42 protein-coding genes (2 of these 42 only partly in view) are annotated in these 57,671 nt (G+C 72.2%); 17 read left to right on the forward strand and 25 right to left on the reverse strand.

All coding sequences use genetic code 11. From position 1 onward, the window contains the following. Positions 1-350, reverse strand: the start of a protein-coding gene (locus tag ACQPZO_RS18635) for a hypothetical protein (protein WP_433342658.1). The gene continues 829 nt to the left of window position 1, outside the view; 350 of the gene's 1,179 nt are visible here — the first part of the coding sequence; it begins with the start codon at positions 348-350; its stop codon lies off the left edge, out of view. 91 nt (positions 351-441) lie between these two features. Between ACQPZO_RS18635 and ACQPZO_RS18640 the strand changes: the two genes are divergently transcribed. From ACQPZO_RS18640 to ileS, 5 genes are all read left to right on the forward strand, one after another. Further along, positions 442-966: a GNAT family N-acetyltransferase gene (locus ACQPZO_RS18640; protein WP_433342659.1), complete on the forward strand. Its 525-nt coding sequence runs from the start codon at positions 442-444 to the stop codon at positions 964-966. Between the two features lie 110 nt (positions 967-1,076). Continuing rightward, positions 1,077-1,388: a phosphopantetheine-binding protein gene (locus ACQPZO_RS18645; RefSeq protein ID WP_433342661.1), complete on the forward strand. Its 312-nt coding sequence runs from the start codon at positions 1,077-1,079 to the stop codon at positions 1,386-1,388. A 2-nt stretch (positions 1,389-1,390) separates the two neighbouring features. Then, positions 1,391-3,004 carry a class I adenylate-forming enzyme family protein gene (locus ACQPZO_RS18650; protein ID WP_433342663.1) on the forward strand — a complete coding sequence of 538 codons (1,614 nt, stop codon included), beginning with the start codon at positions 1,391-1,393 and terminating at the stop codon, positions 3,002-3,004. 2 nt (positions 3,005-3,006) lie between these two features. Continuing rightward, a complete protein-coding gene (gene nudC / locus ACQPZO_RS18655; protein ID WP_433342665.1) occupies positions 3,007-4,038 on the forward strand; it encodes an NAD(+) diphosphatase in 1,032 nt (343 codons plus the stop codon). A gap of 338 nt (positions 4,039-4,376) precedes the next feature. Further along, entirely contained in the window at positions 4,377-7,499 is a 3,123-nt protein-coding gene (ileS, locus tag ACQPZO_RS18660; protein ID WP_433342667.1) for an isoleucine--tRNA ligase, read from the forward strand. A gap of 54 nt (positions 7,500-7,553) precedes the next feature. Here ileS and ACQPZO_RS18665 read toward each other — a convergent pair whose 3' ends face one another. From ACQPZO_RS18665 to ACQPZO_RS18680, 4 genes are read right to left on the reverse strand one after another with little or no spacing between them, the layout of a single operon-like run. Continuing rightward, the gene (locus ACQPZO_RS18665) at positions 7,554-8,564 is read right to left on the reverse strand and encodes an aldose epimerase family protein (protein WP_433342669.1); all 1,011 of its coding nucleotides are present in this window, start codon (positions 8,562-8,564) and stop codon (positions 7,554-7,556) included. 4 nt (positions 8,565-8,568) lie between these two features. Further along, the gene (locus ACQPZO_RS18670; RefSeq protein ID WP_433342671.1) at positions 8,569-9,585 is read right to left on the reverse strand and encodes an LLM class flavin-dependent oxidoreductase; all 1,017 of its coding nucleotides are present in this window, start codon (positions 9,583-9,585) and stop codon (positions 8,569-8,571) included. 50 nt (positions 9,586-9,635) lie between these two features. Then, a complete protein-coding gene (locus ACQPZO_RS18675) occupies positions 9,636-10,691 on the reverse strand; it encodes an SIS domain-containing protein (protein WP_433342672.1) in 1,056 nt (351 codons plus the stop codon). Then, entirely contained in the window at positions 10,688-11,458 is a 771-nt protein-coding gene (locus tag ACQPZO_RS18680) for a BtpA/SgcQ family protein (RefSeq protein ID WP_433342673.1), read from the reverse strand. The genes ACQPZO_RS18675 and ACQPZO_RS18680 overlap by 4 nt, the downstream gene beginning before the upstream one ends. A 214-nt stretch (positions 11,459-11,672) precedes the next feature. On the opposite strand from ACQPZO_RS18680, the gene ACQPZO_RS18685 reads away from it, so the two are divergent. Then, complete coding sequence (locus tag ACQPZO_RS18685) at positions 11,673-13,055, forward strand: aldehyde dehydrogenase family protein (RefSeq protein ID WP_433342675.1); 1,383 nt, start codon at positions 11,673-11,675, stop codon at positions 13,053-13,055. On the opposite strand, the gene ACQPZO_RS18690 is transcribed toward ACQPZO_RS18685, so the two are convergent. The 5 genes from ACQPZO_RS18690 to ACQPZO_RS18710 form a co-directional block, all read right to left on the reverse strand. Continuing rightward, entirely contained in the window at positions 13,042-14,631 is a 1,590-nt protein-coding gene (locus ACQPZO_RS18690) for a pyridoxal phosphate-dependent aminotransferase (protein ID WP_433342676.1), read from the reverse strand. The two genes, ACQPZO_RS18685 and ACQPZO_RS18690, sit on opposite strands and share 14 nt — an antisense overlap. After that, positions 14,628-15,485, reverse strand: a complete 858-nt coding sequence (locus ACQPZO_RS18695; RefSeq protein ID WP_433342678.1) for a TauD/TfdA family dioxygenase — start codon at positions 15,483-15,485, stop codon at positions 14,628-14,630. Before ACQPZO_RS18695 ends, ACQPZO_RS18690 begins: the two co-directional genes overlap by 4 nt. 34 nt (positions 15,486-15,519) lie before the next feature. Continuing rightward, entirely contained in the window at positions 15,520-16,233 is a 714-nt protein-coding gene (locus ACQPZO_RS18700) for a cupin domain-containing protein (RefSeq protein WP_433342680.1), read from the reverse strand. A gap of 489 nt (positions 16,234-16,722) precedes the next feature. After that, a complete protein-coding gene (locus ACQPZO_RS18705) occupies positions 16,723-17,865 on the reverse strand; it encodes a fatty acid desaturase family protein (RefSeq protein WP_433342681.1) in 1,143 nt (380 codons plus the stop codon). Between the two features lie 14 nt (positions 17,866-17,879). Beyond that, the gene (locus ACQPZO_RS18710; RefSeq protein WP_433342683.1) at positions 17,880-18,971 is read right to left on the reverse strand and encodes a ferredoxin reductase; all 1,092 of its coding nucleotides are present in this window, start codon (positions 18,969-18,971) and stop codon (positions 17,880-17,882) included. Between the two features lie 86 nt (positions 18,972-19,057). On the opposite strand from ACQPZO_RS18710, the gene ACQPZO_RS18715 reads away from it, so the two are divergent. Beyond that, a complete protein-coding gene (locus tag ACQPZO_RS18715) occupies positions 19,058-20,287 on the forward strand; it encodes a PucR family transcriptional regulator (protein WP_433342685.1) in 1,230 nt (409 codons plus the stop codon). Positions 20,288-20,378: 91 nt separating this feature from the next. Here the strand turns inward: ACQPZO_RS18715 and ACQPZO_RS18720 are convergent, their stop codons facing one another. Beyond that, complete coding sequence (locus tag ACQPZO_RS18720) at positions 20,379-21,305, reverse strand: alpha/beta fold hydrolase (protein WP_433342686.1); 927 nt, start codon at positions 21,303-21,305, stop codon at positions 20,379-20,381. 115 nt (positions 21,306-21,420) lie between these two features. Then, positions 21,421-22,665, reverse strand: a complete 1,245-nt coding sequence (locus tag ACQPZO_RS18725; RefSeq protein WP_433342688.1) for an MFS transporter — start codon at positions 22,663-22,665, stop codon at positions 21,421-21,423. Between the two features lie 178 nt (positions 22,666-22,843). On the opposite strand from ACQPZO_RS18725, the gene ACQPZO_RS18730 reads away from it, so the two are divergent. Genes ACQPZO_RS18730 through ACQPZO_RS18755 form a run of 6 tightly spaced genes read left to right on the forward strand, consistent with a single transcriptional unit; the run spans position 22,844 to position 31,040 of the window. Then, entirely contained in the window at positions 22,844-24,499 is a 1,656-nt protein-coding gene (locus ACQPZO_RS18730) for a trypsin-like serine peptidase (RefSeq protein WP_433342690.1), read from the forward strand. Further along, positions 24,499-26,709, forward strand: a complete 2,211-nt coding sequence (locus tag ACQPZO_RS18735; RefSeq protein ID WP_433342691.1) for a tetratricopeptide repeat protein — start codon at positions 24,499-24,501, stop codon at positions 26,707-26,709. Before ACQPZO_RS18730 ends, ACQPZO_RS18735 begins: the two co-directional genes overlap by 1 nt. A gap of 20 nt (positions 26,710-26,729) precedes the next feature. After that, entirely contained in the window at positions 26,730-28,178 is a 1,449-nt protein-coding gene (locus ACQPZO_RS18740; protein ID WP_433342693.1) for a VWA domain-containing protein, read from the forward strand. Next, positions 28,175-29,329: a hypothetical protein gene (locus ACQPZO_RS18745; protein WP_433342695.1), complete on the forward strand. Its 1,155-nt coding sequence runs from the start codon at positions 28,175-28,177 to the stop codon at positions 29,327-29,329. Before ACQPZO_RS18740 ends, ACQPZO_RS18745 begins: the two co-directional genes overlap by 4 nt. Next, positions 29,326-30,687: an ABC transporter substrate-binding protein gene (locus ACQPZO_RS18750; RefSeq protein ID WP_433342696.1), complete on the forward strand. Its 1,362-nt coding sequence runs from the start codon at positions 29,326-29,328 to the stop codon at positions 30,685-30,687. The genes ACQPZO_RS18745 and ACQPZO_RS18750 overlap by 4 nt, the downstream gene beginning before the upstream one ends. Positions 30,688-30,716: 29 nt before the next feature. Beyond that, complete coding sequence (locus tag ACQPZO_RS18755) at positions 30,717-31,040, forward strand: CU044_2847 family protein (RefSeq protein ID WP_161689692.1); 324 nt, start codon at positions 30,717-30,719, stop codon at positions 31,038-31,040. A gap of 190 nt (positions 31,041-31,230) precedes the next feature. Here the strand turns inward: ACQPZO_RS18755 and ACQPZO_RS18760 are convergent, their stop codons facing one another. Further along, a complete protein-coding gene (locus tag ACQPZO_RS18760; RefSeq protein ID WP_433342698.1) occupies positions 31,231-35,202 on the reverse strand; it encodes a S8 family serine peptidase in 3,972 nt (1,323 codons plus the stop codon). A gap of 28 nt (positions 35,203-35,230) precedes the next feature. Here ACQPZO_RS18760 and ACQPZO_RS18765 point away from each other — a divergent pair, with 28 nt between their 5' ends. Next, on the forward strand, positions 35,231-36,370 hold the full coding sequence (locus ACQPZO_RS18765; protein ID WP_433342699.1) for a helix-turn-helix domain-containing protein: 1,140 nt from the start codon (positions 35,231-35,233) through the stop codon (positions 36,368-36,370). 22 nt (positions 36,371-36,392) lie between these two features. On the opposite strand, the gene ACQPZO_RS18770 is transcribed toward ACQPZO_RS18765, so the two are convergent. Continuing rightward, positions 36,393-36,824, reverse strand: coding sequence for an ATP-binding protein (locus ACQPZO_RS18770; protein ID WP_433342701.1), 432 nt, complete (start codon positions 36,822-36,824; stop codon positions 36,393-36,395). A 326-nt stretch (positions 36,825-37,150) separates the two neighbouring features. Between ACQPZO_RS18770 and ACQPZO_RS18775 the strand changes: the two genes are divergently transcribed. Continuing rightward, a complete protein-coding gene (locus ACQPZO_RS18775; protein WP_433342702.1) occupies positions 37,151-37,780 on the forward strand; it encodes a CG0192-related protein in 630 nt (209 codons plus the stop codon). Between the two features lie 62 nt (positions 37,781-37,842). On the opposite strand, the gene ACQPZO_RS18780 is transcribed toward ACQPZO_RS18775, so the two are convergent. From ACQPZO_RS18780 to ACQPZO_RS18825, 10 genes are all read right to left on the reverse strand, one after another. After that, positions 37,843-39,066, reverse strand: coding sequence for a multidrug effflux MFS transporter (locus ACQPZO_RS18780; RefSeq protein ID WP_433351076.1), 1,224 nt, complete (start codon positions 39,064-39,066; stop codon positions 37,843-37,845). A 278-nt stretch (positions 39,067-39,344) separates the two neighbouring features. After that, positions 39,345-43,010, reverse strand: coding sequence for a discoidin domain-containing protein (locus ACQPZO_RS18785; RefSeq protein WP_433342704.1), 3,666 nt, complete (start codon positions 43,008-43,010; stop codon positions 39,345-39,347). A gap of 125 nt (positions 43,011-43,135) precedes the next feature. Next, complete coding sequence (locus ACQPZO_RS18790; protein WP_433342706.1) at positions 43,136-46,021, reverse strand: galactose-binding domain-containing protein; 2,886 nt, start codon at positions 46,019-46,021, stop codon at positions 43,136-43,138. Between the two features lie 20 nt (positions 46,022-46,041). Beyond that, positions 46,042-47,730, reverse strand: coding sequence for a glycoside hydrolase family 13 protein (locus tag ACQPZO_RS18795; RefSeq protein WP_433342707.1), 1,689 nt, complete (start codon positions 47,728-47,730; stop codon positions 46,042-46,044). Between the two features lie 168 nt (positions 47,731-47,898). Continuing rightward, positions 47,899-48,786 carry a carbohydrate ABC transporter permease gene (locus ACQPZO_RS18800; RefSeq protein ID WP_433342709.1) on the reverse strand — a complete coding sequence of 296 codons (888 nt, stop codon included), beginning with the start codon at positions 48,784-48,786 and terminating at the stop codon, positions 47,899-47,901. A 14-nt stretch (positions 48,787-48,800) separates the two neighbouring features. Then, positions 48,801-49,757, reverse strand: a complete 957-nt coding sequence (locus tag ACQPZO_RS18805) for a carbohydrate ABC transporter permease (protein WP_433342711.1) — start codon at positions 49,755-49,757, stop codon at positions 48,801-48,803. An 82-nt stretch (positions 49,758-49,839) separates the two neighbouring features. Then, the gene (locus ACQPZO_RS18810) at positions 49,840-51,219 is read right to left on the reverse strand and encodes an ABC transporter substrate-binding protein (protein ID WP_433342713.1); all 1,380 of its coding nucleotides are present in this window, start codon (positions 51,217-51,219) and stop codon (positions 49,840-49,842) included. A gap of 525 nt (positions 51,220-51,744) precedes the next feature. Then, positions 51,745-52,746, reverse strand: coding sequence for a LacI family DNA-binding transcriptional regulator (locus tag ACQPZO_RS18815; protein WP_433342714.1), 1,002 nt, complete (start codon positions 52,744-52,746; stop codon positions 51,745-51,747). 121 nt (positions 52,747-52,867) lie between these two features. Further along, positions 52,868-53,467, reverse strand: coding sequence for a hypothetical protein (locus ACQPZO_RS18820; RefSeq protein ID WP_433342716.1), 600 nt, complete (start codon positions 53,465-53,467; stop codon positions 52,868-52,870). Positions 53,468-53,533: 66 nt separating this feature from the next. Further along, positions 53,534-54,040 (reverse strand): hypothetical protein, encoded by a 507-nt coding sequence (locus tag ACQPZO_RS18825; RefSeq protein WP_433342718.1) that lies wholly within the window; start codon positions 54,038-54,040, stop codon positions 53,534-53,536. Between the two features lie 349 nt (positions 54,041-54,389). Here ACQPZO_RS18825 and ACQPZO_RS18830 point away from each other — a divergent pair, with 349 nt between their 5' ends. Further along, complete coding sequence (locus tag ACQPZO_RS18830; protein WP_433342719.1) at positions 54,390-55,457, forward strand: N-acetylmuramoyl-L-alanine amidase; 1,068 nt, start codon at positions 54,390-54,392, stop codon at positions 55,455-55,457. A 374-nt stretch (positions 55,458-55,831) separates the two neighbouring features. On the opposite strand, the gene ACQPZO_RS18835 is transcribed toward ACQPZO_RS18830, so the two are convergent. Then, entirely contained in the window at positions 55,832-56,704 is an 873-nt protein-coding gene (locus tag ACQPZO_RS18835) for a DUF6892 domain-containing protein (protein ID WP_433342721.1), read from the reverse strand. A 552-nt stretch (positions 56,705-57,256) separates the two neighbouring features. Between ACQPZO_RS18835 and ACQPZO_RS18840 the strand changes: the two genes are divergently transcribed. Next, positions 57,257-57,671, forward strand: the start of a protein-coding gene (locus ACQPZO_RS18840; RefSeq protein WP_433342722.1) for a phytase. It continues 938 nt past the right edge of the window; only the first 415 of its 1,353 coding nucleotides appear in the window; the start codon lies at positions 57,257-57,259; the stop codon falls past the right edge of the window.

Consider the following 57,671-nt stretch of genomic DNA (forward strand, 5'->3'; position numbering starts at 1 on the left):
GTGAACAGACCGAGGGCGTGCCCCGGCAGCGCGCGCGTCCCGGCGAGCGCGTGCCGCACGAAGTCCGGCACCAGGACGGAGTCGTCCTGGACGACGAGGTGGTGCGTCGCGCCCGGCGCGACCCGCGACCACGCCATGCGCGAGGTGCGCAGCGTGCCGCCGGGCCGGCCTGGCTCCGGGTCGGTCGCCACGCCCGCGTCGAAGTCCGCGAGCGCCACGGCGAGACGCTCCGCGGCCGTCTGCCGGGCGGGATGCGCCATGACGCAGGCCGAGAGCCGAACCGGCGGGTCGAACCGACGTTCGGCGGCCGAGGTGGGCCGGGCACGCGGCGACACATCGTGGGCGGTCATGGAGATCACTGTATCCAGCGTTGATCACCTGGGAACCGGCCACCACGGCATGCTTGACGACGGAAGAACCGGCCGGGCAGGATTCACCGCTGTGTCCAGTGAGAGCTCAGACGGCGGGCTGATGGAGTGGACGTGGGCGGTCGCCACGGATCCGTCGGAGGCGCACGCCCTGCTGTGTGCCAGTGACGGACACCAGGCGGCCCGGTACGGGATGACCGCTCCCGTCCGCAACCTCGACACCACCGAACGCCGGGTGCGGGCGGGTTCGGTGCACCTGTTGCGGCACGGCACCGAGGCGGCGGCATCGTTCACGCTGTCCCAGGAGCCCCCGCACGGCCTGGACCTCTCCGTCTACCCGCCCGCCACCAGCCCGGTCTACCTGCAACGGCTGGCCGTCGCGCCGGCGTACGAGGGATCGATCGTCGGTGTCCGGTGCCTGCGCCGGGCCGTCGAGCTCGCTCAGGAGCAGGGTGCGGACGTGCTGCGCTGCGAAGCCAACCCCGACCTGCTGGCGACGCGGCGGATGCTCGACACGCTCGGATTCACCCAGCACGGGCCGACCCTGACGGAGGGCGGCGTGCGCCGGGTCCAGCTGCAGAAACCCGTCGCCAGCTAGCCCGCGGCGGCGGCGGGCTGCGAACGACGACGAATCAGCGACGTGACCCGACGGGGTCCGCCGGGTACGGACAGCCCACGGCTGTCGTCCGAAGGGAACGGGACTCTGTAGTGGACGAGTTGAGGAAGACCATCACCGAGCTGGTGCGGCCGTACGTCCAAGCTGCCGACGCGCGCGCCCTGGACGATCCCGACGCGGAGCTGGCCGCGCTCGGCGTCGACTCCCTCGCCGTCGTCGAGCTGATCGTCCTGCTCGAGAGGAAGTTCTCGGTCACGTTCGCGTCCGACATGCTCGACTGGTCCACTTTCCGTACCGTCACGTCCATCGCGGACACGGTCGAGGCCCTGCGCGGACCCACCCGCGCCGACGGGCCCGATCCGAGCGGCCTCGACCGCCCCCACTCCCCGAATAGGTTCGCCTAGACATGCGCACAGCCCAGGCCACGGATCACGAGCTCGCCCACAGCTACCTCGGCCGCCCCTTCGGGCCGCCTTGGGAGTACGGCGGCACCATCGTGGCGACTCTCCTGCGCCAGGTCGCCACGCTCGGCGACGCCGCCTTCCTGACGACCGCCACGGCGGACGGCGAGACGACGACGCTCTCCTACCGCGACGTGGACCGCCTGAGCCGGCGGGTGGGCGCCTGGCTGCGCCGGGAGGCGCGGGTGGGAGCAGGCGACGTCGTGGCGCTCGCGCCGGTCAACGACGCGCGGTCAGTCATCGGCATCCTCGGGGCCCTCCGCGCGGGCTGCGCGGTGCTGCTGCTCAGCCCCGCCGATCCGGTCGCCCGGCTGCGCCCGCAGGTCGAGTCCGCCGGGGCGAAGGTGGTCCTGCACCCCCCGGCGGTCTCCCTCGACCCGGCGTTGGCACCGATGGTCATTCCGGACCCCGACACCCTGGCGGACCCGCCGGGTGGCGAGTCGGACGCGCCGGTGGAACCGGGCGCCGACGCGTTCCTCATCGGCACCTCCGGATCGACGGCCGCCTCCAAGCTCGTGGCGCAGTCGCACTACAACGTCGTGGCGAACGCCGCCGCGCTGCGCACCCATCACCGGATCAGGCCGGGCGAGCGGATCCTGGGGTGCCTTCCGATCCACCATGTGAACGGACTCCACTTCACCGTGCTGGGCCCGCTCGCGGCGGGTGCCCACGTGCTGCTCGCGCACGCGTTCGACCCGTTCGGCTACCCCCGGCTGCTCGAACGGTTCCGGCCGCGGATCGCGAGCGTGGTGCCGAGCCTTCTCGAAGCCCTCACCCACACGTGGCGGTCGCCGCGGTTGCCGGGCGACTTCGGATACTTCGTCTCGGCCGCCGCGCCGCTGACCGCCCAGACCGCGCAGGAGGTGTCGCGGCGCCTCGGGGTGCGGGTCCTGCAGGGCTACGGGCTGACGGAAACCACCAACTTCTCCACCACGGTGCCCACGGACGTCTCGCCGGACACCTACCGCCGGCTGGTCCTGGAGGCGGACATCCCGTCCATCGGGGCAGCGATGCCCGGCAACGAGGTCGCCGTGCTGCTGGAGGACGGCAGGGTGGCCGAGCCGGGCCAGGTCGGCGAGCTCTGCATGCGTGGCCACAACGTGATGAGCCGGTATGCGGGTAACGCCGCCGCCACCGCCGAGGCTTTCCGGCACGGCTGGTTCCATTCGCAGGACATGGGCTTCGCGGTGCGCGACCCGGACGACGACCGGCCCTACTTCGTCATCACGGGACGCAGCAAGAACATCGCCAAGGTACGTGGCGAGACGGTGTCCCTCGAGGAGATGGAGCGGGCGCTACGGGCACTGCCGGGCGTTCGCGACGCGGCGTGCGTCTGCCTGCCGCACCGGTTCCTGGGTGACGAGATCGTGGCAGCGGTGGTGTTCGCCCCCGGCGAGCGGCCGGATGTCGGCACCGCGCTGCGCGCCTCGTTCGCCACCACCGTCGTGCCGCGACGGGTCCTGTCGCTCGATGCCATTCCCCGGACCGCCACAGGGAAGATCCTCCGGCCGAGGCTGGCCGAACAGGTCGCGGCACACCTCGACGCACCGCTGCCGTAACAATGTCGGACAGGACCGCCGCCCCGACGCCCGCCGCAGTGGCACCGCAGGGCCCCTGGGACCGGTGCCGCCATCGCCGCGGCGACGAGCGATGGATCGACGACGCCTGGCGGCGAGCTCGTGTCCTGGTCATCGACGTTTCCGGGGGCGGCGACGTCCTGTTCCGGGACTCCGACCGGCCTGACACCGACGGCGCGTCCGCCACGCTGCCGCTGATGGACTCCGCCGAGGCACCGCCGGGAGAACGGCTGTTCCTCGGCACCATCGGCGGCACACCCGTCTTCGCCGTCGTCGCGCCCCTGCCGGCCGTCCCGGGTACGGGCACGGGAAACCTGCGCGGGATCGGGCACCGGCTCTCCGAGACGGAGGCGGCGCTGCTCACCGCGGCGACCGCCCTCCGGAACTGGCACGCCGCCGCTGGGTACTCCCCCGCCACCGGGGCGGTGACCAGGCCCGTCATGGGCGGCTGGGCCAGGGCCGACGACAGCGGCACCCTGGTCCGGCCGCGGGTCGACCCCGCGGTTCTCGTGCTGGTGCACGACGGCGGGTCCGGGCCCGACGGGCGCTGCCTGCTGGCGCACCGGGCGCCGGGCACGATGGTGGCGGGAACCCGGCAGTTCTCCAGCGTCGCCGGATTCGTCGAGCCCGGGGAGTCGCCGGAGCAGGCGGCGGCCCGGGAGGTCGCCGAGGAGATCGGTGTCACGCTCACCGGCCTCCGGTACGCGGGCAGCCAGGCCTGGCCGTATCCCGGCTGCCTGATGCTGGGCTTCCGCGCCCTGGCGGATCCCCGGGAACCGATCCGGACCGACCCGACCGAGATCGCCGCCGCCGGCTGGTTCACCCGTCGGCAGATCGCCGAGGCCCTCGCCGGCGCCCCGGTGGAGACCGTCGCCGGCGGACTCCTCGCCCTGCCCCCACGGGCGTCGCTGGCCTGGTCACTGCTCGCCGACTGGGCAGGAGGCCCGGCTGGCTGGTCGGCTGGTCGTTCGGCACCGACCTGGCGGCGCCCGGCGGCGGACGAAGGGCAGGGGTGACGGCGGGGCACCGGACCGACGCCACCGGTCGCCCCCTGGCCACCGGCCTCGGGGCCGCTCCGACGGTCTGGCGCGTGGGTTACGATATTGCCGCGAGGCGCAGATGGGGACGAGTACCGCCGCACGCAGCCAGGAGCGACCCGGGGATGGTGGAAGCCCGGGGGTGTTGCATGGCGGGAAGATCACCCCGGAGCCGTCGGAGGAAAGGCCGCGAGGCCGAGTAGAACCGACCGCACCCGAAGAGAGAGGGCCGCACGCGGCCAAGGAGGGTGGTACCGCGGGGCCGCAGGCCTCGTCCCTCCGCCGGAGCTTCACCCCATGCATCCGTCGGAGGAACCATGTACCGCAGCGTCCCGACTCAGGTCGATCTGCCCGATCTCGAACACGAGGTCCTGCACTTCTGGCACGCCAACAGCGTCTTCGCGCGCAGCCTCGAACAGTCCAGCAGCCGCCCGGAGTGGGTGTTCTACGAGGGGCCGCCCACGGCCAACGGCATGCCGGGAGCCCACCACATCGAGGCCCGGGTCTTCAAGGACGTCTTCCCGCGCTACAAGACCATGAAGGGCTTCCACGTCGCCCGCAAGGCGGGCTGGGACTGCCACGGCCTGCCCGTCGAGCTGGCCGTCGAGAAGGAACTGGGCTTCTCCGGCAAGCAGGACATCGAGAAGTTCGGCGTCGCGGAGTTCAACGCCCGCTGCCGCGAGTCGGTGACCCGGCACACCGACGCGTTCGCCCGCCTCACCGAGCGCATGGGCTACTGGGTGGACATGGACGACGCCTACCGGACGATGGACCCGGAGTACATCGAGTCCGTCTGGTGGTCGTTGAAGCAGATCTTCGACAAGGGCCTGCTGGTCGAGGACTTCCGGGTCGCGCCGTGGTGCCCCCGGGACGAGACCGGCCTGTCCGACCACGAGCTCGCCCAGGGGTACGAGACGGTCGTCGACCCGTCGGTGTACGTCCGCTTCCCGCTCACCTCGGGGCCGCTGGCCGGGCGGGCGTCGCTGCTGGTCTGGACCACCACGCCATGGACCCTGGTGTCGAACGTCGCGGTGGCCGTGCACCCCGACGTGACGTACGTGGTGGCGACCGACGGCAACGAGCAGCTGGTGGTCGCCGAGCCCCTGATGGCCCAGGTGCTCGGCGACGGCTGGGACCTCACCGGCGAGTCGTTCAAGGGCCAGGAGCTCGAACGGTGGGGCTACCGCGCGCCGTTCGACCTGGTCGACATCCCCGACGCGCACATCGTGATCCTCGCGTCGTACGTGACGACGGACAGCGGCTCGGGCCTGGTCCACCAGGCGCCGGCCTTCGGCGCGGACGACCTGGCGAACTGCCGGTCGTACGGTCTGCCGATGGTGAACCCGGTGCAGCCCAACGGCCGGTTCGAGCCGCAACTACCCCTCGTCGGCGGCGTCTTCTTCAAGGAGGCGGACCGCCCGCTCATCGACGACCTGGCCGCCCGGGGGTTGCTCTTCCGCCACGTCCCGTACGAGCACAGCTACCCGCACTGCTGGCGCTGCCACACCGCGCTGATCTACTACGCCCAGCCCTCCTGGTACGTCCGGACGACCGCGGTGCGCGAGGCCCTGCTGCGCGAGAACGACCGCACCACCTGGCACCCCGCCACGGTGAAGTACGGCCGGTACGGCGACTGGCTCAACAACAACGTCGACTGGGCGCTGTCGCGGCGGCGCTACTGGGGCACCCCGCTGCCGATCTGGCGTTGCGAGAACGAGCACCTGACCTGCGTCGGGTCGCTGGCCGAGCTCAGTGAGCTGACCGGGACCGACGTGACCGGGCTCGACCCGCACCGGCCGTTCATCGACGACGTCACGTTCACCTGCCACTGCGGGGCGACCGCCCGGCGGGTTCCCGAGGTGATCGACGCCTGGTACGACTCGGGTTCCATGCCGTTCGCGCAGTTCGGCTATCCGTACCAGAACGTCGAGCTGTTCGAGAAGCGGTACCCGGCGCAGTTCATCTCCGAGGCCATCGACCAGACCCGGGGGTGGTTCTACACCCTGATGGCGATCGGCACGCTGGTGTTCGACCGGTCGCCGTACGAGAACGTGGTCTGCCTCGGCCACATCCTGGCCGAGGACGGCCGGAAGATGTCCAAGCACCTGGGCAACATCCTCGAACCGATCCCCCTGATGGACCAGCACGGCGCGGACGCGGTGCGCTGGTTCATGGCCGCCGTCGGCTCGCCCTGGTCGGCGCGACGGGTCGGGCACACCGCGCTCCAGGAGGTGGTCCGCAAGATCCTGCTGACCTACTGGAACACGGTGGCCTTCCAGGCGCTGTACGGGCGGACCGCCGGCTGGTCCCCGTCCGACGCCGACCCGGCCCCCGCGGACCGGCCGGTCCTGGACCGGTGGCTGCTCTCCGAGCTGAACACGCTGGTCCAGCAGGTGGACGCCGCGATGGACACGTTCGACACCCACCAAGCGGGCCGGCTGCTGGCCGCGTTCGTCGACGACCTCTCCAACTGGTACGTCCGGCGCAGCCGGCGGCGTTTCTGGCGGGGCGACCCGGCGGCGCTCGCCACCCTGCACGAGGTGCTCTGCACCGTCACGCTGCTCATGGCGCCGATCACGCCGTTCATCACCGAGCGGGTGTGGCAGGACATGGTCGTGCCGGTCACCCCGGACGCGCCGCCGTCGGTGCACCTGGCCCCGTACCCGGTCGCGGACGAGTCCCTGATCGACCCGGCCCTGTCCCGGCAGTCGGCGCTCGCGCGCCGGCTGGTCGAGCTGGGCCGCGCCGCCCGTGCCGACTCCGGGATGAAGGTCCGGCAGCCGCTGTCCCGGGCGCTGGCCTCGGCACAGGGCTTCGAGGAGCTGTCCGCGGAGCTGCTGGCGGAGATCACCGCCGAGCTGAACATCGGGTCGGTGACCGCCGTGGGCGGGGCCGGCGAATCGCTGGTGGACACCACCGCGAAGGCCAACTTCCGCACCCTCGGCAGGCGGTTCGGGAAGACCGTGCAGCAGGTGGCCGCGGCGATCGCGGCGGCCGACGCAACCGCCCTCAAGGATTCCCTGCGGGAGTCCGGCTCCGCGACGGTCGTGGTGGGCGACGAGCCCGTCACCCTCGGCCCGGACGAGGTGATCATCGTCGAGACGCCGCGCGAGGGCTGGGCGGTCGCCAGCGATGCCGGTGCCACCCTGGCGCTGGACCTGCACCTGACGCCCGAGCTACGGCGGGCCGGGGTGGCCCGCGACGCGATCCGGCAGATCCAGGAGGCACGCAAGGCCAGCGGCCTCGACGTGACCGACCGGATCGTGCTGCGGTACCGGGCGACCCGGGAGGAGACGGCCCTGGCCCTCGCCGAGCACCGCGACCTGGTCGCGGATGAGGTGCTGGCCGCCGACTGCGCCGACGGGGAACCGTCGTGGGCCGACCCCGAGCCGTTCGCCGACGAGTCGCTCGGCCTGACGTTCTGGCTCCGCAAGGCCTGACGTCGTCGCGCCCCGGCCCACCCACGTGGGTGGGCCGGGGCGCGACGGGCCGGGTCAACCGACGGAGAACTCGTGCACCGTACGGTGCCGGTAGGTCTGCCCGGGGTCGAGCCGGACCGACGGCACGTCCGGAAGGTTCGGCGCGTCCGGCCACGCGCCGGCCTCCAGGGCCAGCCCCGCGCGGGGCGCGAACAAACCGTCGCCGCTGTACACACCGAGCCCCGGCTGGTCGGTGACCACCCGCATCCGGCGACCGCTGCGCTCGTCGTGCAGCTCGGCGGCCCACCGTGGTTCGTCGAGGACGAAGAAGTTGTCCAGCCGGGCGGCCCCGATGCGGCGCGGGGCGCGGAAGTCCAGGCGGGTCCCGGCCAGCGGGAACAGCGGACCGGTCAGCGGGAACAGCTCCTCGTCGAACGGGACGATCCGCTCGGCGTTGAGCGCGAGCAGGTGGGTGTCCACCGTCCCCGCACCGGCCAGATTCCAGAACGCGTGGTTGGTGAGGCCGACGAGCGTCGGGGCGGTGGTCGACGCCCGGTACTCGAAGGTGAGCCGGCCCGCGGCGTGCAGGCGGTACGCCACCTCGGCGGTCAACTCCCCAGGGTATCCCTGGTCCCCGTCCGGGCTGACCAGCGTCAGGACCGCCGCCACCTGGTCCGGGCCCTCCTCGACGCGGGCCTGCCACACCCGGCGGTCGAAACCGTTCGTGCCGCCGTGCAGGTGGTGGCGGCCGGCGTTGCGGTCCAGCGCGTACCGGGTGCCGTCGAGGACGAAGGTCCCGTCCCGGACGCCACGGCAGTACCGCCCGACGGTGGACCCGACATAGGCGTTGAGCGCCCGGTCCTCGTACGCGGCCAGGTCCGGCAGCCGGCACACGACGTTGCTCCGGTCGCCGGCCCGGTCGGGCACCACCACCTCGACGAGGGTCGCGCCGTACGTCCAGACCGTCACGTCGATGTCGCCCGCCGAGAGCGTGATCTCGTCGACGGCGCGTCCGGCGTCGGGGCCGTCGGGGCCGGTCACGCCGACCTGCCGCTGTCGCACGCGCGTCGCGTCGGGCCGCGTCATCTTCTCAGACCTCCCGCGTCGACGCGTACTCACGTAGCGCCGGGGCCACCCGCGTGATCATCAGTTCCACGGTCTGCCAGTCGATCGGCGGCTTGACCGCCAGGAGGAAGTCCCGGACGCCGAGGTCGACATACGGCCTGAGGTCCGCCACGCACTGCTCGGGCGTGCCGAAGCTGAGGTACTCGGCGCGCACCTCGTCCGGCGCTCCGCGCAACAGCTCCGCCGATCGCGCGTCGACGCCGGACGCCCGCTCGACCAGCACCGCCCGGAACGTGACCGATCGACGGATGCTGGCCTCGTCGCGCCCCACGTCCACGCAGTGCCCACGCAGGGCGGCGAGCTGGCGACCGTAGTCCTCGGTGGTGGTCGCGAGGGTGTTCCAGATGTCGGCATGCCGGGCCGCTGTCCGCAGCGTCCGCCGCACCCCGCTCCCGCCCACCACGAGCGGCACGTGGGCCTGCCGGGGCTTTGGCGCGAGCCGGGCCCGGTCCAGCTGGAAGTGCCGCCCCTCGAACGTCGTCTCGGGCTCCGTCCAGAGCCGCCGGAGGATCTCGCAGGTCTCCTCGAGCCGGTCCAGCCGCTCCCCGGCGGCGGGGAACGGGATGCCGTACTGCTCGTAGGCCAGATCCGGTCCGCCCGCGCCGAGGCCCACCTCGAGCCGCCCGTCGCAGACGTGGTCGATGGTGGCCAGGGCGGCGGCGGTGACGGCGGGATGACGCCACATCGCGCCGGTGACCAGCATGGCGCAGCGGATCCGCTCGGTCTGCGCGGCGAGAGCGGCCAGCAGCGTCATGCCCTCGAAGCAGGACTGGTCGGGGCCGTACAGGTGCGGCCGCAGATGGTCGATCAGCGAGATCCAGTCGTAGCCCAGTTGCTCCGCCCGCCGCCAGAGATCACGGCAGATCTCGTAGCTGCCGTGCAACTGCCCGGAGTGGATCCCGAACCGGAGGGCGTCGCCGTACAGCCTCGTCGGGGGCAGGGTGTGCGCGTGGCCGTCGCGGGCCGGGCTGACAGCGTCCATGGCGACGACCCTAGGGTCTCCGCCGGCCCGTCGCCCACCTGCGGACGCCGTCAACGACGGTGGAACGGGACCCGGCCCAGCAGTTCGGCCAGGTCGGCGGCCAGCGGCGCGGCGAAGACGTGCTCGATCAGGGGGGACCACGCCGGGGAACACCCCTCGGGCAGCGGCAGCACCAGGTGCGCCTGTTCCCGGATCTCCTCGTCGCCGGGCTCGGCCAACGCGGCCACCAGGTGACCGCGGCCGCGGGCCTGCGCGCACAGCCGCACGGCGCGCTCGTGGCTGGGCCCCGGCGGTGCCAGCACGATCAGGGGGGCGTCGGCCTCGGTGGCGAACCGCTCGACGTGCCACCACTCCTCGAGATCCCGGCCCAGCGCCGGCACGCCGGCACCCTCGATGACCTTCGCCGCCGCGTACCGTGCCGTTCCCAGAGCCGGCCCCCCACCCAGCACCTGCACCGGAGCCGTCCGCAGGATCTGCTCTGCCAACTGTCGGCACGGCTCCACCTGCTGCCGCACCGTCCGCTCCACGAGGTCCGGCAGGGCGGCGAGCCCGCCGGACCCGAGCACGGCGGGGTGCGACGAGGCGTCCGCCCATCCCTGCGCCAGGAGCAGGAGGGTGAGAAGACTGGCCTGGTAGCTCCGGATCCCCGGGCAGGGCGGGCGCTTCGGCAGCTCCGTGGTGACGCTGTGGTGTGCGCTGCGGCCCACGGGAGTGTCGGCGGATCCGACGATCGCGACGGTACGGAAGCCGTCCGCCCGGGCCCGTTCCAACCCGGCCGCCAGCGTGGCGCTGGTGCCCGAGGCCGAGACGCCCACCACCAGGGTCGCCGCGGCGGGCTCCGAGAGCGATCGGCCGACGCCGTAGTCGAGCAGGCGTTGCGTGCTGCGGAGCACGCACGTGGTGCGCGGCAGCCGGTCGAAGGCGTACTCGGCCGCCTGGGCGGCGTACAGGGAGTCCCCGCTGCCGGACAGGACGATCCGGCGGGGAACCGGCTCGACGGAGCGCAGCTTGTCCAGCTGCGTGCCGAGCACCCCGGTCAGCACGGCCAGGTCGGAGGCGAGGCCGTCGACCTCCGCGCGCATCGCGGCCACCGTGTAGGAGCTCATGCGGTCTCCCGGTGCGGCAGCGAGTTCAGAATCTCCATGTACGACCGGACCTTCTGCTCGGACACATCCCCGGCCCAGCCGCCGACGGTGACGCAGCTACCGACGAAGACGCCGTCGGCGGCACCGACCAGCCGAGCGGCGTTGTCGTGGTCCGTGTGACCGGCCAGGTAGATCGGAGCCGCCGGGGCCGCGCGCCTGACCTGCGAGATCAGCTCGAGGGTACGGGATTCGTCCGGGTCGCCCAGGCAGACGGCGTCGGCGCCCGCGTTCATCGCCGAGCGGGCCACCTCGCCGGGCTGCTTGTCGCCGTTCGGCCAACTGAAGTGCATGCTGGCGACATCGGCGATCACCTTGACGTCCCACGCGTCGATGGCCCGGCGGTACGCCATCACCGTGGCGGGATCGGGTCGCACCGTGCCCTGCCAGCTCAACGTCTCACCGACGATGGCGCCCACCCGGACGAAACCCCCGCCGCAGACCTTCGCGACGGCCAGCGACGCCCTGGTCGCGTTCCGCATGATCTGGACGCCAACCTGAAAGGCCGGGCCCGTCGCCGCCCGGACGGCCTCGGTGATCACCGTGACGGCCGCGAGCCGGGCGGGATCGCAGTCGTCCTCGACCCCGTAGACCCGGTCCGCGGTCTGCAGCAGGCAGCCGTGCGCGCCACCCCGGTCGAGGGCGCGCGCCGAGTCGACCGCGCGGGCCAGGGTATGGCGCAACGAATCGGGCTCGTAGAACGGAGTACCGGGCAGCGGGGCCAGATGCACGACCCCATAACAGGTTCTGGTCGGCCCCGGCAGTCCCATGGCATCTCCCTCACAGCCCCGCCGGGCCCTGTCGTCGGCCGTTCCACCGGCGCGCTCCCCGTGCCCGGCGAGCGTAGTCGATGGCGGCCCGGGCTCACAGGTGTCCGGCCGACCGCATGGCAGGCGGGGCCACGGGACCCGGATCGGGCTCTCCACTGCGGATAGGATCATGCCCATGACCGTAGAAACCGTTGACGTCCCGCATTCGCCGACCGGTCTCCGGCTCACCGACCCACGGACCGGGCGGAACCGCGCCGGCCTGGCCGGTGCGGGCGAGTCGACGGTCACCGACACGGTCGAGGCGGCGCGGGAGGCCCAGCGGTCCTGGGCGGGGCTGCCGACGGGCGAGCGGAGTCGTCGTCTGCTGGCATTCGCCGACCGGATCGACGGCGCCCTGAGCGAGTACGTCGCCGCCGAACAGGCCGGCACCGGCAAGCCCGCCCACGAGGCCGAAGGCGAGATCCGCGACAGCGTCGACCTGTTGCGGTTCTACGCCGGCGCCGTGCGCGCCGCGCTGGCGCCCGCTGCCGGGCATCACCTCCCGGACCGGGAGAGCTGGGTGCGGTGGGAGCCGCTGGGCGTGGTCGGCACGATCGTGCCGTGGAACTATCCGATCCTGATGGCCGCCTGGCGCATCGGGCCGGCGCTCGCCGCGGGGAACGCGGTGCTCCTCAAGCCGGCCGAGAGCACTCCCGACAGCGCGCTGCTGCTGGCCAGGGACGCCAGGGACTCGCTCGGTCCGGGAGTGCTCAACGCACTGCCCGGCGACCGGGCGACGGGCCGGCTGCTGGTGGAGAGTCCCATCGACGCGATCGCGTTCACCGGCAGCATCGCCGGCGGGCGGGACGTGGCCGCCCGGGCGGGGCTGCGCCGGGTCAGCCTGGAACTCGGGGGCAACTGCCCGGCGATCGTGCTGCCGGACGCGCCCGAGCACACCTACGCCGACCTGACCGGCGCGGCCACCTACAACGCCGGGCAGAGCTGCGCCGCACCGGCCCGGGTGATCACGTTACGGTCGAACTACGCCGAGGTGGTGGACCGTCTCGCCGAGGCGATGAGCCAGCGGCAGGCGGGCCGTTCGTTCGGCCCGCTGAACAACGCCGACCAGATCCGCCGCTACCGGCAGATCCTCTCGGGCTCCGCCGCCGGGGTGAGCCACGCCGCCGGGCTGGCGCTCGGCCACGACTCCCACGAGGAGGGCTACTGGGCCGAAGGGCGGATCCTGGCCGACCTGGAACCCGACGATCCGGCGGTCGCCAACGAGTTGTTCGGCCCCTGCCTGACCGTGCAGGCCGCCGAGGACATCGATGACGCCGTCCGCCTGGCCAACAGTGTCGACCAGGCGCTGGCCGGCAGCGTCTGGGGCGCCGGGACCGGCCAGTTGCTCTCCGTCGCCCGGGCGCTCGACGCCGGGGAGGTGTGGGTCAACTGCGTGCTGGAGCAGTGCCCCGAACTGCCGCACGGCGGGCGAGGATCGTCAGGTCACGGCACCGACCTGAGCGTCCTCGCCCTCACAGAGTTCCAGCGACCGAAGACGGTGACGGTCAGACTGGTCTGACCGCACGCTCCTGGTAGCGCCGCAGCCGGGGCATCGCCTCGGCGAAGTCCGGCCAGGGCCGGGACGTCGTCAGCCGCATGAACGCGCCGGAGAGGCAGAAGGTCAGGATGCCGGGGAAAAGGGACACGTTGGTCTCCCGCAGCAGTTCCCGGAAGCAGAGGTACGAGTCCTCGTGGTCATCGAACGACGTGGTCAGGTTGATGGAGTAGCGCGCCGGCAGCACCGAGACACCCGGCAACTCGATGCCGTTGTGGTAGGCGTCGCGGATCAGCGTCAGGGACCGTTCCCGGGACCTCCGCTCGACCCGGTAGTTGTCGTACGCGCGCTGCAGGCCGGGCAGGCGCAGGCCGTACGTCGACTCGAACTCCCGACAGTGCGCGGGGGTCAACTCCTCGTCACCGCTGACCAGCCACCGCTCCATCCGGGCCAGCACCTCGACCACCGTGTAGAAAAACGACGGCGGCCCGCCGAAGGTGGTCGACGCGTACTCGTAGTAGCGATCGATGAAGCCGCTGTCCGCCATCAGCCAGCCGACCTTGAGGCCCGGGGCGGACCAGTTCTTCGACAGGCTGCTGACCCGGATGACGTTGGCCGCGGCGCGAGCCGGTGAGGTGGGCACCGGCTCCCCCAACCACTCGTGGCACTCGTCCAGCACGATCAGGGTGTTCGGCGAGGCGGACTTGATCAGCAGCTCCAGCTCGTCCTCGCAGACCAGGGCGCCGGTCGGGTTCGCGGCCGTCTGGAGCAACACGATCGGCGTGTCCGGACGCAGCGCGTCGATCAGCGGTCGCAGCGACGTCCGACCGTCCGCGCTGGACGACAGCGGCACCAGCGACACCGGCCCTCGACGGGCCACCGACTCCACCAGGGGCGGATAGTTGGGTATGGCGCACAGCGACGCGGCGCCACCAGGGCTCGCCTCGAGCAGGATGAAGTCGACCACCGTGCTGATCGCCAGCGTCGCGCCCATGGTCAGCGCGACGTTGTCAGCCGTGTATCCCGCGCTGGGCAGCCGGGCCGACTCGTACGCCGCGACCGCCTCCCGGGCCGGCTCGCGGCCCCGGGAGTCGGAGTACCCGTACCAGTCCCGGCTCAGGGCGTAGGCGATGCAGTCCTTCAACGGGCCGGGCAGACCCCAGTGCTCCTCGTCCACGGACCCGCTGGAGAGGATGATCCCCGCCTGCGAGCGCAGGTCACCGTAGAGGTCGTCGCGGAAGTAGGAGTTGAACAGCTCCTTGACGAAACGTACGGTCGCCCGTGAGTTGAGCACCGCGGCGGCGTCGACCTCACGTCTGCGCCGGGACTGTCGCCACCGGGCCGCCAGGTCGGGACGGTGGCTCTCCACCCCGAGTTCGCACTCGACCCGGCCCAGGTAGAGATCGCGGAGCTCGATCGGGTCCTGCGGGTTCACCGCTCGGGCGTACACCTCCAGCAGCCGCGCGTCGGGGCCCGGGTCCAGGGCCATCGGCACCCGCGAGGGGTCGGGGCGCTGTGCCGCGAGCAGCTCGACCTCGGCGGGCACGACCGACAGCCGAGGCTCTCCGACGTCGCCGAACAGCCCTTTGACATCCGTCATCCGGCCATCTCCCCCGATCGGTCCGTGATCCGCAGTCGCTTGAGATGCCGGTGCCGGGTCGAGCCGTGGAACGGCGCCGCGGATCGGCCGTGGAAGGCGTACGTGTTGTCCAGGACCGCGAGGAGCCCACGGCGCCACTGGAGCCCGCGGGCGACGCCGCCCTCGTACATCCCGGCGAGCAGTGCGGCGAGGGCGTCGCGGACCGCCGCGGCGTCGAACTGGTCGGTGTCGGACACCCAGCGCAGCGTGTCGGCCTGGAAGTCGCGGAACGAGAAGACCGCCCGCCCGCCCACCCGTCGCCGGATCGGCGGCACGCCGGGGCGGTCGTACCGGACGTGCGCGAGGATCTCGCGGTCGGTCTGCAGGAGCCGCTCGTCGACCCCGGCGAACGGGACCAGGACGGTCTGCGCGGCGTTCTCGTCGTCCCCGGCGTGCAGGCACATCAGGACGATGTATCGCGGCTGGTCACCGGCCGGTCGCCCGCTGCCCTCGGTGTGCAGGCTCAGAGCGCTCGTGGCGAACGGTTGCCGCGTGGCGTCGGCGGTGTCACCCTCGGCACTGATCAGGTGCAGGATCCGGCCGTCCTCGACGTTGGGCAGCACAGCCGGGTCGGTCTCCGGCATGATCTCGCCGAACCGTTGGCCGAGCTCCAGCAGGTGAGCGCTGGTCATCGGCTCACCGAGGTCGACGAGGCCGAGTCCGTGCTCGGTGAGCTGGCGCCGCAGCACCGCCTCGACCTGGCCCACCGGGCACCCGACCGGCACGGGCTCCGGCACCAGCTCGGGCTGGGGCAGCGGTCGACCGCCGAGGAGTTCGGCCCGCTTCGGGATGTGCCGGTCGTGGGGTCGCTCCAAAAAGCTCCCACGCGTGGCTGTCGGCCCTGGACTGTCAGGCACCGGTGGCGCCGAATACGACGGGACCGTGCGAGCACCCCGCGGCACGCAACTCGTCCCCGCTGCCGGCCTTGATGCCGCAGATCCGGCAGACGATGTGCCCGTCGTCGGTCAGCAGGTCCTCGAACGGCCTCAGTTCCTGCCGGTTCGCACTGTCGAGCGGCTGGTGGGCGACGCCCACCGAGAGCAGGACGTGGTCGGTGATCGCGCCGACCGCGTGCGGTTGCGCGCCATCCACCATGTACACCAGGCCGGGCGTGGTCTCCAGGATCTCGCCGGCGGCGGTGATGGTGCCACGACCGCCCACCACGAAGAGAAGGTGATCGCCGGGGTGGGTGTGCGGAGCGAAGCCCTCGCCCGCGGGAACATGGATGAGGTCGGCGCCGAGGAACCCATTGGTGATCAACGACCGGCCGGTCGCCTCGCGCGTCTTGGCGATCTGGATCTCGCCGGGCCGCATGTCGACCTTGAGCAGCTGCTCACTCTCCGTGGCCCCTGCGTCGAGGGCCCACTCGCAGAGCGCCACCGCGCGGTTCTCTCCGGCCCGGTCGGACACGCCGCTACCGGTCTGGAGGTGCGTGCCCGGGGTGGCCGCGAGGAGCCGGACCATCTGCATCAACAACTCTCGACGCTCACGCGGATCGAGGTTCTCGAGCTCATGGCTCAAGGAATCCACCATGGAAACAACGGAGCGGTTAGTTTGCGCCATTGGTACCCTCCGTAGTCAACACACCGGTTGTTGATCAGGCTACCGAAGCTCGAAACAGTTATGAAGTCACCGAAAGCTGCAACACATTGACGCACTGTCATATGGCCAGGTCAGGATACCCACGACGGGGGCAGTTCCGATAACCATGACAGCCATTGGCCGTGTCCTTTTGACGACGCCGGGGCGCAAAAAGGCCACGCCCGGTCGCGACATGGCCTGCTGGGCGACCCGGAGGCCGGTCAGCGAAGCGGATCAGGCTCACGAATGTGAACCCGAGGTCCTTCCGCATCGCCGCACCGAGCGCGGCGATCCGTGCCTGGCGGTCTCCCGGAGCCGGGCCGGCGGGCGGACCGGTGATCCTCCCCAGCACCTGGTCGCCCTGGCCCCGCAGTTCCCTGGTGCAGGACCACCAGCAGTGCGGGGCCGCGCTGCGGGAGCGTCGTCGAGCCCGGTCGGCGGTGGCCGACCGGGCTCGGACGCTACGGCCGGCTACACGTGGGCCAGCGCCGGGGTGGGCAGGTCGTCCGCCGGGCGCGGGGCCGGGGTGGAGCGGTTGGGCAGGGAGAGCCGGATGACCTTCCACCAGGCCGAGGCGACCTGCTTCGGCAGGGGGCCGACGGTGTAGGTCAGGCCGTACTTCGCGAACAGCGCCCGCACCTCGGGGGCGATCTCCTGGTAACGGTTGCTCGGCAGGTCCGGGAAGAGGTGGTGCTCGATCTGGAACGACAGGTTGCCGGTCATGATGTGCATCAGCCGGCTGCCGCTGATGTTGGCCGAGCCGAGCATCTGCCGCAGGTACCACTCGCCCCGGGTCTCCCCCACGATGGACCTCCTCTCGAAGGTCTCCACCCCCTCCGGGAAGTGCCCGCACATGATCACCGAGTGGCTCCACAGGTTGCGGATCAGGTTCGCGGTGAAGGTGGCGGCCAGGGTGCTGAGGAACGACGGCCCGGACAGCAACGGGTGGATGATGTAGTCCTTGAGGAACTGTCGGCGGATCTTGCGGCCGACCGCCCGGGCCCGGGCCCGGAACTCGGGGGCCTTGTGCCGGCCCTTGCGCAGGTTGCGGCCCAGCTCCAGGTCGTACGCGGCGATGCCGTACTCGAAGAAGCAGGCGTTGATCAGGTTCCACAGCGGCTGGCCCAGGTGAATCGGGTGCCAGCGCTGCTCCTCGTCGACGCGCATGATGCCGTACCCGAGGTCGTTGTCCTTGCCGATCACGTTGGTGTAGGTGTGGTGCAGCTCGTTGTGCGAGTGCTTCCACTGCTCGGCCGGGGAGACGTGGTCCCACTCCCAGGTGGTCGAGTGGATCTTCGGATCGCGCATCCAGTCCCACTGGCCGTGCAGGACGTTGTGGCCGATCTCCATGTTCTCGAGGATCTTGGCCACGGCGAGGCCGGCGGTGCCGACCAGCCAGGCCGGCGGGAAGAGCGAGAACAGCAACACGGCCCGGCTGCCCAGCTCCAGCCGGCGCTGGGTGGAGATCACCCGGCGGATGTAGGCGGCGTCCTGCTCCCCCCGGCCGGCGATCACCCGGTCACGGATGGCGTCGAGCTCCCTGCCCAGGGTGTCGATGTCCTCGGCGGTGAGGTGGGCGATCGGGTTGACGGGCTTCTTCTGGATCGTGGTCAAGTCCGATTCTCCTGTCAGAGGTCGATGTCGCAGGTACCGGCCGCCGCCGACACGCAGGTCTGGATGAGCACGCCGTCGCCGGGAACGGCGGTGGTGACGTCGCCGTTGCGCAGGTCGCGGACGGCGCCTTGGCGCAGCGGCACCACGCAGCCGAAGCAGATGCCCATCCGGCACCCGGACGGCATGAGCACGCCGGCACCCTCGCCCACGTCGAGCAGGGCCGCGCCGCCGTCGGCGTCGACGGTGACCCCGGCCCGGGTGAAGGTGACCGCGCCCCCGGCCCCCGGGGAGATCACCGTGGGCCGGAACCGCTCGGTGTGCAACCGGTCGGCCACCCCGTGGGCGGCCCAGTGCGCCTCGACCGCGTCGAGCAGGCCGACCGGGCCGCACGCCCAGGTCTGCCGGTCGAGGTGGTCGGGCACCAGGTCGGCCAGCTCGGCCACGCCGAGCACGCCGTCGGTGTCGGTGTGCCGCTCCACGAGGCGGATCGCGCCCCGCCCGGCCAGGCCGCGCAGCTCGTCGGCGAACACCACGTCGGCCGGGGTCGGCGCGGAGTGCACCAGCACGACGTCGGCCGAGCCGGTCGCGCCGGCGCGGAGCATCCCCATCACCGGGGTGACGCCGCTGCCCGCGGTGACGAACAGGATCCGCTCCGGGGCGGTCGCGGGCTGCACGAAGTCGCCCTGGGCCTGGTCGAGCTGGACCAGCGTGCCGGGCCGCACCCGGCGGACCAGGTGGTTGCTGACCTTGCCGTCGGGGATGGCCTTCACGGTGACCGAGATCAGCCCGTCGCGGTGGCCGGGGACCGAGGTGAGCGAGTACGCCCGCCACTGGCGGACCCCGTCGACGTCCACGCCGAGGCGGACGTACTGCCCGGGGGTGTGTCCGCGCCAGCCCCGCCCCGGCCGGATGGTCACCGTCGCCGCGTCCCGCGTCTCGGGGCGGACGTCGACGATCCGCCCGCGCAGGGCGGCCCCGGAACGCAGCGGGGCGACCAGGTCGAGGTAGTCCTCGGGCAGCAGCGGCGTGGTGGCCGTCTCGGCGAGCCGGAACAGCCTGTCCCGGACTGTGAGCTTGCCGGGCGGGCGCGGGACGGTGGTCGTCATGCCACCAGGGTGACCCGCCCGATCGCATAACATCTTGGCCAAGGAAGGTGAATCAACCGCAGGGTCTTGTTCCGGGAGAACAATCTATGTCGGAAGGGTCCGGGACCAGCCGCCGCGCTGCCCACCTCGAACTGGACGAGCCGATGGCCGCCCGGCTACGCGCCGCGCTGCCCCTGGTCGCCGAACGCACGATCACCGCGATCACCGCCGAGGTGCCCGCCTACTCCGGCGCCCTGACCGGCCAGATGCGGGAGAAGATCGAGAACGCGGTTCGCATCGCGCTGGGCACGTTCCTCCAGCTCCTCGGGCGTCCCCAGACCTCGGAGCCGAGCGCCCCGCTGCTCTCGGCCCTGGAGGCCGCGTACGCGCTGGGCAGCGGCGAGGCCCGCTCCGGGCGCAGCATGGACGCGCTGCTCGCCGCGTACCGGGTGGGAGCGCGGGTGTCCTGGCGGGAGGTCTCCACCGCCACCGTGCGCGGCGGGCTCGCCGCGGCGACGGTCGCCGAGTTCGCCGAGCTGATGTTCGCCTACATCGACGAGCTGTCCGCCGCCAGCGTGGCGGGGCACGCCGACGAGCTGGCCACCGTCGGCCGGGCCCGGCGGCGGTACCTGGAGCGGCTGAGCCAACAACTGCTGGCCGGCGAGGCCGAGGACGTGCTGCGCCTCGGTGCCGAGCGGGCGGACTGGCCGGTGCCGCAGACCCTGACCGTCGTCCTGCTGCCCCGCAGCAGCCTGCGCACCGTGCTGACCGCGCTGAGCCCACACACGCTGGAGAGCGGCGAGGACATGCCGGGGGTGGACCCGACCGAGGAACTGGCCGTGCTGCTGGTGCCGGACGCGCACGGCGGCCGGCGGCGGTCGCTCGCCCGGGTGCTGCACGGGCACCGGGCGGTGCTGGGGCCCGCGCGGCCGTGGCACCGGGTCGCCGGGTCGTACGTGCGGGCCACCCGGGCGCTGCGGCTCAGGCTGCCCCGCGTCGGGGCCGACGCGCCGCTGGACACCGAGCAGCACCTCGCCGAGCTGCTGCTCAGCACCGACCCGGAGGCCCTGGCCGACCTGCGCGCCCAGGTGCTGCGCCCGCTGGCGTCGCTGCCGCCGGCCACCGCCCACCGGCTCGCCGAGACGCTGCGCGCCTGGCTGCTGCACCAGGGTCGCCGCGACGACGTGGCGGCGACCCTGTTCGTGCATCCGCAGACCGTGCGCTACCGAATGGCCAAGGTGCGGGATATGTACGGCGACCGGCTGCACGACCCGGCGACCGTGCTGGACCTGATGCTGGCCCTGGCGGTCCTGCCCGCCCCGACGGAACCGGACTGACGGACCGGGCCGGCACGGCCGGCAGGCCCCGGGTGGACGGCGGGCCGTCGTCGGCTCAGGCCGACACGGGAGTACGGGGCGGACCCCGGGATCACGGGGCGCGCAGGATGAACGCGACCGCCTCCCGGGCGGAGGTGCTTCGCGCCGGCGGCCCGACCAAATGGTCGAGGACCCGGGACCAGGCCGGCACCACCAGCAGGTGACCGGCGTCCGGGACCACCTCCAGGCGCGCGTCGGGCAGCGCGTCGCGCCACCACCGACCGTGCTCCGGCCCGGCCAGTCCGTCGTCGGCGCCGTACAGCAGCAGGGTGGCCGCGCGTACCTGATCGGGGGTGAAGCCCCAGGGGCGCAGCACGTACCCGGCGATGTCGTCGACCATCCCCCGCGCGCCCTGCGCGAACGCCTCGACCAGCATGTCGCCGACCCGGCGGGCGGCGCCGGGGGCGTCCAGCGCGGGCTGGTCGGCCGGGCCCACCCCGAGCAGCGTCCGGTACGCCTGCGCGTCCCACGGGTCGGCCGGGACCATGCCGGCCAGCGCGGCGTCGAGCTGGGCGCGGACCTCATCGACCGGCTGGCCGCGCAGCGTCGCCACCATGTCCCGCTGCCCCGGGTCGACCCAGGGGACCTCCTCGTCGGGGGCGGGGGTGGCCAGCACCGCGAGCCGGCTCACCAGCTCCGGCCGGCGGGCGGCCAGCGCGAGGGCGACCCGCCCCCCGCCCGACCAGCCCACCACGGGCACCGGGCCGAGGCCCCGCTGGTCGAGCACCTCGGCGAGGTCGTCGGCGGCTGCGGGCACGTCGGCCCAGCCGGTGGCCGGGTCGGAGCCTCCGTAGCCGGGCCGGTCGACGGCGAGCAGGGTGACCCCGGCGGCGCGGGTGACGGCCGGGTCCGGATCGAAGGCGCCCGCCCCCGGGGCGGAGTGGCAGAACACCACCACCCGGTTGCCGGCCGCCCCGAGCCGGTGCACCATCGCCCGGCGGCCGTCCCTGAGCGCGATGATCTCCCCGGTGCTGGACATGCGGCCGAGTCTGGCAGCGACCGTGCGACCCCGAGTCGCAACGACGGGCGGTCACCCGATCGGGTGGCCGCCCGTCGTTGCCGCGTACACCTGCGACCTCCACTGCGGTTTCCGGTCAGGCCGGGCCCGCCCGGCGGACCGCCGTGAACAGGGCGGCGAGGGCCACGGCCAGGCAGCCGCCGCCGGCCAGGGCGAACGTGAGCGGGGCCCCGTGGTGCTGGGCCAGCCAGGTGAACACCGCCGCGCCGACGCCGCCGAGCGAGAAGTGGATCGTCCAGAACGCCGCGGTGACCCGGCCGAGCAGATGCTCCGGCGTCACCTCCTGGCGCAGCGACAGCGAGCAGATGCCGCCGATGCTCAGGCAGCCGAAGTAGACCAGCATCAGCGCGCCGACCTCGACGGGCCGGCCGGTCAGCGCGAGGGCCGCGACGGCGACGCCGGTGACCGCGACCGCGCCGATCCAGCACGCGCCGAACCCGAACCGCCGGCGCAGCGGCGCGACGACCAGCGAGCCGGTCACCGTCCCGGCCGCCCCGGCGGTGAGCACCAGGCCGACCATGCCGTCGGACTGGCCGAGGCCGTGCTTGAGGTGGTAGATGACCACGTCGTCCATGCCGTAGGTGAGCAGGAGGAAGACGGTCAGCAGCGCGGTCAGCGGGCGCAGCACCGGGTGACGGAGCAGGAACCGCGCGCCGGCCAGGAACTCCGCCAACGGCCCCGTCCGGTCGCCCGCGTCGGCCGACGAGGCGGCCCGCCCGGGCAGCCGCACCAGCATCAGCAGCGCCGCGGAGAGCCCGAAGCTCGCGGCGTCGACGGCGATCGCGCCCGCCGGGCCGAGCCAGCCGGACACCAGGCCGGCCAGCGCGGGCCCGCCGACGGAGGCCAGGGCGGTGCCGGCATACAGCTGGCCGTTCGCCCGGGTCAGCTCCGGGCCGGGGACCAGGCCGCGCATCGCGCTGACGGCGGCGACCTGGAACAGCATCCCGGCCGCCGCGGCCAGGGGCAGCAGCACGAACAGCGGCCAGATCGGCGGGGCCGGGGCCAGCCACCACACCAGGGGGACCGCCGCGAACAGCAGCATCCGCGCCACGTCGGCGCCGATCAGCAGCGCCCGCCGGTCGAACCGGTCCACCACGACCCCGGCGAGCAGGCCGGCGACCACCGCCGCCGTGCCGGAGACGCCGGTGAGCAGCCCGGCCGTGGCGATCGAGCCGGTCGCGTCGAGCACCAGCAGCGGTACGGCGAGCTGCGAGAACGAGTCGCCGAGCACGGAGAGGATCTGCGCCGACCAGAACGCGTTGAAGCCACGGTTGCGCCACAGCGAGACGGGCGCGGCTGACACCCCCGTGGTGACCGTCACCGGGCCGAGCGTAGCCGACGGCCGTGCGGACCACTTGGGCTGCCGCGGCCGGTGGGAATTGCGCCACTAACAATTAGCGGAACAGTGGGAGCCACAATCGTTCCGCATCGAGTCTCGTTTCTTACAACGGTCGATGCCACGCCCCACCCAATGAAGATTGTGCGAATACCATGTTCTGGTGAAGGAAAGTCATGGCCGTCAGCCATGGCCGGTCCGCATCCGTGGGGGCAACGGCCTGATTCTGGGCAGCGGGGTGCTCCTGGGCGACCGGCACGTCCTCACCTGCGCCCACGTCATCGACAGCTCGGCTGGCCGGCGGGGGGCGGCGACGGGCGACCCGCCTGTCACCCGCGTTTTGGTCGACCTGGTCCGGCTGCCGCACCTGGCCGCCCGGTCGGCACGCGTGACGCCCGGCGGATGGGCCCCGCTGGACAAGGACGGCCACGGCGACGTCGCCCTGCTCGAACTGGCGGACCCGGTCCCCGGCCAGCAGGGCGCCGAGCTGCGCCGGCTCCCCCTCTGGCAGCGGCAGGTCTACGCCTTCGGCTTCCCGAAGGGGTTCAGCGACGGCGAGACCGTCCACGCCGTCCTCGACGGGCAGGCCGGGCCGAGCGGGGAGCAGGTGCAGATGATCCCGGCGAACCCCGGGCTGTGGGTGCGGCCCGGGTTCAGCGGGGCGGCGGCCGTCGACGAGCGGACCGGCCACGTGGTCGGCATGGTGGTCTCCTACTACAACGACCCGGCCGCCGGCCTCTCGTACATGATCCCGGTCGAGACGATCCTGCGCCACGCGCCCGTGGTGGCCCAGTGGGTCGTCGGCGGGTCCTCGGTGGACGAAGGGTTCGTCCCGCCGAGCGAGGGCCACCGGGACGGCCCGGCCGCGCTGCTGATCGCCCGGCACTACGCCCGCCGTTCCCCCGAGAACGTCCTGGTGATCGTCACCGGCCGGCCCGGCTCCACGGTGTCGGCCGCGCTGCGCCGGGCGGTGGTGCTGTCCAACCGGGAGCTGCGGCCGGCCTCGGCCGGCCCGGACGAGCCCGACGGCGACCCCACCGTCCCGCCGCTGGGCAGCATCGACCTGTCGCTGGACGCCGCTGGCAAGCCGCCCCGGGAGCTGGCCGAGCGGATCCTGGAGTTCGTCGGCGCGGTCGAGCCGGCGGCGGGCCCGGTGGGCGATCGGGTCGGCGCGGCGGCGCCGCGGTCGGTGCTGATCGACGGCGTGGACGAGTCCACCAACCCCGAGGAGCTTCTCACCGAGGTGGTCGGGCCGATCGTCGACCGGGCGGCCGAACGCGACCTGCGGGTGCTGTTGGGCTTCCGGGGGCCCGCGATCGACCTCCGGCTCAGGCTGCTCGACCGGCGGATCGCCAGGCTGAGTGCCGCCGAGGACCTGGCCCACGCGCACCACCACGAGCTGGCGGCGCAGCTGACCGGGCTGCCGACGGTGCCCGCCCGGGCCACCCGGCTGCGGATCCGGCTCACCACCCTGCGCGCCGCCGCCGGGAAGCCCGATCCGGGCCCGCTGCCCGAACACCTGGCCGCCGCGGAGCGGGCCACCGACCAGGCGCTGTACGAGGTGGCGGGGCTGCGGCGGCGGCTGACCGAGCTGACGTCCGCGCACCAACGGCTGCGGGGGCTGCTGGACGCGCAACGGGCCCACGCCGGGGCCGGCGGGCTCACCGAGCACCACGAACTGGGGGCGTCCTACCGGCAGGCCCACGACCTGCTCCGGGACGGCCCGTGCGAGCTCACCGAGGCCACCGCCGCCGTGCACGGGTACGCCGACCAGGTCCGGCATGCCCTCGGCGACCGACAGGAAGGAGGGTCGTCCTGATGCGCTGCCCACGTACCCCCGGGTGCCCCGGCACCGTCGACGCCGACGGCTTCTGCACGGTGTGCGGCCTCGCGCCCAAGCCCGGGCGGCCGGCGTCACAGCCCGCGCTCCCGGACGGCCCGGCAGCCGGGGAGCCGGTCGAGGGCAGTTCCTGGATCGTGGCCGGCCTCGTGGCGCTGCCGGTGCTGTCCTTCACCCGGCACGGCGGGGCCTCGCCCCAGCTCAGCGTGTCCGAGGGCAGCCGGTCCTGCGCCCAGTGCGGCGGCCCTGTCGGTCGGGGTGGGGCCGACCGGCTCGACCACGGCTACTGCCCCGCCTGCGGGACGCCCTTCGCGTTCGTGTCCGCCCTGCACCCCGGCGACCTGGTGGCCGACCAGTACGAGGTGGTCGGGTACCTGGCCCGGGGCGGTCTCGGGCAGGTCTACCTCGCCGAGGACACCCACCTGGACCGCAACCCGGTCGCCCTGAAGCGGCTGATCAACAAGACCAGCGCGGGGGCGCTGGCGATCGAGGTCTCCGAACGGCGGTTCCTGACCACGTTGGACCATCCGAGCATCGTCCGGATCTTCAACTTCGTCACCGCCGAGGACCGGCTCTTCGGCGGGAAGACCAGCTACATCGTGATGGAGTACCTAGCCGGGATGTCGCTGCACGAGCTGCTCCTGGGCGTCCGCCTCGGCCGGCCGGGCTTCACGCTGTCGCTGGTGGACATCCTCGCGTACGGCCACGAGATCCTGACCGCGCTGGAGTACCTGCACGGCAAGGGCCTGCTCTACACCGACCTGCACCCGGGCAACGTCATCCGGACCGGGGACCGGATCAAGCTGATCGACCTCGGCGGGGCGCGCCGGGCCGACGACGAGACGAGCCCTCGGGTCCTCACCCCCCATCCGTACCGGGTGAGCAACGAGGAGATGGCGACGCACGGGCCCACCGTGCGGTCGGACCTGTACGCGGTCGGGGTCCTGCTGGAGGAGCTGAGCAAGCCCGTCGCCCGGCCGCTCGCCCCCGATCCGGTCGGGGAGGAGTCCTTCCGCCGACTGATCGGCCGGGCCAAGGCCGGGTGGCGGCGCCGCTTCGCGTCCGCCACCGAGATGTCCGAGCAGCTCAGGGGGGTGCTGCGCGAGTTGCTACCGGATCTGTCGGCGGACCGGGCGCAGGAGCCGTCCGCCGTGTTCGCGCCCACCGCCGCGCTGCTCGACGCGGGCCTCGGCGTGGTGCCGCCGCTGGCCGCCTGGATCGAGCCGGCGGCCGGTGAGCTGGCGTACCACGGTCGCCCGGATCCGGCCGCCGTGGCCGTCGGCCTGCCGGTGCCCCGGCCCGCAGCCGGCGACCCGGCCACGCCGGCCCTGGCCCTGATCGGCGCCCTGGACCCCCGCGGCCTGCTGGCCCGGCTCGCGGCCATCGAGGCGGAGTCGGTCGAGCTGCACCTGGCCCGCTGCCGGGCCCACCTGGAACTGGCCGAGCCGAGCCCGGCCGGGGAGGCGCTGGCCGCCGCCCGCGCCCTGCTCGGCAAGGACGCGGTGGCCGACTGGCGGCTGACCTGGCACGAGGGGTTGCTGGCGCTGACCCGGTCCGACGTGGCCGAGGCCACCGGGAGATTCGACGAGGCGTACCGCGAACTGCCGGGCGAGGTGGCGCCGAAGCTGGCGCTCGGCTACTGCTACGAGCAGCAGGGCAGGGCGGAGCCGGCGGGCCGCTACTACCACACGGTGTGGCGCCGGGACCAGTCGGCGGCCAGCGCCGCGTTCGGGCTGGCCCGGCTCCGGCTGGCCGCCGGTGACCGCACGGCCGCGGTGCGGCGCCTCGACGAGGTCCCCCGCGTCTCCCGGCACTACGACGCCGCCCGGATCGCCGCCACCCGGGTGTTCGGGACGCGGCTCGGCACCGACCCGCCCAACGACGCGGCCCAGCTCAACGAGGCGGTCCGCCGCCTCGACGAGCTGCGGCTGGACGGGGGAGCCCGGCATGGCGAGTCCCGGGACCGGATGACCGCGGCGATCCGGCAGGCGGCCCTGGACCTGCTGCTGGCCGACGGGGCCGACGGGCTGGCCGGCGGCGAGACGCTCGGCGGTGAGGTGTCGGAGCGCTCGGTGCGGACGCGGCTCGAGAGTTCCCTGCGCGCCCTGGCCCAGCAGGCGCGCACGCCCGACGACCACGGCGTCCTCGTCGACCGGGCGAACGCGGTCCGGCCGCTGACCCGACTCTGACCCCGGTGAGGAGCGAAACGGTGCGCAGCAGGCTCGACTTCACGCTGACGATCGACCACGACAGGTTCCTCTCCCCCGGGGACCGCCAACTGCACGCGATCCTCACCGTCACCGCCCGGGCCGGACCGGCGGGCGCCGGGGTGGACCCGGACAGGCCGGAACACGCCGAGGTGATCGTCATCGACTGCTCCGAGTCGATGGCGTATCCCCCTACCAAGATCGCCGCCGCCCAGCGGGCCGCCGCCGCCGCCGTCGCCGTGCTGCCGGACGGGGTCCGCTTCGCCGTGGTCGAGGGAACCCACGAGGCCCGGTTGGTCTACCCCCGGCACCAGGGCCTGGCCACCTCCTCGCCCGTCACCCGCCGCAAGGCCCGGCAGGCGGTGGGCAAGCTCGCCGCGATCGGCGGCACGGCGATCGGCACCTGGCTGGAGCTGGCCCGGGAGCTGCTGGCCGCGCACCCCGAGGCGATCCGGCACACCCTGCTGCTCACCGACGGCCGCAACCAGCACGAGACGCCGCAGCGGCTGGCGGAGGTGCTGGCCGGCTGTGCGGGGCAGTTCGTCTGCGACGCCCGGGGCATCGGCGACAGGTGGGAGCCCCACGAGCTGATGCGCGTCGCCGAGGCGCTGCACGGCACCGCCGACGCGGTACGCCAGCCGGCCGACCTGGAGTCCGACTTCCGGGAGACCATGCGGGCGGCGATGGCCAAGCAGGTAGCCCGGGCCCGGCTGCGGATCAATCTGGTGCCGCCGGCCCGGGTGCTGTACTGCCGGCAGGTGCACCCCACGGTGACGGACCTGCCGGTGACCCCGGTCGACGACCGGACCGTGGAGTGCCCGACCGGGTCCTGGGGCGAGGAGGGCCGGGAGTACCACCTCTGCCTGGAGGTGGACGGGACGGACCGGCCGAGGGGCGAGGACGTCCGGGTCGCCCGGGTCGACCTGCGGGTGGGCGACGCCCCGGCCACCGAGCCGGTGAACGTCCTGGCGCACTGGACCGACGACCTGCTGCTGTCCAGCCGGGTCGATCCCCGGGTCGCCCACTACACCGGGCAGGAGCAGCTCAGCCAGCTCATCGTCGACGGGTGCGACGCGTACGACAAGGGCGACCGGGAGGCCGCCGTCGGCCTGTTCGGCCGCGCGGTCGAGGCGGCCACCGCCGCCCGGGACGCCCTCCACCTGGAGCAGTTGCGGCTGCTCGTCGACGGCGTCGAGGCCGGCACCGGCCCCGTACGTCTGCGTGACGACATCGGCCGGCTCGAAGTGATCAATGTGGAGATCCGGTCGACGCTCACGGTGCACGACGGCGAGCCCGGGCCGGTGCCGCCGCCCGCCCCCGCGCCCGCCGGCCCGCCCCGGCTCTGCCACCGCAGCCACTGCGGCCACCGGTCGCCGCCCGGAGCCCGGTTCTGCGAGAAGTGCCGCGAACAGCTCCCGACCGGCGACGAGGCCGGGCCGGTGCCGACGTGAGCGCCGACCGGCCGACCAGCACCACCCGGCGGACGCTGCTGCGGTTCCTCGCCGCGCTGCTCGTGGGCATCGTGGCCACGCTGAGCGGCTGCCTCGCGGTCTTCGTCGGGGTGCACCGGACCGCCGACGCCGCCCACGACCGGTCCGTGCCGGCGGTGCTGGCCGTGTACGACGCCCAACTCGCTCTCCGGCAGGCGCACGGCGCGGCCCTGGCCAGCTTCTCCGCCGGCACCCGCCTGCTCGCCAGCCCCGGCGAGGACTACCAGAACCAGATCGCCCGGGCCGGCCAGCAGCTCGCCCAGGCCGCCGAGGACAACGCCGCCGGGGAGAGCGGCAGCCGGGACATCCAGGTGGTCGAGGCGTCGGTGGTGACCTACACCGGGCTGGTCGAGCGGGCCCACGCGTACTTCGCGCAGGACGGCGGCAGCGCGCTGGGCACCGCCACGTTGTGGGACGCATCGACCCTGTTGGAGGATATCCTGCGCCGCCTCGCCGCTCTCGGGGGCAAGCAGATGGACGCGCTGAACGGCCAGGCCGACGGCCCGTGGACCGACGGGAAGATGACGCTCCTCTGGCTCGTGCCGGTGCTGGCCCTGCTCGCGCTGCTGGTCTCCGCGCAGCGGTTCCTGCGCCGGCGGTTCCGGCGCCGGCTGAACGTGCCGCTGTTGCTGGCGGCGCTCGCGGTGGTGGTGATGGGCGCCACCACCGCGATGAGCCTGTGGTCGGCGAACCAACTCGCCGACGCCCGGGGCGACACGGACCAGGCCACCACCGACCGCGATGCGCAGCTCGCGGCGCTGTCCGCCCGCGACAGCAGCGGCCTGGCCGCCCTGCTGACGGCCGCCTGCGGGTCGCCGGGCTGCCCGGACGCGATCGCGCGGGTCAGGGGGGACGCGAGCCAGGTGCCCGGCCCGACCGGCAGCCCGTCCCCCGCGCCCACCCCGTCCGCGCACGGCGCGGCGACGGCGTCCTCGTCGGGGGGCAGCGAGGCCGGTGCCCTACACGGCGAGCACGCCGCCCGATCCGTCGAGCGGGCCGCCGACAGCCGGGCCGGGGAGGTCGTCCTGCTCGCCGCCGCCCTGTTCGCCCTGGCGATGGTCGCCCTCGGCCTCCAGCGCCGTCTAGCGGAATACAGGTTTTCACAGCAATGAGACGCATAGCCTTCGCCCTGATCCCGATCCTGTTGGCCGCCGGAGGCCTCGTCGCCTGCGCGCAGGCCCGCACCCTGAGCGTCGTCGCGTCCTGGGCCACGAGCGACGCCGGCAATACCGAAGTGGACAGCGCCGACGAGAAACGCATCAACGCCGAGCTCGGCAGCGGCAGCGAGGCCGCGCCCTTCCTGGCGGTGCTGAGGGCCTTCACGAAGGAGACCGGCATCAAGGTCACCTACCAGGGCACCCGGGACGTCAGCCAGGTCCTGCGGTCCGGGGTCGACCGGGACCGGCCGCCGGACGTGGCGGTGCTGCCCCGGCTCAACGACTTGCAGACGTACGTCCAGAGCGGCGACCTGCACACGCTCGACGATGCCCTCGTCGCACGGGAGCGGGCGGACCTCGCGCCGCAGTTGCTCCACCTCGCAGACCCGCGCGACGGGCACCCCCGGGTGTACGGCCTGTCCGTCGCCGCCCACGCCAAGAGCCTGGTCTGGTACGTCAGGGGAGTGCCCGGCGGTCCCGACGCGCAGCGTCCTCCGGCGACCTGGGCGGAGCTGGTCCGGCTCACCGGGGACATCCGGGCCCGCGGGGGCGTGCCGTGGTGCCTCGGAATGGGCGCGCAGCCGCTGTCCGGGTGGCCCGGCACCGACTGGATCGAGGACATCCTGCTGCACCAGTCCGGGCCCGCCCTCTACGAGAGCTGGGCGGCGGGGGACGAGCCGTGGACGTCCGCGCGGGTGCGGGCCGCCTGGGAGGCGTGGGGCAAGCTGGTGGCGGCCGGCCGGCGCACCGACAACGCCCTACTGACCAACTTCGACACGGCCGGGCTGGGCATGTTCGCCTCGCCACCGAAGTGCCGCCTGGACCACCAGGCGTCGTTCATCGTCCGGGGCTACCAGTCGCAGGACCCGTCCCGCAGGTTCGACTTCTTCCCGTTCCCGGCGTCCGGCCCGGCTGCGACCGTTCCGGTCCAGGAGATCTCCGAGGACGTGGTGGGCATGTTCCGGGACACGCCCGAGGCCCGGGAGTTGATCCGCTACCTGGCCGGCGATCCGGCCCGCAAGCTGTGGCGGGAGGCGAGCAAGCACCTGGCGTTCACCCTGAACGCGGGCACCGACCCGACGGCGTACCCCGACGGCCTGAAGCGCCGCATCGCGCGGACCCTGACCACCGGCACCCGCTGCCGTGACGCCTCGGACATGATGCCGGCGACGATGACCGCGGCGTTCCAGTCTGCCGTGCTGCAGTACCTGGACGATCCCGCGCTGCTCGACAGATTGTTGACCGAGCTCGATACCGTGCGGGGCCGGACGCCGGAGGACCAGTGGATGAGGCTACCCTGCCTCAGCGCCTGACGGCAGTCGATCGAGAAAGGACGTGGCCGATGACCGAGGTGGTCGAGTTCGCCCTGGACGGCGGCGGCAGCGTGCTCGTCGCCGTGGACGACACGCCGGGGATCGCCCCGGCCTCCGCCGCCGAGGACGTGCTGCGCAAGGCCGGGGTGAGCTTCAACCGGGCGATCGGCCAGGCGCGCGACGCGGCGTCCGCCGCGTTGACCGAGTTCCGGTCCATGGCCGACCGGCCGGACGAGGTGGAGATCAGCTTCGGGGTGCAGCTCAGCGCCGAGGCGGGCGCGCTGATCGCCCGCACCGGGGTGCAGGGGCAGCTCCAGGTGACCGTGCGCTGGCACCGCTCCCCCACCGCCTGACCGAGGCCGCTCAGGACACCGCCGGCACGGGCGGGACCGGCGGTGCACCTGCTGTCCTCCGTCGTCGTCTGCGCCGTGGGGCGGACCGGTCTCGTCCCAGCAGCCCCGGCGTGCCTGCCTGGGCCTGCCGGCGAGCGAAGCGGGGCCGGGATGGCTCCCGGCCCCGCCCCACACAGGTGAACCTTCCTACCTAGCGCGCGCTGCGGAGGCCGTAGGCGCGGTGCAGGGTCTGCTCGACGGTGCTGCCGTTCTCGTCGACGGCGTGGACGCGGATGCTGACCGCGCCCGTCGTCTGCTCCAGCTTCGGGTGGTTGATCCGTCCGGTGAACTTGCCGTTGTGCTTGTCCACCTTGACGGACTTCCAGTTCGCACCGTCATCGGTGCTCACCCACATCTTCAGGCTGCGCAGCTTCGGCGCGGCCAGGCCGTTGCCGTAGTGGCCGCCGATGGTGATCTCCTGCGACCGGCCGGCGACGGCCTGGTTGGCCAGGTCGACCTCCGTGTCGTAGCGCAGCCGCAGGATCTGCTCCGCCTGGCACAGCTCGGCCCGTCCCAGCAGGGTCTGGCCGATGCAGGACGCGAAGTCCGCGGTCTCGGCGGTCGGCCGCTGCGACCGGAACGTGTAGACCGCGTCCTCCTTGGTGGCGTACCGCTGCTGCGGATTTCTGGCGGTGGCGGTGTGGGTGAGCCGGTACCGGCCGGGTTCGGCCGGCACGTCGAAGGTGTCGACCGGGAACCGCAGCATGAAGAAGAGGGCGTTCACCAGGTATCCCCGCTCCTTGACAGGAATCTCCTGGCCGTCCCGCGACAGCGTCCACTCGCCGGGACGACCCTGCGTGCTGTGGCCGGCCTGGTCGAGCGACGTCGTGTCGAAGACCATGGTGTCGCCGGCGCGGCAGGTGAAGCAACTGTAGGCGCCCCACGGGTGGGCCAGCACGTTCGCGGGCGGACCGTGCGGTCCGGTGGCGAGCGGTTGGGAGTTCCACGTCTCGGCGCGCCGTCCGGGCTTGGTGAAGATTTCGCTCGCCCCCAAGTACGGCCCGGCCTGGACCCCGTTCACCGGCTCGTCGTACTGGTAGTCCGCCGAGCGATTCCACAGCACGTCGCCGGAGATCGGGCCGACGTACTCGGTGACCGTGCTCTGCGCCCGGCGTGGCGCCGCCCTGGTGATCGCGGAGACGAGCATGTCAGCGTGGTTGGCCGACCATACCTGGCCGACGGTGGCCGGAGCGTCGGAGTGGAACCGGTTGTCGATTTGGTAGAGCTGCCGGTCGGTGACCCGGTAGGCCAGCTTCTGAGGCACGCGACCGAGCTCCGGGAACGCCAGTACGTACTGATAGGGGCTGACCGGCGTGCCGAAGGTGTTGACGCTGACCGCGCCGCCCTTCAGCCGTCCGATCAGCGTCCGGGCCTCGGCCACCGGGATGCTCATCGTCGGGATCGAGTAGACCGGCCAGGTGGTGTCGCCGATCATGACGTGGCCCTGCTTGCCGAAGCCCAGCACCGCCGCAGCCCCGGCCTGCGCGGCGTTGCCGACCCGGGTGGCGACCTCCTCCCCGCACGCGATCAGCGGGCAGGCATCGGAGAGATCGAGCAGCACCAGCTTGCCCTTCGCGTCCACCGTGGCGAAGTCCTCGGTGGTGCCGGTGCCGGCATAGACCACCGGCAGGGTGCGCCGGCCGTCGAGCTTGGGCAGCGCCGCGTCGGCGGCCTGGTAGCGCGGGTGCAGGTCGAGGCCACGCGGACCGCGCACCGACATGGCGATCTGCGGTGCGCCGAGCAGGTGCTGGCTGAACGCCTGGAACACGCCCTGCCGCACCGGCTTCGTGGGCAGCAGCCAGCCGTCCCAACCGTCGGCCGGTCGGGCCATCGCGGAGCCCTGCACGCCGCCGTAGTTGTTGGCGCCCAACCGCAGCGCGCCGAACGTCATCTGGTAGTTGTCGCTGCCCTTCGGCGTGTCGACGGTGATCTTTCGGAGCTTGCGCAGGTCCAGGGTCACCGTGGTGTCCTCGGTGACGTCGAACTCCGGCTGCATGGCGATCGCGCTGTTGCGGCCGTCCGAGTCGAACCAGTCGACCATCACCGCCACGGCGTGTTCACCACCGTAGACGCGGGCCGTCGTCTCCGTCCCCGCTGCGCCGACCACCGCTCCGCCGCGGTCCTTGCGGCCGTCGGTGCGGGCGAACACCCAGTTGCCGGGGTAGAAGTACGCCGGGTCCACCCCGTCCGGCAGGATCAGCTTGCCGGTGACCTGGAACGACTGGGGCTCCTTGTAGAGCCCGATGGCGGTGCCGACCTCGATCCCCTCCGCGCTGGCCCGCAACGCGCCCTCGTACCAGGTGGCCTCGCTGCCGGCTGCGGGGTGCACGGTCGCCGTCACGTCGGCGGTGCCGTTGGCCGGCACCGTCACGGTCTCCCTGTCGAGGGTGAGCATCCCGGCGGGGGCGTTGCCCTTGTCGGTGGAGAGCGTCGCGGTCAGCCGCAGCGTGACCGGCGTCGTCGAGTTGTTGACGTAGCTGACGGTGCGGCTCGATGCCGCGGTCTGCCCGTACGTGATCAGGCCGAAGTCGAGGCTGTTGGTCGCGTACACCTGCTGGCGCACCGCCCGGGCCACGTCGACCCGGCCGGCGCCCTGCTCGTAGGCGCGGCTTCCGGTGTCCTTGGCGGTGCTGACCAGCACCGGTTTGAGCTGCTTGGCCGCCCAGTCCGGGTGCTGCTGGCCGAGGATCGCCGCGGCGCCCGCCACGTGCGGGGCCGCCATCGAGGTGCCGTTGGACGCCAGGTAGCGCTCACCGGGCGCGCCGCCCATGATGCTCGGCTCGGAGCGCGCGGCCACGATGCCGACGCCCGGGGCGGAGATGTCCGGCTTGAGGCCATGGTCACCCCGCCCGGGCCCGCGGCTGGAGAAGCTGGCCGTCTTGTCGTCGCGGTCCACCGCGGCCACGGTCAGCGCCGCCTCGGCTACGCCGGGCGCTCCCAGGGTCTGCGGGTTGGGGCCGCTGTTGCCGCCGGCCACCACGAAGAGCGTCCCGTACTGCGAGGTCAGGTTGTTGAGGGCGACACTCTGCGGACTGGTGTGGTCGCCATTGCCACCGAGGCTCATGTTGACGATGTCGGCGCCGGCCGCGGCGGCCCACTCCATGCCCGCGATCACGTTCCGGGTGCTGCCCGTGCCGTAGTCGCCGAGCACCTTGCCGACCATCAACGATGCGCCCGGGGCCACGCCCCTGTACCTGCCGTTCGAGGCTGCGCCGCTGCCCGCGATGATCGAGGCCACGTGGGTGCCGTGGCCGAAGTTGTCGTGGATGGACGGGGCGGAGGTGTGGTTCACCGCCGCCACGATCCGGCCGCCGCCGAAGTCCGGGTGGTTGAGGTCGATGCCGCTGTCCAGGACAGCGACCTTCACTCCGGTCCCGTCGAGGCCGACCTTCCACGCCTCGGGCGCGCCGATCTGCGCCACACTGCGGTCCAGCGTCGGGTAGACGCGCTGGTCGAGCCAGAGCTTGGTCAGCCCGGCACCCAGCGTTGACGCGCGGGCTCCCGCGCCGCTGCGGGTACCCGCCACCGCGGCCCAGAAGTCGCCGGCCTGCTGCTTGGTCACGTCGAACCCGGCGCCGCCGAAGCTGGGCAGCGCCGCCACGTCGGTGTTGGCCGGCAGGGCTTCGGCCCGCGCCTTCAGCGTGCTCGCGGTCGGCGACTTCGCGCTGCGCGCGCCGGTGCCGTACTGGGCGATCACCGGAAGCTCGTCGGTCAGGTCGTCGGTGTAGCCGTTGTCGACCAGGTAGTCGACGTCGAACAGGGCCCGGTCCAGCTTGCCCGCGTCGACCAGCGGCATGGCGTCGGACGGGTAGACGAAGTACGAGTCACCGTCGCGGACCTGCAGGAAGCTCATCGCGCCGCGGCCGGAACGCAGCGCCGGCTCCAGCGTGACGCGCGGCGTTCCCTCCTTGTCCACCTGGTAGTGGACGACGTCGCCGGTGATCAGGGTGACCCGCCGCGCGCCCGGCGCGACACCGGCCGGGTCGGCTCCGGTCGGGGTGACGACGGCCGGGACGGTCGGGAGGTCCGGGCGCGCCGTGGCCGGTGCGGCCCCGGAGAGGACCAGCCCGAGGACGGAAACCCCGACTATCGTGTCGCGCGATCTCCATCGTCGATGGCTCATGGATGCTCCTTGGGATGCGGGACTGGGGATGGTGGGTCTGAGGATCGAGCAACGCGCCACCAGCAGGGAAGCGCTGGGCGCGGCGCGTTCACGCCGCTGGCGTGAACCCGCCAACGACGGTGCCGACCTGACCAGGCATGATCAATACATGCTCGACGCCCTTGGCCTCGACGGCACCGAACAGCTCGTCTACCAGGCGCTGATTCGCCAGCCCAGCGCGTCGGTCGACGACCTCGGCGAGATGACGCGGCTGACGCCACAACAGATCCACGACGCCCTGGCCGCACTCGAAGAGCTCGATCTGGTCCGTCCGGTGCCCGGACCCGTCGTGCGGTACCCGCCCGCGCCGCCGGACGTTGCCCTGGAGGCGCTGATCCTGCGCAAGGAAGCCGAACTCAAGTTGGTCCGGGCCACCGCCCTGCAGCTCGACGAGGCGTACCATCGTGTGCTGTCCACCCAGCATCCCGCCGGATTGGTCGAGATCGTCGTCGGCCAGCAGGCGGTCCACGAGCGCGGCCAGCGCCTCATGCGCGCCGCGCGACGGGAAATGTGTGCCTTCGACCGGCCGCCCTACCTCGACGATCCCCTCGCCACCAACCAGAACGAGCTCGACGCGCTCGCCAAGGGCGTGAACTTCCGGGTGGTCTACGACCGGGCCACCCTGGACATCCCCGGCTGGTGGTCAGGGCACTACCAGTCGGTCGCCGCCGCGGGCGAGCGTGCCCGGGTGGCATCCGGAGTACCGGTCAAGATGTACCTCGTCGATGGCCAGCTCGCCCTGGTGGCCCTGCAAACCAAACATCACACCATCCATGCCTCTGCCATCGTTCGCCCCTCGGAGCTGCTCGACGCCCTGCAATCGCTGTTCGAAGCCCTATGGCGGCAGGCGGTGCCGCTGCCTCCGCTGCCGAAGCTCGGCGCGGCGGACCCGAGCCCGGAAGACCTCATCCCGGCGCGAGCCGTGCCCACCCCGTTCGAGGCCACCCTGGTGTCGCTGCTCGCCGCGGGCCTGGGCGACGAGGCGATAAGCCGCCAGACCGGGCTCTCCTATCGCACACTGCAACGCCGGGTCCGGAGCCTGATGGACCAGCTTGGCGCCCAGACCCGATTCCAGGCCGGACTGCAGGCGGCGCTTCGCGGCTGGGTGCGGCCACCGAACGCGGACTGACGTGACGATCGCGGGCGCGGGCCTAGCTGCCGTCGGGGGCGGGGACGCGCACCTCACACCAGACGATCTTGCCCTCGGGATCCGGGTGGCAGCCCCAGGCTGCGGCGAGGGTGTCGATCAGCCACATGCCCCGCCCGCCGAGTGCATTGAGGTCCGGGCGGGCCAGCACCGGCAGCACCGGGTTCGAGTCGGTGACCTCCACCCGGACCTGGTCGGCGCGCAGGCCCAACCGCAGGCACAGCGGGGGCGGTCCGTACCGCACGGCATTGGTGATGATCTCGCTGGTCAGCAGCACGGCGGTGTCGGCGACCAGGTCCGGCACCCGCCACCGGTGCAGGTGCTCGGCGACGAAGCGGCGTCCCTCCGCGCTCGCGCTGCCGGCGTTGGGCAGCACGGGCAGGGTCGCCAGGAACGGCCAGTGACGGGAGACGGAAAGCGCAGAATCCGGCGGCAACAGGCGCTCCAGAGGCGAGGGCAGGCGGTGAGCGGGTCCTCGTCCGACGCCCATCGGGTCGCCGCCGACCGGCGGCTGACGTCCTCAGTGTGGCACGGCCGGCAGGGCAGCGGCGCACCCACCATCGCTACGCCCGCCGGGCCCGCACGGCAGCTCGCGTCGAAGCGACCGGGCCGGTCCAGTTGCCGCGTTCGATGCAATGCCGCCCGGCCCGGCCCGCACCGGCTCCCCGCCCGTTGACGGTTACGGGCACGTTGACGGTTACGGGCGCGTCCTCACCGCCGGGCGGCGGCCAGGGATCGGCCCGACGCTCCTATGATCCGGGTATGGCGTTGCTGCACCGGGCGGAACTGCGCCCCACGAAGCTCGAACTCCTGGCGACCTGGCTCCCCGGCCGCCCCTGGTTCCGGGGGGCCGACGGGGGCGCGGTCGAACGGGTCGCGGCGTACCGGTTCGACGACCCCGCCGGAGCGGTCGGGATCGAGACGATGCTGGTCCGAGCCGGGGCGGGACCGGTGCACCAGGTGCCGCTGACCTACCGGGGCACGCCGCTGGGCGGCGCCGAGGCGTGGCTCGTCGGGACCTGCGAGCACTCGGTGCTGGGCCGGCGCTGGGTGTACGACGCCTGCGGCGACCCGGTCTACGCCGCGGCCCTGGCCCGGGCGGTCCTCACCGACGGCGCCCAGGCGGAGGAGTACGTCGAGGTGGACGGCCGGCGCGAACACCGGGCGCCCAGCATGGCGGTCGCCGCCGACGGCCCCCGGCCGGCCGACGTCCCGGCGATCGGTCCGGTCGACCGGGTCGAGGACGGCGACCCGACCCGGATCGTCGCCGGCCCGGTCGAGCTGGCCGTCGTCCGCTGCCTCGGTGCCGACACCGGCCTGACCGGGCACCGGCTGACCGGGACGTGGGCCGACCAACCCGCCGTGCCGCTGGCGTACGCCGCCCTGCGCTGACCGCCGCCACGGGGCCGCGGCGTCGTCGGGTACTCCCCCGGCCGGCGCGCGGCCCCGATGGCTCAGTGCGCCGCCACGACCACCCCGTCCGGCTCCAGCTCGGCGAGCCGGGCCGGGCGCACCACCAGCAGCAGCACCACCGTCGCCGCCACCATGCCGCCGGCGACGACCACGGCCATCGCCACCGCGCCGGTGCCCAGCGCGCCCACCAGGGGCGCGGCCAGCGCGCCGACGCCGAACTGCACCGCGCCGAGCAGCGCCGAGGCGGTGCCGGCCGCCTCGCCGTGCCGGGACAGGGCCAGGGCCGGCGCGTTCGGCATCGCCAGACCCGCCGCCGCCAGCACCACCCACAGCGACGCCAGCAGGCTCGGCAGCCCGCCGAACCCGGTCGCGGCGAAGGCGAGCATCGCGAGCCCGGCCACGGTCCCCACGGCCAGGGCGACCACCAGGATCCGCTGTGGCGAGTAGCGGCGCAACAGTCGCACGTTGCCCTGGGTCGCCGCGATCAGGCCGACCGCGCCCGCGCCGAAGGCCAGCCCGAACTGCTGCTCGTTCAGCCCGTACTGCTCCTGCAGGACGAACGACGACCCGGCCACGTACGCGAACAGCGCCGCCATGGCCAGCCCGGCGACCAGGACCAGGCCGACGAACGTGCGGTCCCGCAGCAGCGAGCCGTACACCCGGGCCGTTGCGCGCACCCCGCCGCGCCGGCGCCGTTCGACCGGCAGCGTCTCGCGCAGGCCGAGCGCGGCGACCACGACGAGCAGCACACCGAAGGCGGCCAGGGCGACGAACACGCCGCGCCAGTCCGTCCAGCGCAGCAGCCCGCTGCCGAGGGTCGGCGCGAGGATCGGCGCCGCGCCCATGACCAGCAGCAGCCGGGACAGCAGCCGGGCGAACTCCGTGCCGTCGAACAGGTCGCGGACCACGGCCATCGCGACCACCGACGCGGCGGCGACGCCGAGTCCCTGCACCACCCGCAGCGCGCCGAGGACCGCGATGTTCGGCGCGACGACGCAGAGCAACGAGGCCACGACGTGCAGCGCGATGCCGGCGATCAGGGGCTTGCGTCGCCCGACGGCGTCGGACAGCGGGCCGATCACCAGTTGGCCGAGGGCGAGGCCCGCCAGCGTGCCGGTGAGGGTCATCTGGACCGCCGCCGACGTGGTGTCGAAGTCGGTGACGAGCGCGGGCAGTGCGGGCAGGTACATGTCGATGGTCAGCGGGCCCACCGCGATCAGCGAGCCGAGGACGAGGACGAGTCGCAGGCGCTGCCGCCGGCTCATCAGGTCGCCCGGCATCCGGGGCGTCGCCGGCGCCCGGGAGGCGTCGAGAGCGGTGGCGGTCACCGGGACGGCTCCGACCGGTGGGCGCAGCGCCGGGCGGGGATCGGTTCAGCAGTCACACCTGGCTGCAAACCCGGATTTGCCGAGCTGATTCCCCCCGCCTCCCCGGAGGTGACAGAGGTCACCGTCGGTGACGATCGGCGCCGGATCCCGGAACGGTACGTGACCGGGCGCCGCCGGAGGGTCGTACCCTCCGGCGGCGCCCGGCGCTGGTGGGGTCAGTTCCGGTTGATGGTGAAGGTGGACGTGGTGTTCCTGACGTCCTGGGCGTTGTTACTCATCCGCAGGTTGTTGAAGGTGACCGAGCCGACGGCCGGGCCCTGACCCGCCTCCGGCATCTCGTTCACCCAGATCCCGAAGCCGGACTTGGCGTCGAACGCGTCCCCGCTCTTTCGGGCTCCGCTGATCGAGATGTTGGTGAAGATCGTGTCCTTGACCGGGAACTGCGGCTGACCGCCGACGTAGTTGGTCTGGAACATGATGCCGCTGTAGGTCGGGTCGACGATGTCGACGTCGCTGACCCGGATGCCCTGGAACACCTTCGAGGCGGAGAAGACCCAGATCGCCGGGAAGGTCTGCCCGCCCCAGAAGTGCCCACCGGCCCGCACGATCGAGATGTTCTCGAACCTGGTGGGCGGGTCGGCCCCGAAGCCGTTCATCGGGTATCCGAAGTCGAGCGAGCTGATCGTGATGCCCGAGTAGACCAGGGTGTCCGCGATGTAGATGTTGCGGAACGTGTTGGCGTAGCCGCCGTAGACGGCGACCCCGGCGGCCCGCCAGGTCAGGGTGGAGGTCAGGTTCTCGTAGATGTTGTCCCGCATGTCGGCGCCACCCGCGTCGATCGCCGAGAAGAGCGCGAAGCTGTCGTCGCCGGTCGCCCGGGCGTCGTTGTTGCTGACCAGGTTGTTGGTGCTCCCGTTGGTCATGTTGATGCCGTCGGCGAACATGTTCCGGATCCGGGAGTTCTTGATGGTCATGTAGTCGGTGTTCGCGCCCCAGTAGAGGCACACCATGTGCTCGTTCCAGATGTTGTCGATCACGATGTTCGACACGTTGGAGAAGTCGAACACCTTGCCCGGGCCGTCGATCCGCGAGGTGTAGTTGCCGAAGTAGGCGAGGTTCGCGAAGGACGAGCCGGCCGCCGAGTTCTCGGCGCGGAAGCCGATGTCGGTGTTGTCCTGGCCCGACGGGGCGTTGAGGCGGGTGTACCAGGGGCCGGCGCCGGTCACCTTGACCGCCTTGCCGTACACCTGGAACTTCGACGCGGTCGAGTAGTTGCCGGCGGGCAGGTAGACCCCGACCAGGTTGCCGGTGGTGTCCATCCGCACCCGGTCCAGGGCGTTCTGCACGTCGGAGTGGGTGAAGCCGGCCGGCGTGGTGTACTTCGCCGGGTCCGGGTTGGCGATCGGCGCGACCTGCTCGGTGTTGACGAAGTCGATCGCGTACGTGGTGGTGTTCGCCGGGTCCTTCTGGAGCCGGATCCTGCTGCCGGCCGGCACGGTCGAGTTGAGCATGACGTTGGCCTCGTCGTAGATGTGCCGCGGTCCGCCCGCGCCCGGCGAGTTACCCGGGCTGGCCTCGGCCCCGTAGAGCCAGGCGTACCGGGAGGTCAGGTCGATGGCCTTGTGGAAGGTGCCGTTGACGTAGACGTTCAGCGTGGAGTTGATCCCGCCGCCGCCCGGGGCGTCCGGGATGGAGAAGCGGGTGACCAGGGTGTTGGTGCTGCCCCGGGTGGTCCACTCGACGTAGCTGCCGGTGGTGTTGAGGGTGACCGCCCGCCGCCCGGACGCCTCGCCGGCCGGGTCGCCGATGTCCCGGTTCGGCCCGACCACGGCCGCGCCGCCGCCGACCACGCCGTCCTCGGCCTCGTACATGTCGTACGGCATGTTGGCGCCCCGCCCGACGAACAACGGCCGTTCGCTGGTGTTGTTCTGCTGCTTGACCGGCAACTCGTTGGCGTCGACGGCGAGCGCCACCCGCACCGTGTACTTCCCGTTCGCGGCGGTCCAGGTGCCCAGGTTGACCGGGCCGACGGTGGCCCCGGCGTTGATCACGCCGGAGTACGAGCCGGTCAGGGTGCGGACCACGGCTCCGGTGCCGTTGAGCACGGTCAGCGTGATGCCGTGCGCCCCGCCCGCCGAGGCGACGGTGCCCGCGTTGCGCAGGGCGACGGAGAAGGTGACGGTGTTGCCCGCCGACGGGTTGCCGGGCGTCCAGTCGACCGACTGGGCGACCAGGTCCGAGCTGGCGACCGGGCTGACCACCAGCGGGGACGGGCTGGTGTAGCTGTTGTTCGTCTCGTCCTGCTCGATGACGGCGTTGGCCTCGTCGACCTTGGCGCTCAGCGGGTAGCTGCCCGCCGCGCGGGCCCCGATGTTCGCCGTGACGGTGGTCGAGGCGCCGGCCGCGAGGGTGCCGACGGCGGCGGTGCCGACCCGTACGCCGCCCAGGTAGAGGTTGACGTTGGTCGCGGCGGAGGCCGCCGTGCCGGCGTTGCGGACGGTGGCGGAGACGGTGACGGCGTCGGTCTCGGTGGGGTTGGCCGGGCTGGCCGACAGGCCGGTGACGGTCAGGTCCGGGTTGGCGGCCGGCGTGCCGATGACCTGGAACTCGGCCACCTGGCCGCCCGGGGCGCCGGAGTTGGTGGTGAAGGTCAGCCGCACGTCGGCGGCGGTGGCGGAGACCGGGATGGTCACCGTGTTGCCCGACGCCGGGTTGAAGGTGTAGCCGGCCGAGCCGACCAGGCTGGTGAACGCCGAGGCGCTCTGCTCCCGGCCGAGCACCTGCACCGTCTGGGTGCGGGGGCCCCACGACGAGTCCGGGTTCAGCCTCAGCACCACGGAGCTGACGGCGGCGTTCGCCCCGAGCTGCACGGTCAGGGTGCCCGGCTGGCCGTTGCTCTCCCAGTACGTCGCCGCGTTGTTGTCGTTGGCGTTGGTCGCGACGAACGTGTGCACGTACGACGAGGCGGTGATCGGCTTGCCGACGGCGAGGTTGGTGCCGCCGGTGCCGCTGCCGGTGCGGGTCACCGTGTTGCTGTTCGCCGACTGGTTGCCGGCGGCGTCGCGCGCCCGCACGTGGTACGAGACGGTGGCGCCGGCGGGCTGGTTGTCGGTGTAGGTCAGCACGTTGCCGGCGACGCTGCCGCGCAGCGCGTTGTTGGCGTAGACGTCGTAGCCGGTCACCCCCACGTTGTCGGTGGAGGCGGTCCAGGTCAGTCTGATCTGCCCGCCGGCCGGCTGGGTGTAGGCCAGGTTGGCGGGTGCGCTCGGTGCCTGGGTGTCCCCGGCCGCCGGCCCGTACAGCTCGAACTCGGAGACCTGGCCGGCGGGCCAGCCGGTGTTGGCGGTGAGGTTGAGCCGGACGTACCGGCTGCTGGCGGCGGCGAACGTGATGGTCACCGTGTTTCCGGTGGCCGGGTCGAAGGTGTACCCGGCGGACGCCTTCAGGGTGGTGAAGGACGAGCCGTTCGTGCTGCCCTGCACGGACAGCGTCTGGGTGCGGGTCTGCCAGGCGGCGGCCGGCGGCAGCTTCAACACCAGCCGGTCCACGGTGACGGTGGCGCCGAGGTCGGCCTGGAGCCACTGCGGGAAGGCGTTGTTGGCGCTCTCCCAGTAGGTGTCCGGGTTGCCGTCGTTGGCGTTGCCCGGGCCGTAGTTCTGGCTGACGCTGCTGGCGGTCATGGTGGCGGAGATCCCGGCGAGGGCCGCCGCGGTCGCGGGCGCCGGCGCGGCGGCCGGCGCGGCACCACCGCGGGACCCGACCGGGGCGGCCGACGCGGCGGCGGGCGGGGCGGGGACACCGGAGACCAGCAGTCCGGTGGCCAGCAGGCCGGCGGTCAGCCACCGGCTGGGGGTACGTCGTCTCGTGCTGTTTCCGGGCATGGCGGAGCTGCACCTTCTCTCGGGGGTGGTGGTGCCCGCCGCTGACCGGGGGATGCCGCGGCGGGGTGGGGCTGCCGGGCCGGCCGGGTCGCGAAGACGGCCGGCCGGCCCGGAGACTGGCGCCGTCAGGCGGAGTGGACCTCGAACTCGGAGAGCTGCCCGGCCGGCCAGGCGGTGTTGCCGGTGACGGTCACCCGCACGTACCGCCGGGTGGTGGCGGGGAAGGTGACGGTCACGGTGTTGCCGCTCGCCGGGTTGAACGCGTAGCCGGCGGAGGGCTTGAGCGTGGTGTACGACGAGCCGTCGGTGGAGCCGAGCACCGCGACCGTCTGGGTACGGGTCTGCCACGCGGTCGCCGGGGGCAGCTTCAGCACCACCCGGGACACCGACCGGACGGCGCCCAGGTCGACGGTCAGCGACTGCGGGAAGGCGTTGTTGGCGCTCTCCCAGTACGTGTTGGCGTTGCCGTCGACGGCGTTGCCGCCGCCGTACACGTCGGCGTGGCTGGTCTCGCTGACCGGACGCCCCAGCGCCAGGTTCCCGGCGGGCGGCGGGGTGGTGGTGGGTGGCGGGGTGGTGGGCGGGGGCGTGCCCCCGTACACCTCGAACTCGGCGAGCTGGCCCGCCGGCCACCCGGTGTTGCCGGTGAAGGTCAGCCGCAGGAACCGCCGGCTGCCCGCCGGCAGGCCGATCGACACGGCGTTGCCGGCCGCCGGGTCGAACGTGTACCCGGCCGAGGAGACCAGCGTCGAGTACGCCGAGCCGTCCGTCGAGCCGGCGACCGCGAGGGTCTGGGACCGGGTCTCCCAGCCGGCCGGCAGCTTCAGCACGACCCGGTCGGTGTTCACCGCCGCGCCGAGGTCGACCGTGAGCGTCTGCGGGAACGCGCCGTTGGCGCTCTCCCAGTAGCTGGCCGGGTTGCCGTCGACCGCGTTGCCGGCCACGTAGTTCTGCGACGCGCTCGACGCGGCCACCGGCCGGCCCTGGGCCAGGTTCCCGCCGGTGGGCGGCGGCGTGGTGGGGGGCGGCGTGGTCGGCGGCGGCGTGGTGGGCGGGGCGGTGGTGGGCGGCGGGGTGGTCGGGGTTCCGGTGGGCGGGGTGGTCGGCCCGTTGCCCCACTGCGGCGTCGGCCACGGCCCGCAGTACGGGGTGGCGGTGTACCAGCCGGAGTTGCCGGCGCCCTGGCTGATCTGGAAGCCGCCGCCCACGCAGTTGTGCATCGGGTTGCTCTGCGCGATCCCGGTGGCCCGCACGCCCGTGAACGACACCTGGCTCGGCGCCTGCACCTGGAGCGCGTACGTCCCGGCGCCGTCGATCCGGACGTTGTTGAGGTTGATCCCGCTGCTCTGCCCCTCGATCCAGTGCAGCGCCGCGTAGGAGCTGTCCAGGATGTCGGTGTCGGTGACGTTCACCGTCGCGCCCTGGATCGCCTCGTTGAGCGCGGAGAACCAGATCGCGCCGACGCCGAAGTTCCAGTTGTAGTCGGAGTTGCCGTTGCGGATCAGGGTGTTGCGGGCGATCGTCCAGGTGCCCTTGACCGCCGTCGCGCCCTGCACCCCGGGGTAGCGGTTCGCGACGTGGATGCCGCCGCCGTTGGTCACCGAGTCGGCCGTCACGTTGTCGGTGATCCTGATGTCCCGGCCGCCGTAGCTGACCAGGTGGTTCGCCAGGATGGTGACGCCGATGGTGTTGCGGGTGAAGGAGTTGTTCACGTTCGGCACGCTCTGCGCCCACATCGCGAGGGCGTCGTCGCCGGTGTTGCGGACGAACGTGTTGGTCACCGTCGAGTTGGTGACCCCCCAGTGGAAGTTCACCCCGTCCGCGGTCTGGTCGAGGATCCGGCTGTTGCGGATGGTGAAGTTGTCCATCGGGCCGTCCATCCAGGCACCGACCTTGGTGTGCTGCATCCAGACGTTGTCGACCACCGAGTCGGTCATCGCGCCGCCCATGGCGTTGACCTGGTCGTCGTCGATCCGCTCCCGGATGTCGCCGATGATCGCGAAGTCGCGCAGGGTGACGTTGCGGCTGGGGCCGCCGGCCTCGTGCGGCCGGATCTCCCCCGTGTACCCGCCGCCGGGGACGTACTTGCCGTAGATGCCGGCCGCGCGCTTGCGGTCGGTGGGGTGCCGGCCGCCGAGCACCGAGTACCACGGGCCCGCGCCGCGCAGGGTCACCCCGTCGACGACGACGTGGTCCCAGAGGGTGAAGGTGCCGGCGGGAATCCAGACCGCCCTGCCCTGGGCCCTGCCGGCGTCGACCGCCGCCTGGAACTTCGCCGTCGAGTCGGTGGCCCCGCTCGCGTCCGCGCCGAAGTCGGTGACCACGTCGAGGACGCCGGCGGGCTTGGCGATCGACGCGCCGACCAGCTCGAAGTCGGCCAGGTCGATGGTGAAGGTCGGCGACTGGGCGGTCGAGGAGACCTGCAGTCGGATCTTCGTGCCCGCCGGGTAGGTGGTCCCGAACATCGCCCGGGACTCGTCGTAGAAGTGGTGCGGGTTGGTGTCGCCCGGGTTGTTGTTGAACGGGTATCCGCCGTAGTACCAGCCGTACCGGGAGGTCACCGGGACGGGCTTGACCAGGGCACCGTTGGCCCGCAGGTCGATGCTGGCGTCCCGGCCGGTGCCGGCGGCGTTGTCGGGCAGGCTGTAGCGGAAGGTCACCGCGTTGGCCGGGGCGGTGAGGGTGAACTCGACGTACTCGCCGACCGCGTCGAGGGTGACCGCCTCCCGGCCCGACGCCTCGGACGGCAGCTGACCGTAGTAGCGGGTCGGGCCGATCTTCGTGCCGGTGTGCGCCGCCTTCTCCGCCTCGTGCTCGACGAACGGGACGGTGGCGCCACGGCCGACGATGTCGAACGGGGACAGCCCGGCGGCGCGGGCCGGGGTCGCGGTGGAGAACGAGACGACCGAGACGGCGGTCGCCACGAGCGCGGCGCCGGCGAACGCGGCCAGCACGGCGCGGGCGGGTCTTCCGGTGGGTGCAACGGTGGTGCCGGTGGTGTGGTGGGCCATGCGAGTGGCTCTCCGTTTCGTCAGCAGGCCAGGTCCCCCGTGGAAGGGTGGTTCGCTGCGGCTGGTCCTCCTTTCGATCGGGCGGGCGGCGTGTCGGCGGTGCGCAGCCAGACGGCGGTGTCGGGCGGGAGGAGGTCTCCCTCCAGCGGCCCGCTGGCCAGCAGCCGCGTTTCGTGCGCGGGCAGCGGCACCGGGGCCGCGCCCAGGTTCACCAGGCAGACGAAGGCGGCCCCCCGGGCGAAGGCGAGCACCCCGTCGGGCGAGCCGAGCCAGCGCATCTCCCCGTCACCGAGGCCCGGTTCGGCCCGCCGTACGCCGATCGCCGCCCGGTACAGCTCCAGCATCGAGTGCGGGTCGTCGGTCTGCGCCCGGACCGTGCGGTCCTTCCACTCGGCGGGCTGGGGCAGCCACGGCGCCCCCGCCGCGCCGTCAGGGCTGAACGCGAACGGCGGCGCGTCGCCGGCCCAGGGCAGCGGCACCCGGCAGCCGTCCCGGCCGTGCCCCGAGCGCGCCCACATCGGATCCTGGCGCAGCTCGACCGGGATGTCCTCGACCTCCCACAGGCCCAGCTCCTCGCCCTGGTAGACGTAGGCCGCGCCGGGCAGGGCCAGGCTGAGCAGCGCCGCCGCGCGGGCGCGGACGGTGCCCAGTTCCAGGTCGGTGGGGACGCCCTCGCGCTTGGTGGCGAAGCTGAACGTGGTGTCGTCGCGGCCGTACCGGGTCACGTGCCGGGTCACGTCGTGGTTGGAGAGCACCCAGGTGGCGGGGGCGCCCACGGGGGCGTGCGCGGCGAGCGTGTCGTCGACGCACCGGCGCAGCGCCGCAGCGTCCCAGGCGCAGCCGAGGAAGTCGAAGTTGAACGCCGAGTGCAGCTCGTCGGGGCGCAGGTAGTTGGCGAACCGCTCCCGGTCCGGCAGCCACACCTCGCCGATCAGCGCCCGGTCGCCCGGGTACCCGTCGGCGATCCGCCGCCAGCTCCGGTAGATGTCGTGCACCGCATCGAGGTCGACGAAGGGGCTCGGGGCGCCGTCGGTCACCTCGGGCAGCGCCGGGTCCTTCACCAGTAGGGCGGCCGAGTCGATCCGGATCCCGTCCACCCCCCGGTCGAACCAGAACCGCAGGATGTCCTCGAACTCGGCGCGCACGAGCGGGTGGTCCCAGTTGAGGTCGGGCTGCTCGGGGGCGAACAGGTGCAGGTACCAGTCGCCGGGGGTGCCGTCCGGGTTGGTGGTGCGGGTCCAGGTGTCCCCGCCGAACTGGGACACCCAGTCGGTGGGCCGCTGGTCGCCGCCGGGGCCCCGGCCGGGGCGGAACCAGAACAACTCCCGCTCGGGGGCGTCCGGGCCGCCGGCCAGCGCCGCCTGGAACCAGGGGTGCGCGTCGGAGCAGTGGTTGGGCACCACGTCGACGATGATCCGGATGCCCCGCTCGTGCGCCTCGGCGATCAGGGCCTCGGCCTCGGCGAGGCTGCCGAACGTCGGGTCGATGTCCCGGTAGTCGGCGACGTCGTAGCCGGCGTCGGCCATCGGAGAGGGATACCAGGGGCTGAACCAGATGGCGTCGATGCCGAGCGCGGACAGGTGATCCAGCCGGGACCGGATGCCGGCGATGTCGCCGATGCCGTCGCCGTTGCCGTCGGCGAAGCTACGCGGATACACCTGGTAGATCACCGCTCCACGCCACCACGGACAGTTGTCTGCTGTGGGCACGGGCACCTGCTTTCTGCGTCGGTACGTCGGCGGATTCGCCGGACCTGGATGTGTGTCGGGCGAACGGTCGTTGTTCGCCGCGGCGGGTCGCGCTGGTGGTGGGGCGGCGCGTCGGCCCTTCATCGAACCCGTCCGAAGGCTGCGATGCTGGGCGTCCGCGCCTTCGGGCTATCCCTTGAGGCTGCCTGTGGTCAGGCCGGACATGATGTTCCGCTGGAAGATCAGGAAGACGACTACGGTCGGGATCGCGGCGATGACCGACGCGGCGATCACGACGTTCATGGGTGTGCCGCCCGAGAAGGCGTAGATGCCGACGCTGACCGTCCGGGTCTCGGGCGACGGCATGACCAGCTTCGGCCAGAGGAAGTCCTTCCAGACCGCCGTCACGGCGAAGATCGAAACTACGCCGAGGATGGGGCGCGACATCGGCAGGATGATCGACCACAGCGTGCGCAGCGGCGTCGCCCCGTCCACGAGGGCCGCCGCCATCAGCTCCTCCGGGATCGAGTCGAAGAACCGTTTCAGCAGGAAGATGTTGAACGCGTTCGCGACGGCGGGCAGCCAGATCGCGAACGGCGAGTCGAGCAGGTTGATGTGCAGGATCGGCAGATCGATCACGGTCACGTACTGCGGAACGATGAGGACCATCGCCGGAATCATCAGCGTCGCCAACATCAGGCCGAGGATCACGTTGCCGAACGCCGGTCGAAGCTTCGACAGGGCGTACGCGGCGGCGGTGTCGAGGACGAGTTGGAACAGCAGCGCGCCCACCGCGTAGTAGAACGTGTTGAACAGCAACTTGGCGAGGTCGAGGTTGTTCCACGCGTCGGCGTAGTTCTGCAGTTGGGGATCCTTCGGGAACAGCGACGGCGGGGTCTGCGCGATCTCCTGGCCGGACTTGAGCGCGCCGGTGACCATCCAGTAGAGCGGCCCGAGGAAGACGAGCGTGAAGCCCACGACGACGACGGTGAGCAGCGCCCAGTAGATGATCCGGCCGCGTCCCCGCCTGAGCTGGGCATGGGAGACGAGGGTCCGGGTCCCTGAGTCCTGTGCCATTTCCTCACCCCGCCCTAATCCTGTTTCGTGCTCAGCCGCACGTAGACGGCGGAGAAGCCGGCCAGCACCACGAGCATGATCACGCCGAGCGCCGCGGCGCCGTTGAGGTCGTTCTGGAAGAACCCGTGCTGGTAGATGAGGTACGCCACCGAGGTGGCGGAGTCCTCCGCGCCCGTACCGTTCGCGAGGATCAGCGGCTCGATGAAGAACTGCATCGTGGCGACGATCTGCAGCATCGCCAAGAGCCCGAGGATCAGCCGGGTCTGCGGGATCGTCACGTTGCGGATCCGCCGCCAGATCCCGGCGCCGTCGAGCTCGGCCGCTTCGTAGAGTTCGCCGGGGATGTTCTGCAGTGCCGCCAGGTAGATCAGTACCGCGCCGCCCATGTTCATCCAGGTCGACGCGAGCACCATCGCCGGCATCGTCATCCCGGAGGACTGCATCCACTGCGAGGTGGGCAGGTGCAGCGCCTTGAGGATCGAGTTGAACAGTCCCGCGTCGCTGGGGTCGTACGCGTAGAACTTGAAGAGGAAGAGCGCCGAGGCCGGCGGCAGCATCACCGGCAGGTAGACCAGGATCCGCAGGTATCCCCTGGCGTGGCGGAACTCGTTGAGCAGGATCGCCACGAAGAACGGCACGGCGTACCCGAGCACGAGCGCGAGAACCGTGAACAAGAACGTGTTCTTCCAGGCCGTCCAGAAGCTGGGGTCGGCGATGATGCGGTCGTAGTTGTCCCAGCCGACCCAGGTCGTGACGCCGCGCCGGGTGCGCTGAAAGCTCATGACGACGCCACGGATCATCGGATACCAGGAGAAGAACGCGAAGCAGACCACGGCGCCGAGCAGGAACGCGTGCCCGGTGAAATTGTCTCGTACCTTGCGGCGGAAGCTCGCACGCCGCGGCCCTGCCGGGTCCGACGAGGCGGGGCGTCCCGGTTCTCTCCTGGTCCCCGGGGCGGTGGTGATCGCCAAGGCAACTCCTGCGTGATTCGGTGACCGGACGGTGCGGCGCGGAGGGTGTGGGGGCCGACGTGCCGGCCCCCACACCATCGGATCAGCCCTCGGCGGCGAGGAGCTTGTTGACCTTGTCCTCGGCCGTGGAGAGAAGCGCGTCGATGTTCGCGTTCGGGTTCGTCAGCACACCGGACATCGCGGCGTCGAGCACCGCGTAGATCGCCTGCGCGTTGCGTGGCTCACCCTTGATCGGCACCGGGTTCGCCTCGAAGGCCGCGAAGTTCGCGGTGTCGAGGTTCGCGTTCGCCTTGCGCAGCTCGAGCTCCTGCTTCTGCGCCTCGCTGCCGTTGGCGAAGAGCAGCGGCTGGGGCAGGCCCACCGGGTAGTTCTGCGGCTTGGCCCGGACGTAGTCGAACTGACCCTTGCCCGGCGTCAGCTTCTGGTACGCGATCCACTTCAGACCGGCCTTGACCTGCTCGGGGGATTGGCCCTTCTTGAAGAAGTAGCCCTCGCCGCCACCGAGCGTCCCCTTCGCCGCACCATCCTGGCCGGGCAGCGGGGCCATCGCCCAGTCCTGGAACTTGCCCTGGAACTGGCTGACGATCGCCTGGGTGGCGTCCGGCGCGCCGATGAACATGCCGACCTTGCCCGCGCCGGCGTTGGTCAGCAGGTCGCCCCACTGCAACAGTTGGCGGGCGCCCATGCTGTTGTCGCCGTACCGCATGTCCTTGAGATTCTGCAGGACCTGCTTGCCCGTGGCGTTGTTGAAGTCGGCCTTCTTGCCGTCCGGGGTCAGCACCTGCCCGCCCTGGGAGTAAAGCAGGGAGGTGAAGTGCCAGCCTCCGGTGTTGCCGGCGCTGTACTCCGCGTAGCCGGCGATGCCGTTGCCCAGCGCGGAGATCTTCTTGGCGGCGGCCCGGACCTCGCCCCACGTCTTGGGCGGGTTGTTCGCGTCGAGCCCCGCCTGCTGGAACAGGGCCTTGTTGTAGACCAGACCCATCGAGTAGTTCTTCACCGGGACGGCGTAGAGCTTGCCGCCGTCGCTGAAGACCTCCTTGAGCGCCGGGTCGACGCTGTCCCAGGTCGGGACCGTGTCCTTGGTGGCGAACTCGGTGATGTCCATCGCCTGACCGGAGTCGAGCACCTGCTGGAGATCGGTCATGTACCCGTAGAACACGTCGGTCACGGTGCCGCCGGCGAGGCGGGCGGTGAAGTCCGGCGGGTTGTTGCACTGCTCGCCGACGCTGACGCTCTTGACGACGATGTCGGGGTTCTGCCGCTGGAACTCGGCGACGTCGTCGTTCCAGTTCTTCAACAGCTCTTTCTGGGAGCCGACCGGCTGGCAGTCGACGGTGATGGTCACCTTGCCGCTCGCATCGCTCGCTGCGTCGTCGCTCTTCGTGGAGCAGGCCGCGAGGCTGAGCCCCAGGCCGGCCACGAGCGCCAACGCCGCAGCCTTCCGGTACTGCGGTACGGACATCTGTCCATCCCTTCGGGAACGGGTGTCTCCATGAGCTCGCTGAGCTGCGGTGACCGGCACCGCGGCCCTGCTACTGATCTGTATCGGTGAGGCGACCTGCCCCTGTCGCCGTGTCGGTCGGGGCCAGGCTGTGAGTGGAGTCACTGTAGCGAGACGAACTCATTTCGGCAAGGTATCGATCGCGTTATGAAAATTAGCGACTGGCGGACGACAGATATGGACAGAGTCCGAGAGTTGCCCCGAGTGGCAGAGTTTTGCCCCTTTTGGCGCTCACGGCTGGGTGGGGCCACGCCGGACGGTGGATCGGGGCCGACACCGCTCGGGGCCGACACCGCTCGGGGCCGGCACCGCTCGGGGCCGGCAACGACGAAACGGCCGCCGACCGCGAGAAGCGGTCGGCGGCCGGAGCGTCGCTCAGCGGCGAGGGAGTCGGCCGGTGGCCGGATGGCCGATCAGCGCCCGGCGCGACAGGTCAGCGGCGGGAACGGCGGCCGGCGGGCGGCCCGTGCCGGGGGCTGGCCCGGATCAGCGGCGGGGGGCGGGCGCGGTGGAACCGCGCACCACCAGTTCGGGCTCGAACAGCAGCTCGTCGCGCAGGACGCCGGCGCCGTCGATCTGGGTGACCAGCAGGTTCACGGCTGCCTGGCCCATCGTCTCGATCGGCTGCCGCACGGTGGTCAGCGGCGGGTCGGTGCAGGTCATGAACGCCGAGTCGTCGAAGCCGACCACCGACACGTCGCCGGGCACCGACAACCCGAGCCGGCGCACCGCGCGGATCGTGCCCAGCGCCAGGACGTCGCTGGCGCAGATGACGCCGGTGACGCCCCGGTCGACCAGCTTGGCGGCGGCGACCCGGGCCCCCTCCATCGAGAAGCTGGACCGCTCCACGAGCTCGCCCGGTTCTGCCCAGCCGGCGATCCGCGCCAACGCGGCCAGCTTGCGCCGCGACGGCACGTGGTCCTCCGGGCCCAGCACGATGCCGATCCGCTCGTGGCCGAGCGACCGCAGGTGCCCGTACGCCTGCTCCACCGCGACCGCGTCGTCCGTGGAGACACGGGGGAAGTCCAGCGCGTCGACGCCCGCGTTCACCAGCACGACCGGCAGCCCCCGGTCGGTCAGCCGGCGGTAGTGGTCGTGCGAGGCGCCGGCGAGCGCGTACGACCCGCCGGCGAAGATGATGCCGGACACCTGGTGGTCGAGCAGCATCTCGACGTAGTCCGATTCGGGCACGCCGCCGATGGTCCGGGCGCACAGCGCCGGGGTGTAGCCGCGCTGGGCCAGCGTCCCGGTGACCACCTCGGCGAGCGCCGGGAAGATCGGGTTCTGCAACTCGGGCAGCACCAGCCCGACCAGCCGGGCCCGCTCCCCCCGCAGCTTGGTGGGCCGTTCGTAGCCGAGCACGTCCAGCGCGGTGAGCACGGCGGTGCGGGTGGACTCGGAGACCCCGCCGCGACCGTTGAGCACCCGGCTGACCGTCGCCTCGCTGACGCCCGCCTTCCGGGCCACCTCGGTCAGTCGCTTCGTCACGCCGCAATGCTACGTCACCAATCTGCAAAAACTAAGCAGCACGGTGACGCAGAAAGTCATCCACCTGACGTGAATCGACTGGAGACATCCGCCGCCGGTGGGGTTGGACGCCCGGGGGTCGTCACGCCGTCCCACCCCTGCCCGGTTCCCTGAGTCGCAGGCGCAGTGCGCCGTCGTGCAGGACGCGCCCCGGGTCCCGCCGCACCCACGCCTTCGCCGCCGGCCCGATACGCCAGTTGCGGACCGGCTTGCCGGCGGCCGTCACCAGGTGCGGGGAGGTCACCCCGTTGAGCGCCTTCCAGGCAAGGCCGACCAACTCGACGAAGTCCCTCTGCACGCGGTCCGCCTCAGCCTCCGGGAACCACTTGAAGGCCAGCCGGCCGGGCTGCATCTCCTCGGGCTGGGTCCCGACCGGCCGGTATCGGCCGCCCGTCGCTTCGAGGACGCCAGCGTCCGTCGTCCACACGCGCGTGTGCAGGTACTGGATGGCGGGCCCCACCACGCCGCCGTCCCTGCCGAGTAGACGCAGGAACGCCTGGATGTAGCCGTGCCTCGTCGCGGACGACAGCGACTCGTGAAGGACGACGCCCGATTCCCGGTCGTGCGTCGCCCACTGCGCGAGCCCTCCGATCGACGACGCCACCGCGTCGCTGAACGCGGAGACGTCCTCAGGCAGCATGAAGGTCGAGGTCTGCCTGGAACGCGAGCCGGGCTCGAACACGCAGACATGATGTCAGACGATGAGGCACCCACCGCGCGCGCAGATTCGACCGTCCCACGCTCCGCCTCACGGGTTGCGGCGGTACACCTCGATGTAGGCCGCAGACTTGTACTGCTGCTTCACTTCCTCGGCCAGGATGCCGATCAACAGCGGGCCGGTGCCGGTCTTCGAGCTGACCCTCGTCTGTGCCTGGTCCAGGATGCCGGTGGGCAGGGTCGCCGGCTGCTCCACCACCGCGGAGTGGTACGCGTTCGTGCCCCCCAGCCACCAGACCAGGACGTCCCGGGCCGCGACGTTCCGCGCGTTGTCGATCCGCCCGAGTGCCTGGTACTCGTCGGCCAGCACGCGGGGCAGGAAGCGACCCCACACGGTGTACTTGTGCGGGCCGAAGGTGCCCAGCGAGTAGCCGTGGCAGAAGAACCTCCCGTCGCCGACGACGCTGGGCCCCGGCCGCCACGCCTCCACGCGGGCACCGAGATCCGTGCGTACGGACAGGTTCAACCCGCTGACGTTGTTCGCCAACGCGTTCTGGTTGAGGATCTGGTCACCGTTGGTCAGGTCGAACGGCTGCATGGGACTCCTCCGTCGTACGTGCGGGAGATATGAGTGCGGTTCGACCCTCGGCCACCCGGTCACACACGGCAAGCATGCGGTCACCAACCCGACGGACGCCCGAGCCCTTTCGGCGTGTAGGAATCTTCCAAGATCAGGATAATTTCGCGTAAACATTCTTCACGCAGGCATCGATGGTCGTTACGATCTCGCCAAGAACGTCTTCTGGATCACGCCAGGCGGACGCACACCCGGCCCACCGGTGACGGCGGCAACGGGTGGACGGGGACGCCGGTCGGGGCCGAGCAATCGTCGGCCGTGACGTGAGGTCCAGCCCGCCCCCACCCCACTCCGCAGTCGAGAGGCGTCAATGTCCAGTTTTGGTAGCTCCGCCGTGCGACGCCGCACCCTCCTCGCCACCGCGGCGGGCGTACTGGCCGCACCCCTGCTCGCCGGCCGCGCGCAGGCCGCCCTTCCCCGCGTCTACATCGACCCGGGCCACGGCGGCACCGACTCCGGCGCGGTCGGCAACGGCCTGCAGGAGAAGAACCTCACCCTCGCCATCTCGCTCCAGGTGCGCGACATCCTGCTGGCCAACTACAGCGTCGACGTGCGGATGTCCCGCACGACCGACCTCACCCGCAGCCTCGCCTACCGCACGGACGACGCCAACGCCTGGGGCGCGAACATCTTCGTGAGCATCCACATCAATTCCGGCGGCGGCACCGGCTTCGAGAGCTACCGCTATCCCACCGGGGGTTCGGGGGCCCTCAGCCTGCACAACGCCCTCCACCCGCGGGTCCTCTCCGGCATGCGGTCGATCGGATCGGTGACCGACCGGGGGCAGAAGACCGCCAACTTCCACGTTCTTCGCGAGACCACCATGCCGGCGGTCCTGACCGAGAACCTGTTCATCGACTCGGTCGCCGACACGAACCTGCTCAAGCGCGCCGACTTCATCACCGCCGTCGCGCGCGGGCACGCCCAGGGCATCGCCGCCCACCTGGGCCTGGCTACCACGCCGCCAGCGTTCAGCACCATCGTGGACAACGCCACCGCGGGCCGCTTCACCGCGAGCGCCAACTGGTCCTCCTCGGCCTACTCGGCGCAGCGCTACGGCACCGAGTACCGCTTCGCCAACCCGGTGCTCGAGAGTGACGCGGCCTGGTTCAAGGTCAACATCCCGGCGGCCGGCAACCACCGGATCGATGTGTGGTACCCGGCCGACGCCGGCTACAACAGCTCGGCGCCGCACGTCGTGGTCACCGCCGCGGGCAACCAGACGGTGAACGTGGACCAGCGCACCGGCGGCGGGGAGTGGCGTTCGATCGGCACCTTCAACCTTGCCGCCGGCGACCGCAATCTGGTCGGCGTGAGCCGCTGGACCAACGCCGCCGGATACGTGATCGCCGACGCGGTGCGGGTCACCCGGGTCTGAGCTGCCCGATCGGCCTTCCTGACGTCCGGACCGGCGGGCACGAACCCGCCGGTCCGGACGACGAAGATGAGGGCCGCCGGTTGCGGCACAAAGCTGCCGAGGGCGAGCCGGTAGCCGACCAACCAGTCGTAGACGAACGTGCTGAGGACCTCCGGGCCGCCCCCGCCATCTGCGTCCCGGGGGGACAGATCCGGTCCGGTGAGACAACGAAACACTCCAGGTCCCGGGCGATCTCAATCACCTGATCGCGCAGAACCGCCACGAGCAGTGGCCACACCCCGGCCCCGGACACCGCAGCCGAGGCTTCGGAGCCGAGCGTGTCCACCCACCGACGCGTCAGTGCGTTCGCGCCCGGCGCTGCCCGCCTCGCTGCTTCAGTCCGCCTCGCTGACCGTGACGCCACGCGCTCGCAGCTGCGCGATCTGGTGCTCGGGCAGTACGGCGAGCGGGGTGATCTTCAGCTCGCGCAGGTTGCGCAGCGCCTCTACGCCTGCCAGCGATCGGACGCGGAACTCGTCGGACTCGCCGTCCCACTGCTGCCACACCATGTGCGCCGTGAGGTGCCCACCCCCGAGCCAGCTCAGGGATTCGACGGTGTCAAGCGCCGCCTGGGGTATCACGACCGTCATCAGCCGGGCCAGGTTGCCTTCGTCGAACTCGAACTCGTCGAAGAAGTACATCGGCGGCAGCTCGACCGAGCGCTTCAATCTATCGAGCACTGCCAGCTTCAGGATCGGATCACTGAATGGCGCCGCCGCCTTGACCGGGTCAGGCAGGAAGTTGTCCACCTGGACTCCGCGCGCGGCCAGCGCCGCGAGCACCTCGTGGCCCGCTGGGTGCAGCACGGCCGCACAGCCGATGTGCACCCGCTTGAGCTGATCGCAGGCCAGCAGCGGGGTCAGGTCCGCGTCCGGCGGCACACCGACCCACAACAGCTCCAGCGCAGGCAGCGCGGTGAGCGGTCCGAGATCACTGACCTCGGACTCGCGCAGGTACAGGTTGTTCACTTCCGGAAAGCCTTCGATGCCGGTCAGCGACCGGATCGTGCCGTCGGCGCCGTCCGGCAGCGCGTCCCACAGATCCGCCTCGTCGGTCCAGGACGCCTGATCTGCGCCCGCCAAGACTTCCAACGCGAGCACCTCGGCATACCGGGCTTTGAGCTCCTCGACCGAACGTTCGCGGATCTCGGCGACTGCGTCATTGAGATAGTCGGCCTCAAGCAGGGCCAAGCGCAGGCAGGGATCCACGCAGGCAACCTACCTGACCGTTTGGGCTGTATCCCGCCTGGGGCGCGTGCCTGCGCCCTGAGCCTCTAAGGATGCACCTTAGAGCATGGACAACGCCGATCCGTCGTGCGTGGCACGACGCAGTGGATCGCCTCCCGCGTCCGCCCGATCGATCAGTCGGTGAGGATCTCGACCCCGTCGACCTGGCCGCCGGGCAGCGCCTCGTGGTCACGGACCCGCCGCCGGCGCTGGAGCAGCCACCCGAAGGTGCGCAAGCCGACGAGGCACGACGGCTGACCATCGTCGCCTCGCGGTGGAGGTCAGCTCGGCCCGCTCCCCCAACCGCCTGTCTTCCCTGCTCCCGGCCGCGCTCCGACTGCGCCCCGGGCCCAGGAACCCACCCGGCGACCGTCGACCCGTCATCGTTTCAGCAGCGTGCGGGGCAGGTGGGGCAAGCTGCCGCCCGCATCACGCACGCCAATATGTCGTGACTATTGTTTGTAAGGACATACTGTTGTAACGTCCGTCCTCGCAAGGTTCTCCCTCATCCCCGTCCCATTTCCGGGAGGCACAATGCGCTTCAAACCCGACCGCCGTCTGCTGACGATGGCCTCGTTCTGCCTGACAGCGGTGGTTGTCGTGGCGTCGACCTCGACGCCGGCCGCCGCCATGGCCGTCCCGACCATCAAGGCGGAACTCGAGACGCCCACACTGTTCGACGATGCCGCAGGCGGCAACGCCAATGCCGACGATCCTGCGATCTGGGTGCATCCGACCAACTCTGCCAAGAGCCTGGTGGTGGGCACCGCCAAGGAAGGCGGCCTGCGGGTCTACAACCTGTCCGGTGGGCTGGTGCAGAGCATCGCGGCACCGGCGGCCCCGGGGCCGGACGACGAGCCCGGCCGATTCAACAACGTGGACCTGCTCTACGGGGTCCGGGTCGGTGGCGCCACTGTCGACCTCGCCGTGACGACCGACCGTGGCCGCG

This window comes from Micromonospora sp. CA-111912, from assembly GCF_050948415.1.
Taxonomy (GTDB): domain Bacteria; phylum Actinomycetota; class Actinomycetes; order Mycobacteriales; family Micromonosporaceae; genus Micromonospora.

Bases quoted from the DNA above. Each gene is read 5' to 3' on its own strand.
- ACQPZO_RS18650 (WP_433342663.1), top strand. From the start codon at position 1,391: ATGCGCACAGCCCAGGCCACGGATCACGAGCTCGCCCACAGCTACCTC.
- nudC (WP_433342665.1), top strand. From the start codon at position 3,007: ATGTCGGACAGGACCGCCGCCCCGACGCCCGCCGCAGTGGCACCGCAG.
- ileS (WP_433342667.1), top strand. From the start codon at position 4,377: ATGTACCGCAGCGTCCCGACTCAGGTCGATCTGCCCGATCTCGAACAC.
- ACQPZO_RS18665 (WP_433342669.1), bottom strand. From the start codon at position 8,564: ATGACGCGGCCCGACGCGACGCGCGTGCGACAGCGGCAGGTCGGCGTG.
- ACQPZO_RS18670 (WP_433342671.1), bottom strand. From the start codon at position 9,585: ATGGACGCTGTCAGCCCGGCCCGCGACGGCCACGCGCACACCCTGCCC.
- ACQPZO_RS18675 (WP_433342672.1), bottom strand. From the start codon at position 10,691: ATGAGCTCCTACACGGTGGCCGCGATGCGCGCGGAGGTCGACGGCCTC.
- ACQPZO_RS18685 (WP_433342675.1), top strand. From the start codon at position 11,673: ATGACCGTAGAAACCGTTGACGTCCCGCATTCGCCGACCGGTCTCCGG.
- ACQPZO_RS18690 (WP_433342676.1), bottom strand. From the start codon at position 14,631: ATGACGGATGTCAAAGGGCTGTTCGGCGACGTCGGAGAGCCTCGGCTG.
- ACQPZO_RS18700 (WP_433342680.1), bottom strand. From the start codon at position 16,233: ATGGCGCAAACTAACCGCTCCGTTGTTTCCATGGTGGATTCCTTGAGC.
- ACQPZO_RS18710 (WP_433342683.1), bottom strand. From the start codon at position 18,971: ATGACGACCACCGTCCCGCGCCCGCCCGGCAAGCTCACAGTCCGGGAC.
- ACQPZO_RS18715 (WP_433342685.1), top strand. From the start codon at position 19,058: ATGTCGGAAGGGTCCGGGACCAGCCGCCGCGCTGCCCACCTCGAACTG.
- ACQPZO_RS18720 (WP_433342686.1), bottom strand. From the start codon at position 21,305: ATGTCCAGCACCGGGGAGATCATCGCGCTCAGGGACGGCCGCCGGGCG.
- ACQPZO_RS18735 (WP_433342691.1), top strand. From the start codon at position 24,499: ATGCGCTGCCCACGTACCCCCGGGTGCCCCGGCACCGTCGACGCCGAC.
- ACQPZO_RS18750 (WP_433342696.1), top strand. From the start codon at position 29,326: ATGAGACGCATAGCCTTCGCCCTGATCCCGATCCTGTTGGCCGCCGGA.
- ACQPZO_RS18755 (WP_161689692.1), top strand. From the start codon at position 30,717: ATGACCGAGGTGGTCGAGTTCGCCCTGGACGGCGGCGGCAGCGTGCTC.
- ACQPZO_RS18760 (WP_433342698.1), bottom strand. From the start codon at position 35,202: ATGAGCCATCGACGATGGAGATCGCGCGACACGATAGTCGGGGTTTCC.
- ACQPZO_RS18765 (WP_433342699.1), top strand. From the start codon at position 35,231: ATGGTGGGTCTGAGGATCGAGCAACGCGCCACCAGCAGGGAAGCGCTG.
- ACQPZO_RS18775 (WP_433342702.1), top strand. From the start codon at position 37,151: ATGGCGTTGCTGCACCGGGCGGAACTGCGCCCCACGAAGCTCGAACTC.
- ACQPZO_RS18780 (WP_433351076.1), bottom strand. From the start codon at position 39,066: ATGAGCCGGCGGCAGCGCCTGCGACTCGTCCTCGTCCTCGGCTCGCTG.
- ACQPZO_RS18785 (WP_433342704.1), bottom strand. From the start codon at position 43,010: ATGCCCGGAAACAGCACGAGACGACGTACCCCCAGCCGGTGGCTGACC.
- ACQPZO_RS18790 (WP_433342706.1), bottom strand. From the start codon at position 46,021: ATGGCCCACCACACCACCGGCACCACCGTTGCACCCACCGGAAGACCC.
- ACQPZO_RS18800 (WP_433342709.1), bottom strand. From the start codon at position 48,786: ATGGCACAGGACTCAGGGACCCGGACCCTCGTCTCCCATGCCCAGCTC.
- ACQPZO_RS18810 (WP_433342713.1), bottom strand. From the start codon at position 51,219: ATGTCCGTACCGCAGTACCGGAAGGCTGCGGCGTTGGCGCTCGTGGCC.
- ACQPZO_RS18825 (WP_433342718.1), bottom strand. From the start codon at position 54,040: ATGCAGCCGTTCGACCTGACCAACGGTGACCAGATCCTCAACCAGAAC.
- ACQPZO_RS18830 (WP_433342719.1), top strand. From the start codon at position 54,390: ATGTCCAGTTTTGGTAGCTCCGCCGTGCGACGCCGCACCCTCCTCGCC.